Genomic DNA, 57671 nt, shown 5'->3' on the forward strand with positions numbered 1-57671 from the left:
TCAGGATTCCTATTTGGTCTTGCTTCTGGTGGGGTTTACCTTGCCGTGAACTGTTACCAGACACGCGGTGCGCTCTTACCGCACCCTTTCACCCTTACCATCTCTCTTGGTCTCCCCGAAGGGAAATTGCAAAGATGGCGGTCTACTCTCTGCTGCACTTGCCGTCGGCTTTCACCGCCCAGGCGTTACCTGGCACCCTGCCCTATGAAGCCCGGACTTTCCTCCCCTGTTTCAATCACGAAGATCTACACAGCAGCGATCGTCTAGCTCACTTCGGGGCGCATCTTATCAAACTTCAGCACTAATTGCTTGTGCTTTTTTGAGCAATCAGTTTTTTATATTTATCCAGCAATTGATCTTGCGACTCCACATGCTCTGGGTCATTCGGAATACAATCGACTGGACAGAATAATTGACACTGTGGTTCATCAAAATGCCCGACACATTCGGTACATAAATCTGGGTGAATTTCATAAATGATTTCACCCATGAAAATGGCCTCATTCGGACACACCGGCTCACACACATCACAATTGATGCATTCATCGGTAATATATAAAGACACGCTACCAACCTTGTTGCTGTTTCCGTTTAAAGGCCTCAACCACAGCTTGCGGTACAAACTGGGTCACATCACCATTTAAACGGGCAATTTCACGTACCAACGTAGATGAAATAAAAGAATATTGCTCTGAAGGGGTTAAAAACACCGCTTCAAAATTTGAATCAAGTCGACGATTCATATTGGCCAGTTGAAATTCATATTCAAAGTCCGATACTGCACGTAAACCACGAAGCACTGCAGTCGCTTTTTGTTCGCGGAAAAAATTCACCAACAAACCATCAAAGCCGACAAACTCTACATTGGGCAAGTGACTTAACGATTTCTGCGCTAAATCCACTCGCTCTTCTAAACTAAAGACTGGATTCTTATGATGACCAATGGCAATGGCAACCACCACTTCATCAAACATTTTCGCTGCACGTGACACCAAATCGATATGACCATTGGTAATTGGATCGAATGTGCCCGGATAAATAACGCGAGTTTTAGACATCCATTTGTACTCTAGTTTATTGTGTAGATGCTTATTTTAACAAAAACTTGTTTTTTTAGTGAATAATCCTCATAAATTTAAAAAACTTCATCTTGGTTCGAGTTGCGGTACAATAGCAGTAAGATTGGAAGTATCAGATTATGGCGAAAGCAAGTATTGTAGTTAAAAAAAATAACGGCGGAACTATTGCACTCAACAAACGTGCCCGCCACGATTATTTTATTGAAGAGAAGTTTGAAGCTGGTCTTTCATTGCAAGGCTGGGAAGTCAAATCAATGCGTGCAGGTCGTATGACCATCGTAGAAAGCTATATTACCTTTAAAAATGGTGAAGCTTTCTTGTTTGGTGCACAGGTTCAGCCTTTACTGAGCGCATCGACACATGTAGTCCCTGAAGCTACGCGTACACGTAAACTTTTGTTGAACCGACGTGAAATTGAAAAGCTGATGGGTGCGATTAACCAAAAAGGTTATTCATGCGTTCCTCTGGCTTGTTACTGGAAAGGGCCAAATGCCAAGCTTGAAATTGCTTTAGTAAAAGGTAAACAACTTCACGATAAGCGTGCCACTGAAAAAGATCGGGACTGGCAACGCGACAAGGCACGCATTTTCCATAAATAAGTTTTTATCTATAAAATAAAAAACCTCCATCTGGAGGTTTTTTAATATTCAAATCAATCTGGGTTTATTTTAGTTTATTCAGCAATAAGCCGATATATTCACCAAACCAGATTGCTGTATCTAAATCACCTTGTGGCGGGGTTGTCTCAACTGGGGCATTATCAGACTGGGTCATTAAACCTAAAAAGCTCGACATCCGGTTCAAATCCTGCGCACTACGCCCGGTGGGCATCATCGGCAAGCCTGTCCACAACATGCCATGCTGCATGGCAAACAAATTGATTTGTTGCAATACTGCCAACTTGTCACCGCTCAATCCACCACCATTGGTGAAACCGGCTGCAATTTTGCCTTGCCATGTGCGTGCCAACCAGCGTTTGGAAGACTGCTCCATAAATAACTTCAAAGCAGCAGTTAGACTTCCCATATAAGTTGGGCAACCGAAAACAATCGCATCAGCTTGATCTAGTACATCCCAATCCACGTGTTCGATGTTCATGCAATGCACATGAATGCCTGTTTGCTCTGCACCCTGCGCAATAAAAGAGGCAACTTTTGCAGTATGCCCATAGGGGCTGTGATAAACGATGGCAAGAGATTTCGAAGATAAAGACATATCAATAAAAACAGTAAATTTTAAACAAGTTTAACAGTTTCAAGCCATAAACACGAATGTGGCCATACGTCCAGTCTTTGCTTCACGGCGATAGGAAAAGTATTCTTCCGTTTGCTGGTAGCTACATTGGTCACCACCTAGTACAACTTCAACACCGTGTTGCTGCAGAATAAATCGTGCAATGGCATACAAGTCGGCATAAAACTTAGCGGCTTTTTCACTGTCTTTAAAAGCACGCTCCAGTTCAGGATATTTTGAGCAAAAAGCGAATTTAACTTCTTCACCAATTTCAAAACATGGCTGACTGATCGCAGCGCCTAACCACGCCCACGTCGGCTGACTTTGCATGGTCGCAATAGTATTTTCAACAATACCATTGGCCAGACCTCGCCAACCGGCATGCAGATTCGCAATTTCCGTGCCGTCTGCATTGCCGAGCACGACAGGCAAACAATCCGCAGTCATCATCATTAAAGCATGCGCCTTACGCTGGGTGACCAGACCATCACCTTCCAGTGCCTGAAAAGGAATTTCTTCATTGATGCCATGACAAATGGTACTGTGCGTTTGCGTCATCCAGGTGACCTTATCGACTCCGAATTCAGCAAACTCCTGTAGTAACGCCATACGATGATGCTGTACACGCTTTGCATCATCATGGACATGCAATGCCAGGTTAAATCCTACAAGTTCAGGTTGAGCAGAGGGTTGAGTTTTTTGATGATGCACTCGTGTCTGCCCAACAAATACGCCTTGTGGAAGCCCTTGAACAAATTGCATGTCTCTTTCCTTATGATTCATAGCAAGCGATAAAATAGCTTAGTAGGCTTTGTTTTCCCTACGTAACACTTCAACCAATTGAGCAAAGTCATCTGCCCACGGTGCTTCAAACATCATCTCTTCACCTGAACGTGGATGAACCAGACCAAGTTTTGATGCATGTAAGGCCTGGCGTTTAAAGCCACGTAAAGTTTCACCCAGCAATTCAGAAGCACCTGCAGGAACACGTACACGACTCATATACACCGGATCACCGACAAGGCCATATCCAAGATAACTAAAATGCACACGGATTTGATGAGTACGACCTGTTTCCAAACGCGCTTGTATACGCGTGAAATGCTGGAAACGCTCTTTCACATTGTAATGGGTTACCGCATCCTTACCACCCGGCAAGATGGCCATTTTAATCCGATCAACCGGATGACGTTTAATTGGCTCATCAATAGTGCCACCGGCAATAATTTTGCCGTAAACCACCAGATCATACACACGGTAGACGGTTTTCTTTGCCAACTGCTTACTCAATGAAAATTGAGATTCCAGGTTTTTCGCAACCACCAGCAAACCGCTGGTGTCTTTATCAATACGGTGCACGAGGCCCGCACGTGTCAACTCAGCCGATTTAGGATAATGATGCAACAAGGCATTCACCAAGGTACCCGAGCTGTTGCCCGCGCCTGGATGAACCACCATGCCGACCGGTTTATTAATGACAATAATGTCGTCATCTTCATAAACAATATTCAATGGAATATCTTCAGGCAAGCTTTTGGTTTGAACTTCCAACTCAACATTGAGTGTTAAAAGCTCATCGCCTTCACATTTATACTTGGGCTTGACAGTGTTACCATTTACCAACAAATGACCATCTTTCAGCCACTGCTTCAATTTTTCACGAGAAAAATCGTTCCAAACCAGCGCTGCAACATGGTCGATACGTTGCCCTAAATAGCTTTCATCCAATTGAAATTGCAACGATAAACGTGTTGCAGTTGAGTCTGAAGTATGGTTATCTGCATCCTCAGAATCTTCAAGTAAATTGAAATCAGTTTCAGGGAAATTAGAATTAGAAGATTGTGCTTGACTCATTTGCTCATTCAGACAAAAGTGGTTTAATAGTGCAATTGTAGCTCATTGCCCGTATTAACAGAGGAATTTTTATGTCGTTACCACGTTATAAAATGACAATGCTTGCTTTATCTTTAGGCATTGCGTCGGCAATAGTGGGCTGTAGCAGTAATCCAAAGAAAGATGTTGTGGACACCGGACCACAATCTAGCGAGCAAGTTTATATTCAAAAAGCTGAAAAAGCCCTTGAACGTGGTCAATATACTGACGCGGCTAAGCATCTTGAAGCGTTAGATACCTATTACCCTACAGGTGATTATGCGCAACAAGCACAATTAGAATTGTTGTACGTTAAATTTCAACAAAAAGATTATGAAGGTGCAATTACCCTTGCCGAACGTTTTATTCGTTTAAACCCACAACATCCAAATGTGGACTATGCCTACTATGTTCGTGGTGTCGCGAACATGGAGCAAAACTATGATGGTCTATTACGCTATACCTCATTAAAGCAGGCCCATCGTGATGTCAGCTATTTAAAAGTAGCTTATCAGAACTTTGTGGATTTCATTCGTCGCTTCCCATCCAGCACCTATGCAGTCGATGCAGCACAGCGTATGAAATTTATAGGCACCGAGTTGGCTGAAGCCGAGATGAATGCGGCGCGTTTTAATATCAAACGTAAGGCATGGTTAGCTGCAGTTGAACGCTCACTATGGGTGGTTGAACACTATCCACAAACCCCGCAAGTTCCTGAAGCTCTAGCTACGATTGCCTATGGTTATGACAAATTAGGTGATACTCAAACTTCAAAGCAATATATTGAAGTGTTAAAGCTCAATTATCCAAACCTGGTTAAAGCGGATGGTAGCGTGAATCTTCGTGCTGCACGCAGTGAAGGCAGCTGGATTAACCGCGCAACTTTAGGTGTATTTGGACGTGAAGCGCAGACTTCAACAGAGGCAGAGCAGCAACATAACTCTGCAGATGGGGAAAAACGCAGTCTCACCAATCGTTTAAGTTTCGGTTTGTTAGATCGACCACAAACTGAAAGCAGTATTCCTGCACCGAAACAGGAAACGATTGAAGAACCGACGACAGAAGAAGCGCCAGCAACTAAATAAGCCGAGCTTACTGGTCGCATTTTCATGAAGGGCAAGTTATCATACTTGCCCTTTTGTTATTTTAACGGATCGTATTGATCATTTTGCGCAAAAGGTATACAAATTAACCTTTAACAGCTGATGCACTTTTAATTTACCTAAATTCTGACAGCCTATTTGTCAGCCATTTTTAATAGATAGATCACAACTCGATTGCATACGTATGGCTATTCCTCAACACACGATTGATCAAATATTAGATCGAACAGATATTGTCGATCTGATTGGTCAGCGCGTGAAACTCAAGAAAACCGGTCGCACCTATTCAGGCTGCTGCCCTTTTCATCAGGAAAAATCGCCCTCGTTCCATGTTTACCGGGATAAACAGTACTTTCATTGCTTTGGTTGTCAGGCCAACGGTAACGCCATTCGCTTTTTAATGGATATCGATGGTCGTAATTTTGTCGATGTAATGAAAGATCTGTCCAGCCAAACCGGCATTGAACTTCCTAAAGATAATCACGATTCAACCAAACTCAAATACAAACGTGAAGCAGCGAAGCCTCAGCCTGTTGCGAAAAAAATTGAACCCACTCCTCAAAATGCTTCAGCGAATTTACAACAAAATTCTAATGCCCCATCACCGATAGCAATCGATCACGACCCTTTTGCAGAATTCCAAATGCAAGAGGATGCGTTCTATGGCAATGATCCATTTGCGGCGTTTGATCAAGCGCCAGCAGCATTCGAAGATCTTCCTCAAGACGGTAACTTATACGATTTATTGGAAAATATTGCACTCTATTATGAGCAGCAATTACCGCATAGTCAGACTGCGCAGCAATATTTCAAACAACGGGGTTTAAGTGCTGAAACTATTGCTTACTGGCGTTTAGGTTATGCACCTGAAGACTGGCAACACCTTGAAAAAGCCTTCCCTCAAGACATAGAAGGTTTGAAATTACTGGGGCTGATTCGTACCAGTGACAGCGGTCGTGGCTTCGACTTGTTACGTGACCGTGTGATTTTCCCGATTCGCGACTCTAAAGGTCGTGTAGTTGGCTTTGGTGGTCGTGCTTTAAATGACGAAATCAAACCCAAGTACATCAACTCGCCAGATTCTGATGTCTTTCATAAAAACCGACTGCTTTATGGTTTATATGAAGGACGCAAGCAAAAAGCTCAAGACTGGTTGATGGTTGAGGGTTATATGGATGTCATTGCCTTGCAGCAATATGGCATCTATGGGGCTGTAGCGACGCTAGGGACAGCCAGCAATACCGAACACCTGGATATTCTATTCAAACAGAATCAACGTATTACCATTGCTTTTGATGGTGATGCTGCGGGACAAAAAGCGGCGCGCCGTACTTTAGAAATTGCTCTGCCATTATTAAATGATGGTCGTGAACTCAAGTTCTTCGTACTCCCTAATGATCACGATCCGGATTCTCTGATTCGTCGTGAAGGCTTAGAAAGCTTCCAACGCATGTTGCAAGCTGCACCACTTTTATCTGAGTTTATCTTTGCCTATTTAACCCAGAACCATAACAGCACATCGCCTGAAGGTAAAAGTCAGGTCATGGGCGAACTTAAACAGCTCACTGAACTGTTGCCGAAACATGGTTCTTACCGTTATTTGTTGCAGCAATATTTCCGTGAAAAGCTCGGTTATAGCCGTAAATGGCAGCCGCAAGTCAACAATGACGCATCTTTAAGCTTTAGCACCAAAATTGATGCCGAAGAATATGTGATTGCAATTTTGATGAATCACCCCTATTTGTATATTCATTTTGAACCGCTAAGTGCTTTAATTTCACAAGATCAATTGCTGTTTAAAATTTTGAATATCTTTAATGTGATTTTTGATGATTTACCGGATGATACTGAATTATCGCAATATTATGTCTTAGGTGCATGTGCAGCGTACCACCATGAATTACAGCATATTTTACAGAATGCGAATGTCAGCGATTACACTTCATCACCCGAGCAAGCAGATAAGCTTGCAGCGGATTTATCAACAAAATTACAGTATGAATATCTAACGAAAAAGATGAAATCGAAAAAATTTAGCAGCATTGCAGAAATGAAGAATCTGAAACTGCGCATTTCTGAGATTGCAAAAAAAAGGGCACTTACTCTGATAGAAGAATAAGTGGCCATACCCTAAAACTAAAAAAAATTAATCAATTATTTTTTGACTTTACGACGCTTCGCAAAGATATCTTCCAAATCATCACGCATCCATTCAAAACAGCTTGGATCTTCAGCTTTCGCCGCTTGGCGTAATAAAATAGAAGTAGGATGCAGTAATTTTTGGGTTAAGCGATGCGAAAATTCCTGTAGAACCTGCCCGGCATTTTCGCCCGCAGCAATTCGAGACATCGCCAGAGCCAATTCTTCCTGTCTTAGCACTTCGCCTTGTTCACGATAAGCATGAATGGTACTGCCCGCTCTATTGATTTTTTGCTGGGTGAGCAATTCTGTGGCCAATTGATTAACCATCACTTCGGCTTCAACAGCCGCTTGGCGACGTTGTGCAAGATTGTCATCAATTACACTTTGTAAATCATCAACGCCATATAAATACACGCCATCTAATGATTCTACCTTGGGATCGATATCACGCGGAACAGCCAAGTCCACCAACAGCATTTGTTGATAGCGACGTTTTTTTAATGCGGTTTTAACGTCCTTGTAAACAATGACTTGATGCAGACTTCCTGTACAGCTTGAAATCACATCTGCACGGTATAAATTTGCCGCCAACTCGGAAAAATCGATAATTTCAACATCTACACGATGGGCAATTTCCTGCGCCAGTGTTTCAGCACGGGCACGCGTTCGGTTGCAAATCAGCACCTTACCCACACCCATTTCAGCCAAATGTTTCGCCACCAAGCTATTCATTTCACCAGCTGCAACCACCATCACCGTCAGTTTTTCAGGCTTGCTAAAGACTTGAAGTGCAAGTTGGGCAACTGCATAACCCATGGAAACTGCATGACTACCGACCGCAGTTTCCGAGCGAACGCGCTTGGCTGCGTAAAAAGCATATTCAAAAATTCGGTTTAAATTTGGAGAAACGGTATGCGCATCTTTAGCCAGAGAAAGCGCAGACTTTACTTGTCCTAAAATTTGCGGTTCACCTAACATTAAGGAATCAAGACCGCTGGCAACCCGCATCAGATGGGTTACAGCCTGCGCATTTTCATAGCGATAGACATGATTTAACAATTGTTTAGCATCTAGACCATTTGCCTGGGCGAGCCAATTCATTACCATGTCTGCATCTTCAGACATCGCGTAAACTTCAGTTCGATTACATGTAGAAACCACGACCATATCATTCAAGTCATGGTTTTGGCTTTGCTCGGCAAGCAGTTGCGTTAACTTTTCAGGGTTAAATGCAATCTGTTCTCGCAGTTCTACAGAAGCGGTTTGATGGTTGACACCCAATGCAAAGAAAGACATATCAGATCATCATTTCGCTAAATTTATGCTATTGTGCAATATTGGTGTCATAAAAAGCATTACTTGGATCAAGAAAAATTGCGTCAAACAAATAGCCGAATAAGCGGCGCGACAATTAAGCAATATTCTACCACATTCTTACTTGTGGGTAGCATGGCTTCGAGTGCTCATATTAGAGCATCCGGAGAAATTTATCATGCCAATTCAAACTATAATGCCATAAAACAAAGCATGATTGCTGAGTTTGCCCTGACGTATCACGACATTCCAACAGCATTACATAACTACACCGTGCTTGCAATTAAAAGCAGTTCAACCACGGTGAAACAGCGTGCTTTAAATATTGCACTGGAACAAAATGACCTAAAAGCCGCACTCGACATTGCAACGCATTGGGTCGTTCAGGAACCTACCGATGTTCCAGCTTTATTTTATCTTTCACATATTGCCCTGAAATCGCATGAGTATGAACTGGCATCCGAAACACTCGATAAAATTTTAAATATTGACCCCAATGCAGACCTGGAAAAGATTCTGGTCGGAATTGCACCAGAACAACCTGAAGATCGAGAAGTGCTACTCGATGCATTAAGCAAAAGTAAAGAACGAGACAATCCATCGGTCTTGATACTGATTTCAGGCCTGGAAGCACAAAATGGACAGTTAGAGCAAGCGCTTGTTACGGTTAATCGTGCACTTAAAAAACGTCCTAAAGTCACCGGCTTTATCTTAATGAAAGCCAATTTACTCAGTGCTTTAGGTGATGAAGAAGCCACCCTAAAATGGTATGACAGATCCAGTCACAAACATAAATCCAATCTAGAAGTTCGCCTGGCTGAAATTAAATATTTAATTAAAATTAATAAATCCAAGGAAGCACTGGATAAACTCGAAAACATACTCAAGAAATGGCCACATGAGGAAGAAGCCCTTTTCATTGCAGGCTTAACCAGTATCGATTTAGAAGAATATGAAAAGGCGGAAAAGTTTTTAGTTGAGCTTCGATATTCCAACCAATATCAAAACGAAGCTTATTATTACTTAGCCGTGAATGCAGAAAGAAAACAACATTTTGAAACCGCAAAAGCCTATTACCGCCTGGTGGATGGCAGTCTCTACACGGTTTCACGCCGAAACATGATTAATATTTTTTCAGAGCAAAAACAGCTTAGCGATGCGCTACGGTTTTTAACCCAGGAACGAGTGAACTATCCGCAACATGCCAGTTTCCTCTATCAGGCTCAGGCAGATATTCTAAAACGTATGGACAATAAAAAAGCAGCCATGCGCCTGTTAGATGAAGCCATCAAAAACATACCGGATGACCCTGAACTGATCTATTCAGAAGTGCTACTGCTGGACCCTTACCAAGACCAGGATAAGCTTGATAAATTATTGAAAAAATTATTGGAAATTGAGCCAAATAGTCCAACTTATCTGAATGCCTACGCCTATACACTGGCATTACAAAATAGACGACTGGATGAAGCCAGACAGTATGTTGAACATGCCTTGGAGATTGCACCAGAACAAGCTTCTATTTTAGATACGCTCGGCTATATCACCTTTTTACAGAACGACTTTAAAACCTCGGCGCTGGTTTTAGAAAAAGCATATGAGATTAGTCAAAGTGTTAAAATTGGTGTGCGCTATGCAAAAGCGCTATATATGCAAGGCGATCTGACAAAATTTAATCAGGTGTTACAACAATTACAAAAAAAACACCCCAATGATCCTCAATTAGAACAACTTAAATCGTTATTGTTACCGCCACACCTGAAAAAGAGTTAATGATCTTTATGCGTATTTTTTCAAAATTCAGCTTAACCCTGATTGCCACAAGCACACTGGTTCTGACAGGTTGCCAGCAATATACGCAACCTCAAGCTCCGAACGTTTCCCAAACACCTGAAGCAGCAAACAATTTTAACCTGCAAGGTAAAATTGGGGTAAAAACACCAGGACAATCTGGCAGTGCATTTTTTACCTGGGTACAACAACAGGATGAATTTGACATCGAGTTAAGCGGAATTTTAGGGGTGGGTAAAACGCAAATTTCAGGTACTCCAGGTCAAGTCACCTTAAACAGCGCCAAAACGGGACTCATTCAAGCTGAAACCCCAGAAGAATTACTGGAACGTGCCACTGGCTGGCAAGCACCGATCACCCATCTAGTGGATTGGGTTCAAGCCAAGCCTGCAACTACACAAGCGAAGATTAGCAAGGATGAAAGTAATCGTCCAATCCAGTTTTTGGAAGATGGCTGGACTGTTGATTTAAGCTATAACGCTCAAGCGCAATTACCGAATAAACTGATTTTAAAGCAGACGCTTGAATCCAGTCAGGAAAACCGTATTACAATGGTCATTCAAAATCGCTAAATCTTAAAAAGTTCAAAATTCTATGATTCGTGTTCCCTCTCCTGCCAAGCTCAATCTTTTTTTGCATATCACCGGTCGTCGTGACAATGGCTATCATGAATTGCAAAGCATTTTCCAACTGATTGATTTAACTGACTGGCTAGAATTCACTCAAACAGATGATTTGACGATTTCAATTGATGGTTTGAGTAGCGTGGATTTAGAGCAAAACCTGATCTACAAAGCGACTCAAATTTTAAAACCTTATGCCAAACAGCCAAGTGGCTTAAAAATTGCCATTGAGAAAAATATTCCGATGGGTGCAGGACTTGGAGGTGGCTCCTCCAATGCGGCCACCACCCTGATTGTGGTGAATCAATTATGGCAGTGCGGTCTAAATATTGAACAACTGGCTGAGTTAGGTCTAAAACTTGGTGCCGATGTTCCGATTTTTGTCCATGGTCGTAATGCATGGGCAGAAGGCATTGGCGAACACTTAACATTCATAGACTTAGATCAAAAACAGTACATTGTGTTAAAACCTGACTGTTTTATCAGCACTCAACTGCTTTTTTCACAAAAAACGTTGACAAGAGACACGAAGCCTACTAAATTTTGCGCCTATCAGTTAACACCATTTAATTTTGGAAATAACTTTGAGCCTTTGGCAAGAAGTCTATATCCTGAAGTGAATGAAGCGATGCAGTATTTAGACCAGTTCGGTATTGCAAAACTTACAGGTACAGGTGCTTGTGTTTTTACTGAAGTAACTGCCGATATGAATATTGATGAGATTTTGGCTCATTCACCTTGTAAAGCTTACTTGGTCAATAGTTTAGATGAATCACCATTACGTCATTTCAAGGTTATATGATAGGGGCGTCGCCAAGTGGTAAGGCACCGGGTTTTGATCTCGGCATCCGTTGGTTCGAATCCAGCCGCCCCTGCCATCATTTTCATCTGTAGATTACTGTATTAGGGGCGTCGCCAAGTGGTAAGGCACCGGGTTTTGATCTCGGCATCCGTTGGTTCGAATCCAGCCGCCCCTGCCATTTAAACCAGTCGTTTAAATGAAGATTACAGTGATCAAATTTAGGGGTATCGCCAAGTGGTAAGGCACCGGGTTTTGATCTCGGCATCCGTTGGTTCGAATCCAGCTACCCCTGCCATTTTCTCAAAAAAGACAGAACAAAGTTTGCATGTTCATTTGTTAATTTACCTTGACATAGAACAGTAAAAATATTAAAGTTCTGCCGCATTAGGGGCGTCGCCAAGTGGTAAGGCACCGGGTTTTGATCTCGGCATCCGTTGGTTCGAATCCAGCCGCCCCTGCCATCTATTTTCAAACATTCCAACCGCCAAGGGTGCTTCATGCCCAATCTTGTCGTTTTTAGTGGAACTGCACATCCACAATTCGCCCAAAAAGTCGTAAGCCATCTGCACATTCCTTTAGGTGCAGCATCTGTAGGTCATTTTTCTGACGGTGAAATTGCTGTCGAAATTACTGAAAATGTTCGTGGTAAAGACGTATTTCTCGTACAGCCTACTTGTGCCCCAACGAATGACAACCTGATGGAAGTCCTCGTTATGGCCGATGCTTTACGTCGTGCAAGCGCAGGTCGTATTACTGCTGTCATTCCTTACTTCGGATATGCTCGTCAAGACCGTCGTCCTCGTTCAAGCCGTGTGCCAATCACTGCAAAAGTTGTAGCAGATATGCTGACAACTGTAGGTATTGACCGCGTTGTAATGATCGACCTTCATGCTGACCAGATTCAAGGTTTCTTCGACATCCCTGTAGACAATATCTACGGTACTCCTGCGTTACTTGCTGATCTTCGTCAACAGCAACACCATAATCTTATGGTTGTTTCTCCAGACGTTGGCGGTGTAGTGCGTGCACGTGCTGTAGCTAAGCAAATGGGTGATATCGATCTCGCAATCATTGATAAACGTCGTCAAAAAGCAAATGAATCACAAGTGATGCATTTGATTGGTGATGTGAAAGATCGTGACTGCGTAATCGTGGATGACATGGTGGATACTGCAGGTACTTTGTGTAAAGCTGCTGATGCACTGAAACAATTTGGTGCTCGCCGTGTTGTTGCGTATGCAACTCACCCTGTACTTTCTGGTAAAGCCCTTGAGAATTTGAAAAATTCTGTACTCGACGAACTTGTCGTAACAGATACCATTCCCCTTTCTCAAGAAGCATTAGAACTTGGTAAGATTCGCCAAGTTTCAGTCGCTAGTATGGTTGCTGAGACAATTCGTCGTATTAACAACGAAGAATCTATTAGCGCAATGTTTGATAGTTATCTATAATACAGCGCTAAATTTTAAAAGCCCTGCCCTCTGGTAGGGCTTTCTATCACTGAACTGGTCGAAGGTTCAGTCAATTAAACTCAATGAGGAAATGTCATCATGGCAAACTTCGTATTAAATGCAGTAGCTCGTGACGAATCAGTACAAGGGAAAGGTTCGAGCCGCCGCCTTCGTTTAGAAAACAAAGTTCCAGCAATCATTTACGGTGGCGAAGCTGCTCCTGTAACTGTTACTTTAGAACTTCGTCAACTTATTAAATTTCTTGAAGACAATGCTTTCTTTGAAGAAGTGATTGAAATTCAAGTGGGCGACAAAGTTGAAAGCGTTAAAATCCAAGCTTTACAACGTCACCCAGCTAAAAACACTCCTATGCACGCTGACTTTAAACGCGCATAAGTGTTAACGGTATAATTAGTGTCAAAACTTTCGCTAATTGTCGGTTTGGGCAATCCTGGTAAGGAATATGCCCAAACCCGCCATAATGCAGGTGCCTGGTTCGTTGAACGGCTTGCAGAACAATATGGCATTTCCCTCAAAGCCGATCCTAAATTCTACGGAATCAGCGGTCGCGGTAATATTGAAGGTCAAGACGTTCGTCTGCTTTTACCCACAACCTTTATGAATGCTTCTGGCAAAAGTGTTGTGCCCTTCGCAAAATTCTATCAAGTTACCCCAGAAACGATGCTGATTGCGCATGATGAACTGGATATGGATCCCGGTGTAATTCGCCTAAAAACAGGCGGTGGTCACGGTGGTCATAACGGTTTACGCGATATCGTTCCGCATACAGGTCCTAATTTCCATCGTTTACGTATTGGTATTGGTCATCCTGGTGCAAAAGAACGTGTATCCGGACATGTACTCAGCAAAGCGCCTAGCAGTGAACAAAATTTAATGGATGATGCCATTGCTCACGCTTTATCTCGCATTAAATTGCTGGTAAACGGTGACATACAGCAAGCCATGAATCAAATCAATGCTTATAAACCAAACTGATCATTCCATAAATTGTTGAACAATCCTTCTTGCCATGATGCTTTTTTCAGAGCAAAATGCGTTTTCTGCGGATTACTGATCCAGTAAAAAGTGATTGATTTAACCATAAGATAAAATCTTAGCTCGACTAAGGAGACGCCAGCCATGCTATCTCGTTTATTAAAATGCAAAATTCACCGTGCTCAAGTTACTCATGCGGAACTTCACTACGAAGGTTCATGTGCAATTGATGGCGTACTTATGGATTTAGCAGGTATTCGTGAATATGAAGAAATCCACGTATGGAACGTCACGAATGGTAAACGCTTCACCACTTATGCGATTCGTGGTGAAGAAAACTCAGGCATTATTTCAGTCAATGGTGGTGCTGCACATCAAGCTGACGTCGGTGATTTAGTAATTATTGCAACCTTTGGTGATTTCACTGAAGCTGAAGCGAATGCACATAAACCACGTCTTGTGTATGCCAACCCGAACAATACTGTAAATCACACTGCGAACTGTATTCCTGTTCAAGTGGCTTAAGATTTAAAGATATTAAAAGCTCGCAATACGCGGGCTTTTTTATTGTCTGCTGATTTTCACTTTATTATTCACAGAATTACTATCGATATGACTGATTGATCTATAGAAAGCTGCGCTAGTGATTAAAAACGGGTCTATAATAACTGCACATCGCTTCAGGGCGGGGCGAAATTCCCCACCGGTGGTAAATTCAGCTTGCATGCGCAATGACTGAATCAGCCCACGAGCCTGTCAATTTTATAAAAGATTGACTCGCAGATTTGGTGAGAAACCAAAGCCGACGGTATAGTCCGGATGAAAGAAGATGACGTAACGGATATTTATATTTGATATATCGCTGCGACCCCCATTTCTGCATCAGTCCTGAAATGTTCAACCGTATTTTATTTTACGAGAGCGTTTCAATGTCTAGTTTGATTCAACCCGAAATTTTCTTTTCAGCCCTTCCCCCAGCTGAACAACGTATTCAAAAAGCTTTAGAAGATATCCGCCAAGGCAAACCGGTTTTGGTCATGGATGATTTTGATCGCGAAAATGAAGCCGACCTGATTGTTGCTGCAGAGACACTGACTGTTGAAACCATGGCACGAATGATTCGTGATGGTTCAGGTATTGTCTGCTTATGCTTAACGGATGAATTGGCTAATCATCTTGAACTTCCACCGATGGTGACAGACAACTCAAGCCAGTTTAAAACAGCATTTACCGTAACCATTGAAGCAGCGACCGGTGTAACGACTGGTGTTTCAGCCAAAGACCGTACCACCACAATTAAAGCTGCAATCAAAGATGGTGCTGTAGCCAGTGACTTAAACCGTCCTGGTCATGTCTTTCCGTTACGTGCCAGAGATGGTGGAGTGTTAACCCGTCGTGGACATACTGAAGGTACGATTGACCTAGCACGTTTAGCCGGTTTAAAACCCGCAGGTGTTTTATGTGAGTTGACCAATCCTGATGGTAGCATGGCTTCTGGCATTCAAGTTTTGGCTTATGCGCAAACTCATCATCTAACCGTGATTACCATTGATGAAATTGTGCAGTATCGCTTAACGCATAATCTTTAAGATTAAAAAATAAAAGCCCCGACTTTAGGGGCTTTTTTATTATTCGGAATATTTGGAACAAGGTCGCAATCATGATAACAACAACCATACAGTACAACAGGCATTCTGCGATATTCACTTTTTAAACTACTTAACACTCACTTTTAATTTTTTTAAATTTCAAATAAAAATGATCTGTTTAATCTTCTTCCATCATCTGTAGTAAATTATGGCTAATGCCATCGGCACGTAAAAAAGCAAAATCATAACTTGCTGTTGCTAAAGCTAGTACCCGACGTTCAAATTCCTGCCAAAGGGGTTTTACCTGTTTATCCTGAATCCCTAAACCGCTTTCTTCGGCTAAATTTTTATTCTTCTCACAAATTTTAAGGGCGTGATAAAGCTTGCGTCCTTTAGAGGCATCATCACGCAAACGCACCCGTTTAGACAAAACAAAGCCTTCCACATGACGTAAATCGGCATGCGGTAACATCGGCACTAAAATTTGATCCAGTTGCGTATCCAAACGCTTCCAGACCGCAGTGTGCTGTTCAGGCGTGTAAGTATTCCACTGAATCACCTCATGGTTAAAGCGACGGCAACCACGGCATACTGAATCACCAAATACCGTAGAACAACGCCCTGCACATGGGGTCAAAGAAGCAATTCGACGGTCAGTACTCAAAACACACTCCTACATAATTTATAAATCAATAAAATCATCTAACAAACGCCTTTCACTAAAGATCGATTTGATAAATGACAACCTATAACGGCATCTTTCGCTTAATAACCATATTTTAGTTATGGTTTTCTCGCTTATTCATACAATTCACGTTAAAATACGCGCCTTGAATTTTGTCCTATCATAATACATTTGGAGTATTCCATGAACGCTACTGTAGAACAGCTTGCACCTGTAGAACAGCAAGCGACCACAAGTTGGGTTGTTGCAGCACTATATCAATTTAAAGAAGTTCAAGATCCAGCCGATCTTCAACAACGTCTTTTAGACTTGGTCAACAGCATTAACTTGTGTGGAACTCTAATTGTAGCCGGTGAAGGTATTAACGGTACTGTGGCTGGGGATCGTCAAGCGATTGATCAAATTCATGCCTTTCTTTTGAATGAAGGCTTTAACGCTATGGAGTACAAAGAATCTCATAGCGATGAAAAACCTTTCCGTAAAATGAAAATCAAGCTCAAAAAAGAGATTGTGACGTTAGGTGTGGAGGTTAAACCACGCGACTTAGTGGGTCACTACCTAGATCCTAAAGAATGGAATGAACTGATTGCACGTGATGACGTGATTCTGGTGGATACACGTAATGACTACGAATATAAAGCCGGTACATTTAAAGGTGCGGTTGACCCTAAAACAGAAACTTTCCGTGAATTTCCAGAGTATGTAAAACAAAACCTTGCACAACATAAAGACAAGAAAATTGCGATGTTCTGTACAGGTGGGATTCGTTGTGAAAAATCAACTTCGTTATTGCTTCAAGAAGGCTTTAATGAGGTCTATCACCTGAAAGGCGGTATTTTAGAATACCTGGAAGAAACCCCTGTTGAAGAAAGTATGTGGGAAGGTGAATGTTTCGTATTTGATGGTCGTACTGCGGTTACTCATGGGGTAGAAGAAGGTCAGAACATTAAATGTCATGCATGTGGATGGCCTTTACTTCCTGAAGAAGCTGAACTTCCAAGTTACGAACATGGTGTATCGTGCAAATACTGCATCGAAAAAACCTCAGAACAACAGAAAGCCGGTTTCCGCATGCGTCAGTCTCAAATTGCAGCGGCTAAACGCAAACGTCTGTAATCTCTGATTTGTAATGTTATATAAAAAAAGCCCTCTTTTGAGGGCTTTTTATTTACCTAAAATAAACAATAGATAAGAAAAGATCACCAAGTTTCACCATTAATGCATGCTAAGTCTCAAATAATTTGATAATCTGGGGTTAAAATTAAAAATAAAACCATAACCCATTAATTTTTAACGCAAAAAAGTTAATTTATAACGTGAAAAAGGAGTTAAATTATGCCAAGATCAATTAGCCGTTCAGTCAATTATTCGAAACGTGTTCACCTTATTCGTGAAAAAAACCATCAAAAAGTAGAAGAAATAAAAATGCTTTTAGATAAACAATCACATCTTTTTATTGTGATCTTAGGGGCTGTTATTGGCACTATTTTATCTATCTTTATTGCCTACCACTTAAAACCCAATCTGTTTGAATATGCATTGCTTAGTGTGATTCCTTTTGCGCTTTCGTATAGCTTAAGAAAAGTCTATATTCACACATTGGTCCATAGCCAAGAATAAGCAAATTTAATTACTTGGCTTTACTTTACCCTGCAATTAATACACTTTAGGATAGTTTAGATATCATTATTATTTTTATAAACTTATGAATCTAACTGAATGGATTATTTCCATTATGGAACAACTGGGCTACCTTGGTATTGCCCTGCTCATGTTCCTCGACAATATTTTTCCTCCCATCCCCTCTGAAATCATTATGCCATCCGCTGGCTATTCTGCATCACAAGGGGAACTACTTTTAGTTGGCGTGGTTATCGCGGGTTGTATAGGCTCTCTGATTGCTGCCGCTATACTATATTGGATTGGCTATAAGTTTAATCACGACAGTATTTTTCGTTTTGTAGATCGCTACGGAAAATATCTTTTTATAAAATCTCCAGATGTCAAAAAATCACTCGACTGGTTTGAGCACTATGGTCACCGGATTGTCTTTTTTGGTCGCATGATTCCAGCTGTGCGTTCGCTAATTAGCATCCCTGCTGGCATGAGCCACATGCCCTTCTGGAAGTTCATGTTCTACAGTAGTCTAGGTACGATTATCTGGACGACATTCTTAGCTTACGTGGGTTTTTATTTTGGCGAAAACCAAGCCTTGATGCAGAATATTTTTAGCCAAGTTAGCCATGTTATTATGGGCATTGTAATTGCCATCGTTGTCTGGGTTCTTTACCGCAGGTATAAACATAGAATTAAAGCATAGTCATTATTTAAAAATTGATATTTGGGGTCATGGGTTCATGAAACATTATTTATTGTACTTTGCTGCTGTATATAGCATTGCATTAGTGCTACTCATTACAGTATTTATTTTTGGTTTAAATTTAGCAGGTATTGCTCTTCTACCCACGCTGATTGCTACAGCACTTATTTCGGCAGGTCATTTTGTTGAACGTCAACATCGACTCCCTACCACTGATGAAAAAATTCAACTGGTTTGGGGTTCAAGTGCAGTTGCCATCATTATTGGCAGTTTTTTCATGTTTTTCTTAGTGCTCATCAATCCAAATGCTGAGCAAATTTTAAATTCGGCCGATAATGCAGGTTTAGGACTTTCAGCCCTCATTATGTTGTGTTTAGTCGCCATACATGGCGCTGTATTTCATTTGGCTTATGGCTGGTATGCGAATTTGACCGCACGCAAGCTTAATTTATAAGTTGGTTATAATCGGTCTAAATAAAAAAGCACCATAAGGTGCTTTTTTATTTAACGAATTAATTTGGTGTGTGATACATCAAATAAATTTCATTTAAATTTTCTGGAATTTCTTCAGCAATTTCGTCCATAAGCTGACCATTGCGACGGAAAGATTCCATTTGTGGGTCTTCGTCATCCACACCACTAAAGACCATCATTGGTAAAGTTAAATCTACCAACTGTTCTTCATGTTCAGGGGTGAACCAGGCATCTTCGTTTAAGAACATTGCATCAACGAAGCCAACACTCCAGTCGCCTAAACTTGATTCAACATCAGCTTCTTCAATTTCAAAAGGAAATTCAATTCCTTCTTCATTGGCTAAGTTTTGACGAATTGCTTCTAACCATGCTTTTACTTGTGCAATCATTTCAGCAGGAACTTTCTTTTGATTGTTATCGAAAAGTTCATCGAGCCATTTATCAAAAGCTGGTCCAACCGCAGTTGCACATAAAAAACCATGAGTTGCTGCAAAATCTAGACCATGTTCATTTTGGTCGCCGTCTAGATATTCGCTCAATAAGTCTAAATCTAAAGCACTCATTTAAAATCCAAGTTCAGTAAAATAACTGCGGATAGCATAGCATTTTATGCCGGCTATGCTAAATCACAATTTAGTCTTCTTCATCGTCAAAGTCGTCGTCATCATCCAGATCATAATCAAAATCTTTCAGTTCACGCTCCAAACGACGTTGTGCGAGAAGGTCATCAATGAGACGACGTTTTTCCAAAGACTCTTTAGCACTAATTTTGCTTGAGGCTTCATCAAAGCTAACATCATCATCACTGAAGCTATCGTCTAGTTCAAAATCTGTAGAAGACACTAAAACTACCTCATGGTGAAAAAAAGTGAATGGGTCTAGGCGCTATTTATCTTTGTTCCGAATTCTTGTCAAGTTTTTTTTATTTTTTTTATAAAACAACCTCAATTTACTCTTGTTTTTTGACCCTAAAATTGTGTATTTATTAGCATGTAAAATTATATTCAAAATGTGGACGGAAAACCTAGTATATTTTGAATGCAATCCTTTAGCCGGACTTGAAAAAAAAAATTCCAGCCCAATATTGAAAACAATTGTTAAATCAAAGTCATCTTTCCAAATGATACTTGAGCAATCAATTCAAAACAATTTTAAGCGAATTGTGCTATCATGCACGGTTTTTCACTGCCACAGATTCAACGAAGAGTAAGCAAAGATGAGCGATATGACTTCCCCTACTTCGCAAGTAGCGGCTCTGATTAGCCGAGGCAAAGAGCAAGGTTACTTAACTTACGCTGAAGTTAACGATCATCTCCCAGACTCGATTACGGAAAGCGAACAGATTGAAGACATTATTCAAATGCTTCAAGACGTCGGCATTCCAGTGCATGAACGTGCGCCTGAATCTGATGACACCATGTTCGACGGTAATAATGCAGAAGCAACCGATGAAGTCGCTGAAGAAGAAGCGGCAGCGGTTCTTGCTTCGGTTGAAAGCGAACCTGGTCGTACCACGGATCCAGTACGTATGTACATGCGTGAAATGGGAACGGTTGAACTTTTAACGCGTGAAGGCGAAATTAGCATTGCTAAACGCATTGAAGAAGGTATTCGTGACGTTCTTCACTCTATTGCGTATTGGCCAAATGCAGTTGAAGTTGTATTAAAAGAATATAACGATGTTGCCGAAGGTGAACGTCGTCTTGCTGATATTTTATCTGGTTATTTAGACCCAGAATCTGATGAAGAAATTCCAGAAGTTTTAGAAGAAGCTGAAATTATTGTTGAAGAAACTGAAGCTGCATCTAAAACAACCAAAGATGTAAAATTGGATGATGACGACGAAGAAGAAGCTGAAAGTGATGATGATTCTGAAGCCGAGTCAGGACCAGATCCAGAAATTGCCCGCGTTCGTTTCACCGAATTGGAAAATGCGTGGAAACTAACCAAAACTGCCATTGAAAAGCATGGTCGCGATAGCAAACAGGCTGAAGAAGCACAGCAAGCACTTGCAACCGTATTCATGATGTTCAAGTTTACGCCGCGCTTATTCGACATCATTTCAGAAATGATCCGTGGTACGCATGAACAAATTCGTACTTCTGAACGTGAAGTAATGCGTTATGCAGTACGTCGCGGTCGTATGGATCGTAACCACTTCCGTACTTCGTTCCCGGGTCAAGAATCAAATCCAGCCTGGTTAGATGAACAAATTGCCAAAGCACCTGCTGAGCAAAAAGCTTATTTAGAAAAAGTACGTCCAGATGTACTTGCATTCCAACAAAAGATTGCAGACATTGAAAAAGAACTTGGTCTTGATGTTAAAGGTATTAAAGACATTTCTAAACGCATGTCGATTGGTGAAGCCAAAGCACGCCGCGCGAAAAAAGAAATGGTTGAAGCAAACTTGCGTCTGGTTATTTCGATTGCGAAAAAATATACCAACCGTGGCTTGCAATTCCTTGACTTGATTCAAGAAGGTAACATCGGTTTGATGAAAGCCGTAGACAAGTTTGAATACCGTCGCGGTTATAAATTCTCGACCTATGCAACTTGGTGGATTCGTCAGGCGATTACCCGTTCGATTGCCGACCAGGCACGTACCATTCGTATTCCAGTACACATGATCGAAACCATTAACAAGATCAACCGTGTATCACGTCAGCTCCTTCAAGAAATGGGTCGTGAACCGACGCCTGAAGAACTGGGCGAACGTCTGGAAATGGACGAAGTCAAAGTGCGTAAAGTACTCAAAATTGCCAAAGAGCCGATTTCTATGGAAACGCCGATTGGTGATGATGAAGATTCGCATTTGGGTGACTTCATTGAAGATGGCAACATCACATCTCCAATTGATGCTGCAACTTCAGAAGGCTTAAAAGAAGCAACCCGTGAAGTGCTTGAGAACTTGACAGAACGTGAAGCAAAAGTCTTGAAAATGCGTTTTGGTATTGATATGCCAACCGACCATACTTTGGAAGAAGTAGGTAAACAGTTTGACGTAACACGTGAGCGTATTCGTCAGATTGAAGCCAAAGCATTACGTAAATTACGCCATCCTTCTCGTTCTGAACACTTACGTTCATTCCTGGAAAATGACTAATTCTTGATGATACCGATGGGGGCTTGAAAACTAATCGAGCATCCCCATTTAATATTCAGAAGACATATAACGCCTGCATTCATGCAGGCGTTTGATATAAGGGGACTACTATGACCATGTTAGACCGTACGCCATCTCGCGAACTTCGAGAAGATCTTTGGGTTTTCCCTATGGATTATCCAATCAAACTGATTGGCGAAGCGAGTGATGATTTACATGGCGCTGTTGTAGAAATTTTAGTGAAACACTTCCCTGACTTTGATAGCACGAGTATTAAAATTCAAGCATCTCGCACAGGTAAATATCACTCTTTAACTGCACAACTGCTTTTCTTGGAGCTTGAACAAGTTCATGCGCTGTATGCCGATTTAGCTGCATGTCCATTGATTAAAACTGCACTTTAAGAAAATTAAAAAAACACGCTCAGAAGCGTGTTTTTTATATATAGAAAAAAATTTTCTTCCTTTCAATAAAAATGGTAAATCATGGGTGAATCCCCCCCTATCCAACTATGATTTCATTATAATCATTCACAATATTTAAAAATTTTTAAGGACGCACTTTACGTGACTGATGCTGTTCTAAAACCCACACTGATTATTCGTCAATTTAACCAACTTACGCCCTATCTTGATCGTTTTCAGGACATGAAAAGCCTGACTGAAAACCGTGATGAAAATACCCCAGATGAACTGTGGATTTTGCAGCATCATGAGGTTTTAACTCAAGGTCAAGCCGGAAAGCCTGAACATATTCTAATGCCCAGTAACATTCCTGTGGTACAAACCGATCGCGGTGGTCAAGTGACTTGGCATGGACCGGGTCAACTGGTTGCCTACTTCATGTTTGACCTCAATCGCTTAGGTTGGAATGTCCGTACTTTAGTTTCCTATGCAGAAAACTTAATGATTGAACTGCTTAAGAAATACGGGATTGAAGCCTATGCCAAACCGGATGCACCTGGAGTCTATGTCGCAGAACGTAAAATTGGTTCTTTAGGCTTTAAAATCCGTAAAGGACGCAGCTATCATGGACTTGCACTGAATATTGATTGTGACCTGACGGGCTTCCATACCATTAATCCATGTGGTTATGCAGGACTGGAAATGGTTCGTGTCATGGACTTGGTTCCAAACTATCCGCACTTTAATGATTTATGTACAGATATCATTGAAACTTTAAACAACAGCGGTTACTTTAATCAAGTCCAAGTCATGCAACAATAACTTTGCTTTTGACATAAAAACAAATTAGAGTATTTACTCTAAACTAATAAAATATTTTTTAGATAAGGGATGCGCGAGTGATTTCAACCAAATCCGTAAAGCCCGCTTTACAACTAACCTACGTCAAACTCATGATGGATGTGATTGGCAGAGGTCTGGTAATGGCGAGTCAAGTCGATGATGAAGTAAAACAGGAAGTCTCTAACTTCCCTGTAGGTTTTGTTCTATCGATGAAAGTATTTCCTCATGGCCCGGCTTTTATTGCGAAAGTCACGGAAGACCATCAATTAAAATTACTGTCCTCTTTGGATGGAAAACCTGATTTAACCATTACTTTTAAACATTTAACGCATGCTTTTTTAGTCTTTTCTTTCCAGGAAAGTACCGCCCAAGCATTTGCCCACGACCGTATGATTGCCGATGGTGATATTTCTTTCGCCATTCGTCTGGTCCGTTGCTTAAATAAAATGGAATCGCTAATTTTACCTAAACTCTTGGCTGAGCTTGCTGTAAAACAATATCCAACTGAATTAAGCCTAAAACAAAAACTCACCGGAGCTGCAAATATTTATTTGAAACTAGCTCAATCTTATTTTAAACGGAGCGCATAACATGGCTAAGCCTTATTACGAATTTTTCTGTCCAGTAAAAGTCATCGCAGGTCATGCCGCGTTAGAACATATTCCATTTGAACTTGCAACTTTGGGTGCAAAACGTCCACTAATCATTACCGATAAAGGCGTACGCGCAAATAATTTACTGACTCCGATCGAAGCGGCATTTGAATCTACCGATGCGGTGATTGGTTATATTTTCGATGATGTGCCGCCCGATTCAAGCGTACAAACTGTTCGTAATGCAGCCAAAGCGTATCGCGACAATCATTGTGATGCGATCATTGCAGTGGGTGGTGGCTCGGTGATTGATACTTCAAAAGCAACCAATATTCTGGTGACTGAAGGTGGTGATGACTTACTGAAATTTTCAGGTGCGCATAATCTTCCAAAACCGTTAAAACCATTTTTCGTGATTCCAACCACTTCGGGCACCGGTTCAGAAGTGACCATGGTTGCTGTGGTTTCTGACCTCGAGAAAAACGTCAAAATGCCGTTTGCATCTTATTACCTGATGCCACATGCAGCAATTCTTGATCCGCGTATGACGCAAACCTTGCCACCACATTTAACGGCAATGACGGCAATGGATGCACTGACCCATGCGGTTGAAGCCTACACCTGTATGGCAGCCAATCCGATCAGTGATGCGTATGCAACGGCTGCGATCAAAAAAGTCAGCAACAGTTTGTTCAATGTACTCGACAACCCAACCGATGAGTTTGGTCGTCTGGAACTGGCTCAAGCCTCTACCATGGCAGGAATCGCCTTCTCTAACTCAATGGTGGGCTTAGTGCATTCATTAGGACATGCCTTAGGTGCGGTTGCGCATCTGCCGCATGGTTTATGCATGAACTTGTTCCTGCCTTATGTACTCGAATACAATAAAGAAGTGAATGGCGACAAAATTGCAGAATTATTGCTTCCTTTAGCAGGACCAGACATTTATGCGCAGACTCCTGCACATTTACGCGCCGACAAAGCGATTGCCACAATTCTGACCATGCGCGATCGCTTATATGCCTTAACCAAGTTACCACGCACTTTACGTGAAACTGGTAAAGTATCTGAAGCACAGTTAGCGGAAGTGGCAGAAAAAGCATTAAATGATGGTTCTATTATTTACAACCCTAAAGAAGCCACCTTAAACGATTTAAAAGCGATCTTAAAAAAAGCTTGGTAAATATTGAAAAATAAGCGAATATAGCAAAAAATCAGCCTGATGTTTTTTTAAGCATCGGGCTTTTGCTTTGTGGAAAATTAAAACTCTATTTTTATATCGAATGGCATATTTTCTGCATTGATAATTCATAAAGATACTGGCAAAAGATACCAAACTAGAGTAGATTGGCGCACTTTTGTTTTATTCGTATAGGGGGGATCGTTCGTCTCAAACGGTCCTTATAAACATGACTGATCCTTGATCAACGATTAAGAGGATAACGCCGTTGACAAATATCTCTGGGACTCAATCGGCAGCTAAACTGCAAAAAACGCTTGGACTCTGGCACATCATTATTATTGGTTTAGCTTATATTCAACCAATGACACTATTTGATACGTTCGGTCTGGTTTCTGAAGAAAGCCATTACCACGTACCAACTTCGTACATTATTGCCTTAATTGCAATTCTGTTTACGTCTATCAGTTACGGACATATGATCCGCCGTTACCCGTCATCAGGATCGGCATATACTTATGCACAAAAATCGATCCACCCCAATGTCGGTTTTATGGTCGGCTGGTCATCATGGCTAGATTACCTGTTGTCACCAATGGTCAACATCATTTTGGCAGTCATTTATCTGGAAGCCCTTTTTCCTGAAGTTAACCATTGGGTTTGGGTAGTCGTGCTGACTGCATTCATGACCGGGGTAAACTTACGCGGTGCCAGATTCGTTGCCAACTTTAACGGCCTGATTGTATTGGTTCAGCTGGCAGTCATCGCTTACTTCACCTGGATGGTTTACACGCTGCTTGCAGGCGGGGTCAATGCCGATGGTACATTAGCAAATGCCAAGTACCAGTTGTGGAGCCTGGAACCCTTCTGGAATGAAATGACAGCTTTAGGTCCGTTAATTACCGGTGCGACACTACTTTGTTTCTCTTTTACCGGTTTTGACTCACTCAGTTCACTGGCAGAAGAAACTAAAGATACTGAAAAAACCTTACCTAAAGCGATTTTCCTTACGGCACTGCTTGCAGGTATTATCTTCATTATCAGCACCTATTTCATGCAAATCTACTTCCCGAATGATCCGAAGACTTACTTCGAAGATGTCGCTGCAACCCAGCCAGATATTCTTTTAGCAGTAGGCGGGGTAGCTTTCAAAACTGTAGTGCTTTACTTTGCAATCATCACTGTGATGGCATCGGGTATTTCTGCGCATGCAGGTGTTTCACGCCTCATGTATGTGATGGGCCGTGATGGCGTGATCAATAAAAAGATCTTTGGTCATATCAGTCCAAAAAGCTACACTCCGGTTTACAACATTCTGATTGTAGGTGCGGTGGCTTTAACTGCTGGTTTCATGGATTTGGATATCGTAATTTCGATGATCAGTTTCGGTGCCTTAACTGCCTTTACCTTTGTGAATCTGTCGGTGATTTCACGTTATGCATTACGTGATGGCCGTACCAAAAACATCAAAGACATTTTCAGCTTTGTGGTGATTCCTTTACTGGGCTTCTTAAGCATTTTTGCGATGTGGCTAGAAATTGAAGATACTGCATTGAAATTCGGTTTATGGTGGGCAATGTTTGGTATTTTGTACCTGGGTTATAAAACCAAAGGTTTCAAACATGCCGCTCCGCAACATAACGAATTTGATGATTCTCATTAATCGGTTGATTCCATGCATAAAAAAAGACGCGCAATGCGTCTTTTTTTTTCAGCCTTATATTAGACCAGTTCTTTAAAACCTTGCTGACGCCATGCTTCATACAAGATCACAGCAGTCGCATTCGACAAGTTTAAACTACGTGAGTTTTCTGCCATCGGCAAACGAATACAGTGTTCTTTAGGGAACATCATACGCACATTTTCAGGCAGACCACGAGTTTCTGGTCCCATCAATAATGCTACCGGACGGTTTAAATCTGAAGTATGCGGAGTTTCGACACCTTTGGTGGTTAAGGGATAAATTGCATCACTTTCAACCCCTTGTTCTTTTAAATGTGCCAGACATTCTGTAAAGTTTTCCCAAACCTTCATATGTGCCCATTCATGATAATCCAACCCTGCACGTCTGAGCTTTTTATCATCCAGCTCAAAACCCAGCGGTTTTACCAAGTGCAATTGCGCACCGGTATTGGCACATAAACGAATGATATTCCCTGTATTTGCAGGAATTTCTGGCTCGTATAAAACAACATGAATCACTGAATTTCTCTACTCTTTCAATGCAACAGGACTCGAATTAGCCTTGCCACTGTAATTGTTCGCGCAATTTCACCACCTCACCAATAATGGTCAAGGTCGGCGCTTGAATTTGATGTTTTGTCACTTTTGAAGCAATATCTGCCAAGGTTCCGACCACGACTTTCTGGTCCGGCGTCGTTCCTTTGGAAATAAGCGCAACAGGCATGTTAGGCCGTTGACCATGTGCTATCAGTTGGGCACAAATTTTTTCCAATCCCACCAAGCCCATATACAAGACCAAGGTTTGATTTTCATAGACCAGCTCATTCCAAGGCAACTCAGGTGAACCTTCTTTTAAATGTCCAGTCAGGAAGCGGACACTTTGCGCATAGTCACGATGCGTTAAAGGAATACCCGCATAAGCCGAACAGCCTGAAGCCGCTGTAATCCCTGGCACCACTTGGAACGCCACACCTGCAGCAAACAGCTCTTGAATCTCTTCACCACCACGACCAAAGATAAATGGATCACCACCTTTTAAACGGCAGACACGCTTACCTTGCACTGCATATTCTACCAATAAGGCATTAATGCCATCTTGAGGCACACTATGGTTAGACCGTGCTTTGCCGACATAGATTTTTTCTGCATCACGGCGACACAAATCTAAAATCGGTGGAGATACCAAACGGTCATAAATAACCACATCGGCTTGTTGCATCAAGCGTAAAGCTTTTAAGGTCAAGAGCTCAGGATCACCCGGACCCGCACCCACCAAATAGACTTCACCTTTAGGCGCTTTCCACTCAGTTAAAGCTTGTTCGATCAAACGATCCGCTTCAGCAATGTTGTCATTAAACACCTGTTCTTTGAGTGGACTGGCATACAGGTCTTCCCAAAAAATACGGCGCTCATCTGGATTCTCAATTTTCGCTTTGACTGCAGCACGCCATTTTCCAGAAAAATTAGCCAACCTGCCCATCCCATGAGGAATAGTTGCTTCAAGCTGAGTTCGGATTTGACGTGATAACACTGGTGATGTGCCATTGGTGGCAATTGAAACCACTAAAGGTGAACGGTCAATAATCGCAGGAACAATAAAACGACAATGCGGTGGATCATCGACACTATTTACCAAAATTTTTTCAGCTTCACACGCTTCAAAAACTTGAATATTGGTGGCTTTATCATTGGTCGCGGCAATCACCAAACGGTAATTGCGTAACGGAATATCTGGACTAAAAGGGGCTTGGACATATTGCCCTTGGCTAGTTTCAACAATCTCAAGTAAATTACTTTCAATTTCAGGGGCAATCACGTGAATGACTGCACCTGCTTTTGCCAGAAGTACAGCCTTACGATAGGCAATACGCCCACCACCGACAATCAGACAAGGTTGCTGTTGCAACTTTAAAGAGATTGGAAAGATATCCACGAATTACCTCAGTATTTTAAATCTGACTGTCTTAAGCAATTTTCATGCACAAAATTGTGCCATTGATAGATTTATTGATCAATCCAAAGATTAATCAATAAATTCTGCACCACCCATATATGGACGAAGCACTTCAGGAACTTCAATCGAACCGTCTGCACGTTGATAGTTTTCCATCACCGCAAGTAAAGTACGACCGACTGCCAAACCAGAACCATTTAAGGTATGAACGAATTCAGTTTTCTTTTGATCGACACGGTAACGTGCTTTCATACGGCGTGCCTGGAAATCACCCATGCATGAACAGCTTGAAATTTCACGATAAGTATTTTGACTTGGTACCCACACTTCCAAATCGTAAGTCTTGATTGCGCCAAAGCCCATATCGCCACCACACAGGATGATTTTACGGTATGGTAGACCCAAAGCTTGCAAAATACCTTCAGCATGACCGGTCAATTCTTCTAAAGCCTGCATCGAGTCTTCAGGTTTTACAATTTGCACCATTTCAACTTTGTCGAATTGGTGTTGACGAATTAGACCACGTGTATCACGACCATAGGAACCCGCTTCACTACGGAAACATGGCGTATGTGCTGCATATTTCAGTGGTAACCGATCTGGATCGACAATTTCATCACGCACGAAATTGGTTACAGGCACTTCTGCAGTCGGAATTAGATAAAGTTCTTTTTCACCTTGTAATTTGAACAAGTCTTCTTCAAATTTAGGCAATTGACCTGTACCACGTAAAGAATCAGCATTGACTAAATACGGTACATAGGCTTCGGTATAACCATTTTTAAGCGTATGAGTATCTAGCATAAATTGGGTCAGTGCACGTTGTAAACGCGCCAATGGACCTTTTAATACGCTGAAACGTGTGCCGGTTAATTTGGTTGCAGTTTCAAATTCCAAACCGCCCATCCATTCACCGAGGTCAGTATGATCTTTGATTTCAAAATCAAATTGACGCGGTGTGCCCCATTTTAAAATTTCAACGTTGTCGTCTTCATCTTTACCCTCAGGTACAGATTCATGCGGCATGTTTGGAATAGTTAAAGACTTGGTTTCAATTTCAGTTTGCAATTCAGTAAGCGCAACTTCAGCCGCTTTAATTTCATCACCAATTGCTGACATACGTGCCATGATTTCAGATGCATCGCCACCAGATTTTTTAATTTGGCCAACTTGTTTTGCACCCGAATTACGTTCTGCCTGTAAAGCTTCAGTTTTCGACTGAAGCTCTTTACGGCGAGCTTCAAGTGAAGCCCACTCTTCTACATTCAGCTGTACACCACGTTTTGCCAAGGCTAAATTTACAGCCTCAATATTATTTCTGATTAATTTCGAGTCGATCATAGCCAATCTTTTGCAAAGAAAAAAACTGGCTATAGTGTAAGCGCTAAACAGCAAAAAAGACAGTGACCGAGCTTACAGCTGTGCCTTATTAAAGCAAATTTCACCGAATTAACTAAAAATTAAGGTGTAGGATAGTGTGGCAAACTTGGCAGATATTCCGCTTTAACCAGTTTGGTCAATGCAGCATAAGGCAAGTTCAGTTCTGTCATCCCCTCTGCATAAGAAGCCAGTTCATATAGAGGATAGACAAATACAATCCCATTGGCACCGAAGTAAAAATTATCGCTCAACTGTAACTTGGTTCGTTCAATACTATGTTGATCCAGCCAGATGCTATTTGAGTCGTACAAGGTATCCAATACCTGCTGTTCTGTACCCTTCAGCAGAATATCTTGTAGCGCCAAGCGCTTTTTGGTTTTCAAATCAAAATTCACAAATTCCTGATGATACATGCCATGTGCTGCACCCGATGAATAAGTGTAAGTTTGAATGGCAAAGGTAGCCTGATCATATTGTTGGCTGACAAAGCGGATATAGGTGGAACTTTGACTCAGATTAGGATTCGCACCCTCAGCGGTATTGATTTTTTGATTGGGTGCGGTTGAAAAAGCAATCGGATCTGCTTTTTTAATTCGATCAATAAAATAATCATCAATCCATTTAACATTGGTCTTTACGGTCTGAATGTCATATTGCATACAGCCATCTGCATCGCAAGCTTCTGGCTTGGTCAGCTTCACAGGAACAACTTTGGCTTGAATTAATGGAATGGATTCAGACTTTTCCTGCTTCGTCGTTGTTGCCTGTTCAGTTTGCGGTGCAGGTCGCTCCTGACACCCTGTCATGACAAGTGCCGCGAAAGAAACAGGAAGTGCCCAGAGCCATTGTTTATTCGTGCATATTTCCATTTTACTTTTACAACCTAAGACCTTTTATAATGCCCCTGCACTATACAAAGCTAGGTAACTGAATGAAATTTAAAATATGTATCTTTTAAAATATATAGCCTAATCGCTATAAACAAGAAAATCACATGATTTTAAGATAAATCCACCCAATTTCCATGAAAGCCCAATGGCACATGTACGCCAAGTACAATTTCTGCCTGAGGCTGAATATTTAAACCCTGAGCTTTTAAAATCACCACTTTAGAACTTTCCTTATTGATTTGATGCACATAGCATAACAAGTAACCCTCACCTTCTGCCACATCCGATGACTCAGGGATAAAGACGACTTCTCCCGTCACCCATTGCTCACCAAATTCATAGGTGGTCTTTTCACGAGTTTGCAGATCGTGACAAATCAAATGATTGGCTTTGCTCATGAGCATAGGATCAAAACTGACACTATAAATATAACGATGCTGCTCACCAGTATATCGTTCATCAATTCTTGGAAATTCTTGCGCTTGTGCATCTAACACCTGTCGATCGACAGTATTTTGCTTAAGATCAACCGCCCAACGTTCCAATTGAGTCTTTTGCTGTTCGAATGGTCCTTGCTGAGATTTCTTAAACATCGACTGATGAACCACGACATCCAGAATAATCTGCTGTTGCTCATTGCGATAAGCATTTGCGGCATGAAAAACAAAACAGGGTTCAATATTGATCCACTGCACCTCATCTACATGACCATATTTAGGCAAAATGCCAATGCGTGCCGCATGCTGTTCATTCCATTCATAAGGCAGAGGATTGCCTTTGATGAGTTGCTTGAAAGAGAACGTCACCGGTAAATCAAAAATTAAAACATCCTGTTCGGTGATGGCACAATCATGAATCATAGGACCGTGCTGCACAGGAATTTTAGCCCAATGCAGCAGAAGCCCCTGCTCATCAATCACTTCATAATAGGCATTTTTAATATCCAGTGCATCATAGCAAATGGCATGTAAATACCCTGTCTTATTGTCTTTATGTGGATGTGCGGTAAAAGGCAGATTGGCATCTGTATTAAAAAGACGGTGCTCTTCCGTGTTCAGGTTTAAGTCTAAACGTACCGGCAAAGTGCCCGCTTCCACACTCGCCCAAATTTTATTGGCATGATAAAAAGCATTGGTATTAACCACATCACCGGGACCACGACGAAACCCTGCTTTAACAGCCTTATTCTTGTGCTTTTGTACGGAATCCGTTTCGATATAATGACTTTTAAACCAAACTGCTTTTCCATGTTCAATTTTTAAAGCATGCAGCATTCCATCGCCTGTGAACCAGTGATAGCAATCTGGATGTTCAACATGAATCGGATTTGGCCCTATTCTCAACAATAGTCCAGTCAATTGCGGTGGAATTTCACCCATGACTTTGAATTCGCGCTTTTCCACTTCATCTACGGGACCAAATATCCCCGCGAGATACGGATTTTCTGCCTTATTTTTAGATGAATTTTTTGATCTTCTTTGTAGCCAAGTCACACCCAGCCCCATGACTTTCTGACGATAAGTATTAAATTTTGATTTTACTTTTGTGAAACGCGGATAATTCACCGAGGGGGTCACTACCTTGTTATTTTCCACTTTTTCAATTCTCCTGAGTTTTTTGTGGCTTTAGTCTTTGTTACTTTTCTTTGTTATTTTTTCTTTGTCTTAGGGGGCATTGATCTTGGTTATTTTGCCACTCACTTCCGATCACTGAATTTTTGTCTTTATGTATTTTGAGTTGTAACACTTATTCTGCAACTTAGAACTATTTTTGCATAATGGCACTTTGCCTACAAAAATATCACTGTATTTTTAGCAAAATATAAACTAAAAAAAGCAGTCACGTATGACTGCTTTTAAATAAACTTTGCGACTTCATTTAATAATTATAAATCAATTCATTATTGATCAATAATATCGGTGCCTTTAGGCGGTGTAAAGTTAAAGGTTGATGCCGGAATTGAAGGATTCAATTTCACGTTATTAAATCGAACATAAGTGGTTTGACCAAGTGAATCTTCCAAAATCATCAAACTTGGCGCTTTGTTTACCCCAAAACTAATGGTCAGGCTTTGGAAAGCCCCATCACGGTCTTTAGGAAGCAGAGTGTAATACGTCTTGCCTTTATCCGGTTGCGTCACACGGTATGACTTCATAATCTGACTGGTATTACCCGACAATAACAAAGCTGGCGTATTGGCTACTTGGTCATCCAGACTTTGACGAACGGCTTGCTGCAAGTCAGGATCATAAATCCAGACGGTTTTACCCGAAGTCACAATGGTTTGCTTTGACGGACTGGTAGTTTCCCAGAAAAACTTACCAGGACGAGCAACCTTCATCACCCCTTTAAAAGTTTGATTCATGTGTTGTCCGGTTAAGCCTTTTTTCTGAGCCACTTTATTACCAGAAGTCGCTTTTGTGGTTTGTTCAAAATTTGCTGACAAACTACGGATATTACTTAACTGTTTGACCAAATTTTTGGTTGCTTGTTGCTCCGATGCCGCAACAGGCGCAGCAAAAACAGTAGTACTTATTACCGGTGCAAGCGTTGCTGCACCTAATGTCATAGCACATAGGGTTTTACGAAGCATTTTCATCTCATCACCTTTTTATTTGCTGTATCGCAATTTCTTCAATGCCCCCATCTTAAACCAATTTTTATTCCTAATAATTGAGAAAACAAGAAGTTTTGTATTGTTATTAATGCTCAATGTAGATTTTTCTACATCATGATGAAGAACCCAGATTGTTTTTTGACCCATTTACAAGCATAAAAAAACCCACATCAGATGTGGGTTTTTTTTCTATTAAAGCTTACGCTTCAACAGATACGTAGCGACGACCGAACTGGCCTTTCACTTCGAATTTGATCACGCCGTCAGCGGTAGCAAATAAAGTATGGTCACGGCCCATACCTACGTTTGTACCAGCGTGGAATTCTGTACCACGTTGACGAACGATAATGTTACCAGCAGTCACAGATTGACCACCGTACATTTTAACACCTAACATTTTAGGGTTCGAGTCACGACCGTTACGTGTCGATCCACCAGCTTTTTTAGTAGCCATGTTTCATAATCCTCGTAATTAGCCTGAAATAGCAGTAATTTTCAACTCGGTAAACCATTGACGGTGACCTTGTTGTTTACGGTAATGTTTACGACGACGCATTTTAACAATACGGATTTTGTCGTGACGACCGTGGCTAACTACTTCAGCAGTTACTGTAGCACCAGCAACAACTGGAGCACCAATTTGAATGCTTTCGCCGTTTACAAGCATTAATACGTCATCAAACGTAATAGTTGTACCAGTTTCAGCTTTCAACAATTCTACTTTAAGGGTTTCACCCTCAACAACACGGTGCTGTTTACCACCGCTTTGGATTACTGCGTACATAATGTACTCCAAACATGCCCGTGTCGTCGTGCCGATAAAGGAATATACCGATCTTAATACGAGCGCCACTGGGGTATATATAAGGCGAAACATATTAAGTGATAATAAATCAAACGACAAGCCATTTTAGTGTTTTTTTGCGCTGAGTGAATGTTTATTTTATAAACAATCAAAATCTAAAAAATAAATTACTTTTTACATCGCAATCGTGGATTTTATAAAATGAAATAGATTTTTAAAATCAATTCGCTACTATAAACTACGAAATGCCAGCTCAGTCACATATAGGGTGAGTTGTTAGAATTGGCATTCACTTAAAACCATTTGCTTAATCAGGTTTTAAGCAACTATATTAAGATCTTAGCTATAACATCAGATATAGTTGTTACACTATAGAATAAGCAATTCAATTTTTAGAGGTTTCTCTTCACATGGCCATCGACTTTAAGCAAGACATTCTCGCTCCTGTTGCTTCAGACTTTGCTGCGATGGACACTTTTATTAATGAAGGGATTACTTCAAAAGTTGCCTTAGTCATGGCAGTCAGTAAACACGTGGTTGAAGCGGGCGGTAAACGTATGCGCCCGATTATGTGTTTATTGGCGGCAAAAGCCTGTGGCGCGGAAGATATAGAACGTCAGCGTAAATTGGCGGCTATTATTGAAATGCTGCATACGGCAACGTTGGTTCATGATGATGTGGTCGATGAATCAGGCTTGCGTCGTGGTCGTCCAACCGCGAATGCCACCTGGAATAACCAGACTGCAGTTTTAGTCGGTGACTTCCTGATTTCGCGTGCTTTTGATTTACTGGTCGATTTAAACGATATGACCTTGCTCAAAGATTTCTCGACTGGAACTTGTGAAATTGCTGAAGGTGAAGTTCTACAACTTCAAGCACAACATCAGCCTGAAACGACTGAACAGACTTACCTCGATATTATTCACGGTAAAACTTCGCGTTTATTTGAACTGGCCACTGAAGGTGCTGCAATTTTATCGGGCACACCGCAATACCGTGAACCCCTGCGAATCTTTGCCGGTCACTTTGGCAATGCCTTCCAGATTATTGACGATATTTTAGACTACACTTCAGATGCTGAAACATTAGGTAAAAATATTGGTGATGATTTAATGGAAGGGAAACCCACTTTGCCATTAATCTCTGCACTGCAAAAAACCACCGATGAAGATCATGAAATTGTTCGCCGCAGTATTGCAACGGGTGGTACAACCCAATTAGAACGTGTCATTGACATTGTGCAAAATTGTGGCGCACTGGATTACTGCCGCCAACGTGCCACTGAAGAAACCGAATCTGCACTGCAGGCTTTGGATGCGCTGCCGCATAGTGAATATCGCCAAGCACTGATTAACCTGACCCAACTTGCCTTAAACCGAATTCAATGATGGATGTTGAAAAAATAGACTTAACCCTCGCCTATGCATATAAATTTTAATGATCTATTTTTAAAAATGCAGGAGCAGCTTGAATTTGATCAAGCTGCTCTTGATGACTCACTGTTGATTGAACTGGTTAACCGGATTCGACCAAGCGACTCAACCAATACTGAAGAAATTAACTGTAAATTTCGTGCACTCATCCAAGCACTACTGATTACACCCGATGCAGTTTCTACCTTACAAAGTTTTATCTTAAAACTGATTAGCCAATACAAACAGACCAGTTTGTATGCCGATACCGGTATTTTATCTCTCGATGGTTTTTGGAATCAGCTCGCACAACGCATAGGCGCTCATTTTTTACCGCTGATTAATGACGAAAGCCAACTGCAGGATTTAGTCCGTTGCGTCTTTTATCAACGTAGTGATAAATACTGGTTAGACAGCATTTCTAATGAGGATTGGCAAAAGTTATTTACCTTACTCAATCAAGGTCACGGCAATCAGGCTGAAAAGCTTAAAATTAACAATGAGCTGATCAAAGCCATCACGGTGCTGTCTTACCGGATTAGTGGGATTGGACTGTATCCTGAATTTATCAATGCACAACCCGAGTTAACTGAATACGAATCGCCTTTTCTGGTTCAGAACCGTGAAATTGTCGAATTCATTCAGCATTATAAAAAGCTGCATCAAAATACCGATCCTCTGGCAGTCATTGCCCCACCGGATGCCTCACAAGCCTTGGTGATGATTGAACAATGTCGGGATGTGGCTTCAAAAATTCGGCGTGCCATTAAGCGCACTGGCGTGAGTATCAGTCTGACTTATTTATTATCCCTTCTGGAACAATGTCTGGATCGGATCGAACTGTTAATCAACTTAATTGTTGAAGAAAATAAAGTTCTTTATGAATCAATCAGTGCCTTACTGGTCGATATTACCTCTGCCATTTATAGTGAACGGAGTGTTCGTTCTTTACTTGCAAATAACAGTGAATTAATTGCCTTACAAGTGACTGAAAATGCCAGTAAAACCGGTGAGCATTATGTAAGTACAGACAAAAAAGGTTTTTGGTCAATGTACAAGGCAGCTGCTGGTGCTGGCGTTATTATTGCCAGCATGGCAACCTTCAAGATTCTGGCTGCGCGTCTGGTCATGGCTCCCTTGATGCAGGCGTTTATCTTTAGCATGAACTATTCACTCGGTTTCATGTTGATTCACGTGCTGCATTTCACCGTTGCGACCAAACAACCGGCCATGACGGCAGCTGCACTTGCAGCCACGGTACAGCATCAAAAAGGGTCTAAAACTGCACAAATTGCTGAACTTGCCGCACTGATTATTAATATAATCCGAACCCAGTTTATTGCCATTCTTGGCAATATCTCGATTGCCATTCCTACTGCGGCAGTGATTACCCTGCTCTGGCAATACGGAATGGATGAACCCTTGCTGTCCCATGCCAAGGCGACCACAACCTTACACTCACTGAATCCATTTACCTCACTGGCTATTCCCCATGCTGCGATTGCCGGTGTTTGTCTGTTTTTCTCCGGCTTGATCGCCGGTTATTTTGACAATATGGCGGTGTACCGCAAAGTGGGTCCACGCTTACAGGCCCATGCCCGTTTAAAGCGGTTATTAGGTCAAGAACGCTTAAATAGTTTTGCTGCATATATTGAACGGAATTTAGGGGCGTTAGCAGGGAACTTCTTATTCGGGATTATGCTCGGAAGTATGGGAACCATTGGTTTTATTTTGGGTCTTCCACTTGATATTCGACACATTGCCTTTGCTTCAGCCAACTTTATTCAAGGCTTGATCAATATTAACGGTACTCCAGAAGTTGGCCTGATTTTTGTATCGTTTTTAGGGGTGTTGTTGATTGGCCTGACCAACTTGTTTGTGAGTTTTAGTCTGACCATTATTGTGGCATTACGCGCACGTCGGGTTCGATTTGAACAATGGAAGCCATTAGCCAAACTGGTGCTGACCCATTTCTTAACCCGTCCGAGTGACTTTTTTTGGCCACCGAAAATTCCATTAGAAGTGGATGAATCCTTGCCATCACAAAAATCGACTTATAAGTAATTGGTTATTTTTATTTTACTTCATGTTAAAAAATCGGTAAAAAAGAAATTAGCATAATTTACACACACTTGAAATAAAGTGTACTGATGAGTACACTTTAATCATTCATTAGTCATACTCCAATCGACTAAGATAACAAAGGTTCCTTACATGCCGTACCTATTGCTTAGTGTAGGATTTTTCTTATTTATTTTCAGTGTATTAATGCTTTTTATCCCATCACTTCAGCAGTTCGATTTAGCAATGGTTGAATGGATGAGTCAGCATCGTACAGCGCATTTGAATACGATATCTATCACACTTTCGGCTCTAGGCGGCATGCCATTTGTGCTATTTTTAACCGCAATCTGGTATTTACACCAATTATGGTATAAAAAATACACAAATATTATTTTTACAAGTTTAGGGCTTATAGGAAGCATTGCCACGGTTTGGCTGCTCAAATATATAATTTCAAGACCTCGCCCACCCGAAATGTATCATCTGGTTCAAAGCTATGGTGCTTCGTTTCCCAGTGCGCATAGTGCTTATGCAGCCACTCTGGGTTGTCTTGCAATTTATCTAAGTCTCAGACATCCAAAGCACCAGCTCATTTGCCTGTGTGCTTTTATATGGTTGTTTATCATGGGAATTTCAAGGGTTTACCTTGGGGTACATTTCCCCTCTGATGTCTTGGCAGGTTGGAGCATAAGTTTTATTTGGATCACACTACTTTATATGCTGTACACCAAATTCAGTAGAGCGAAAACAAATTAATTTTTAGATAAAAATCTAATCGAGGTGGAACAATGATGTCTGCAAAGCTATGGGCACCTGCCCTTACCGCTTGCGCATTAGCAACAAGTATTGCACTTGTTGGTTGTAGCAAAGATCCAAAGGATGCGCAGCAAGCTGCAGCAGCCCAAAAAATGCCACCGACTGAAGTCGGTGTCATTGTTGCTCAACCACAAAGCGTAGAGCAATCGGTAGAACTTTCAGGTCGTACCACGGCATTTGAAATTTCTGAAGTCCGTCCACAAACCAGTGGTGTGATTCTCAAACGTCTATTTACCGAAGGCAGTTACGTTCGTGAAGGTCAGGCGTTGTATGAAATTGACTCACGCACCAATCGTGCTGGCGTCGATAGCGCACGTGCTGCACTCAACCGTCAACAAGCCAACTTGAACGTATTACGCGTGAAAGAAGGACGTTATCGTCAACTTGTCGGCAGCAATGCCATTTCAAAACAAGAATATGATGATATTGCTGCACAGGTAAAACTGGCTGAAGCCGATGTTGCTGCAACACAAGCTGAACTCAAAAATGCAGAAATCAACCTCGGTTACTCAACAGTTCGTTCGCCTATTTCAGGTCAAACCAACCGTTCAACAGTGACTGTGGGTGCTTTAGTGACTGCTAGTCAAGCAGATCCCTTAGTGACTGTTCAGCGTTTGGATCCAATCTATATCGACATTAACCAGTCTAGTGCTGAATTATTGCGTTTACGTCAGCAATTGAGCCAAGGCAGTTTAGACAGCAGTAACAATACCAAAGTCAAACTTAAGCTTGAAGATGGTAGCGACTACCCTGTTGAGGGTCGTCTTGCATTCTCGGATGCCAGTGTCAATCCGGAAACCGGTACCGTGACTTTACGTGCTGTGTTCCCGAACCCGAATCATTTATTGCTTCCGGGTATGTATGCCACTGCTAAAATTGTACAAGGTGTGATTCCAAATGCCATCTTGATTCCTCAAGCAGCGATTACCCGTACTCCGACTGGTCAAGCGATTGCGATGATCGTGAATGCCAAAGGTACTGTTAAAACACGCCCTGTTGAAACTGCCGGTGTTCAAGGTAAAGACTGGATTGTGACCCAAGGTTTACAAACGGGTGAGAAAGTGATTGTTGATGGTATTGCCAAGGTTAAAGAAGGTGCAACTGTGGTTGCTAAACCTTACCAACCTCAAGGTGCGGGTCAACCTGCAGCAGAAGCAAATAAAGCAGCTCAACCTGCTCAGCAAGCACAACCCAAAACTGAACAAAAATCTACTTCAAATACATAAGGGGTAGACTAAATGGCTCATTTTTTTATTCATCGCCCGATCTTTGCATGGGTGATTGCATTAGTGATTATGCTGGCGGGTATTTTAACCCTCAGTAAAATGCCGATTGCACAATATCCGACCATTGCTCCGCCAACCGTGACCATTGCTGCAACTTATCCAGGTGCATCTGCTGAAACTGTAGCCAATACAGTGACTCAGATCATTGAGCAGCAAATGAACGGTCTTGACGGTTTACGCTATATTTCTTCAAATAGTGCGGGTAACGGTCAAGCATCGATTGCTTTGAACTTTGAACAAGGGATCGATCCCGATATTGCTCAAGTTCAAGTCCAGAACAAATTACAGTCGGCGACTGCGTTACTTCCTGAAGATGTACAACGTCAGGGTGTAAAAGTCACTAAATCAGGGGCGAGCTTTCTACAAGTACTTGCATTCTATTCGCCAAATGGTGAACTGACTGATGCCGACATTAAAGACTATGTGAACTCAAATATTTCTGAACCGCTTAGCCGTGTAGCGGGTGTGGGTGAAGTACAGGTATTTGGTGGTTCATATGCCATGCGTATCTGGTTAGATCCTGCAAAACTCAGCAGTTATCAACTCACCCCAAGTGATGTGGTTGCTGCCTTACGTACTCAAAATGCGCAAGTCGCTGTGGGTCAACTCGGTGGTGCGCCTGCTGTTGAAGGTCAGGTGCTAAATGCAACTGTAAACGCACAAAGTCTTTTACAAACGCCTGAACAGTTCAAAAACATTTTCTTGAAAAATGTCGGTACTGGTGCAAAAGTCACTGTTGGTGATGTTGCTAAAGTTGAATTAGGTTCGGACAACTATCAGTTCACCTCTAAATTCAATGGTAAACCTGCTGGTGGTGTGGCGATTAAATTGGCCACTGGTGCAAATGCATTAGACACGGCGACTGCTGTAGAAGAACGTTTAGTACAGTTACGTAAAAACTATCCAAGTGGTTTAAAAGATCAGTTGGCCTTTGATACCACACCGTTTATCAAACTTTCAATTGAAAGTGTGGTTAAAACTTTAATTGAAGCGATTATTCTGGTTTTCATTGTCATGTTCCTGTTCTTGCAGAACTGGCGTGCAACGCTTATTCCAACCATGGCTGTGCCTGTGGTGGTATTGGGTACATTCGCGATTATCAACCTGTTTGGCTTCTCGATTAACACACTCACCATGTTTGCCATGGTACTTGCCATTGGTCTTCTGGTGGATGATGCGATTGTTGTGGTCGAAAACGTTGAACGTATTATGGCGGAAGAACACCTTGATCCTGTAGAAGCGACTGAAAAGTCGATGAGTCAGATCTCTGGTGCATTAATTGGTATTACCACTGTGTTGTCTGCAGTGTTCGTCCCAATGGCGTTCTTTAGCGGAACCACCGGGGTAATTTACCGTCAGTTCTCGATTACCTTAGTGACAGCCATGATTCTGTCACTGATTGTAGCCTTGACCTTTACCCCTGCCCTATGTGCAACCTTGCTAAAACAGCATGAAAAAGACAAGCCACAAAGCAACAGTGTTTTTGCCCGCTTCTTCCGCTGGTTTAACTATAGCTTTGACCGCATGTCGAGTGGCTACCAAAAATGGGTCGGCAAACTGCTGATTCATAAAGTCATTGCAGGTGTCATTTACGCAGTTGTAATCGCAGGCTTGTTATTCCTGTTTAAAAGCTTGCCGAGTTCATTCTTGCCGGACGAAGACCAAGGCGTGGTCATGACCCTGGTTCAGCTTCCACCGAATGCAACCCTTGATCGTACCGAGAAAGTCATTGATCAAATGACTGGCTTCTTTATGGAAGGTGAAAAAGCCAATGTCGACTCTGTATTCAGTGTCGCAGGTTTCTCATTTACCGGTGTCGGTCAAAATGCCGGTCTGGCTTTCATTAAGTTGAAAGACTGGAGCGAACGTACCACACCTGAAGCACAGATTGGTTCAATTATCCAACGTGGTATGGCGTTAAACGTGATTGCTAAAGATGCCTCTTATGTCATGCCGTTGCAGCTTCCTGCAATGCCAGAACTGGGTGTTTCTGCCGGCTTTAACTTGCAGTTAAAAGATGCTGCGGGTAATGGTCATGAAAAACTCATCACTGCACGTAACATGATCCTAGGTATGGCTGCGCAAGACAAACGCCTTGCGGGTGTGCGTCCGAACGGTCAGGAAGATACGCCACAGTACAAAATCTATGTCGATAATGAAAAAGCCAGCGCTATGGGCGTCAGCATTTCTGAAATCAACAGCACCATGAGTATTGCTTGGGGTGGTTCATACATTAATGACTTTATCGACCGTGATCGTGTGAAGAAAGTGTATGTTCAAGCCGTTCCTGATGCACGCATGATGCCGGAAGATTTAAACAAATGGTACGTACGCAGCAACTCTGGTCAAATGGTTCCATTCTCGGCATTTGCCACAGGTGAATGGACTTACGGTTCGCCACGTCTTGAACGTTATAACGGTATTGCATCGGTCAACATTCAAGGTACGCCTGCTCGGGGTGTCAGCTCGGGTGATGCGATGCTGGCAATGGAAGAAATCATTGCCAAGCTTCCACAAATGGGCATGCAGGGCTTTGACTATGAGTGGACCGGTCTATCTTTAGAAGAACGTGAATCTGGCTCACAAACCATGGGACTTTATGGTCTTTCCATGCTGATCGTGTTCCTGTGTCTTGCCGCATTGTACGAGAGCTGGTCAATTCCATTCTCAGTCATGCTGGTCATTCCACTCGGTATTGTTGGTGCAGTGGGTCTGACTTTCTTGGGTATGGTTCTGTTTAAAGATCCAAACCTGTCGAATAATATTTACTTCCAGGTTGCGATTATTGCCGTCATCGGTTTGGCTGCAAAAAATGCGATCCTGATTGTAGAATTCGCCAAGGAACTGCAAGAAGATAAAGGTGAGCCTTTACTTGAAGCAACTCTTCATGCAGCAAAAATGCGTTTACGTCCAATCATCATGACCACTTTAGCCTTCGGTTTTGGTGTACTTCCTCTTGCCCTTGCTTCGGGTGCGGGCGCAGGTAGCCAACACTCAGTCGGTTATGGTGTACTAGGTGGCGTAATCAGTTCGACGTTATTGGGTATCTTCTTTATTCCTGTGTTCTATGTCTGGATTCGAAGTATCTTTAAATTTAAACCTAAAAAAACAAATAATCAGGAGCAAGCATCGTGATGCAAAAGGTATGGTCTATTTCAGGTCGTAGCATTGCGGTATCTGCACTTGCGCTTGCTTTGACAGCTTGTCAAAGCATGCGTGGCCCAGAGCCCGTAGCTCAAGCGAATATTCCAGAACAGGGTTATTTAACCTCCGCTTCTGGTCCTTCAATTGCTGAGCAAGGTTATAAAGACTTTTTTGCCGATCAACGCTTATTACAAGTGCTTGATCTGGCATTAGCCAATAACCGTGATTTGCGTACTTCGGCATTGAATATTCAACGTGCGCAGCAACAGTACCAAATTACCCAGAACAACCAGCTTCCAACCATTGGTGCCAGTGGCAGCGTGCTTCGTCAGGACACGCTCAACACCGGTGCCATGACCAGCTACAATGTTGGTCTGGGTGTAACTGCCTATGAGCTGGACTTTTGGGGTCGTGTTCGTAGCTTAAAAGACAATGCTTTAGATACCTATTTAGCAACATCAAGCGCACGTGATGCCACTCAAATTGCGCTGGTCGGTCAGGTTGCTCAAGCATGGTTAAACTACTCGTTTGCAAATGCAAATTTAAAACTTGCAGATCAAACATTAAAAGCTCAACTTGAGTCTTATAACCTCAACAAAAAACGTTTTGATGTCGGTATCGACAGTGAACTTCCTGTTCGTCAGGCACAGATTTCTGTAGAAACTGCGCGTAACGATGTTGCAAATTACAAGACTCAAATTGCTCAAGCACAGAACTTGCTTAACCTGCTGGTAGGTCAAGCAGTTCCTGCAAACTTGTTACCGACTCAACGCGTAACCCGTATTAGCAAAAGCAATGCCTTTAGTGCTGGCTTACCAAGTGATCTGCTGAATAACCGTCCTGATGTGCGTGCTGCTGAATACAAACTTTCTGCAGCGGGTGCAAATATTGCTGCGGCTAAAGCACGCTTGTTCCCGACCATCAGTTTGACCGGTAATGCAGGCTATGCTTCAACCAGCTTAAATGACCTGTTTAAATCAGGTGGATTTGTCTGGTCAATTGGTCCAAGTATTGATCTTCCAATCTTCGATTGGGGCACACGTAAAGCCAACATCAAGATTTCAGAAACAGATCAGCAAATTGCGTTATCTGACTATGAAAAATCGATTCAGTCCGCTTTCCGCGAAGTGAATGATGCCTTGGCAGTACGTCAAAATATTGGTGACCGCTTGGCTGCACAACGCCGTTTGGTTGATGCAACCAATACCACCTACCGACTTTCTAATGCCCGCTTCGGTGCCGGTATTGACAGTTACTTGACGGTATTGGATGCGCAACGTGCATCTTATGCTGCAGAACAAGGTTTATTGTTGCTTGAACAAGCCAACATGAATAACCAGGTTGAAGTCTATAAAACACTCGGTGGCGGTATTAAAGCCAACACTGGTGATGCGGTTCAACAGCCAGCATCTACTGCTGAACGTAAAGCTGCAAACAGCGCTGAATAATTTTTTAGCGTTGTTAAAAAGCCTGCTCTATGCAGGCTTTTTTATTGCTTTTTAAAGCCTGATTTCCTATCTTCACTACAACCTCTCTTATTTGAATATCAACAAATGCTTTTAAGTAATCTAGAATCTGTTCCGGGACATACCATTACCCGTCAAATTGATGTGGTCTATGGCAGCACCGTTCGCAGTAAACATGTCGGACGCGACCTGCTTGCCAGCTTAAAAAATATAGTCGGTGGTGAACTGACGGCGTATACAGAATTGCTTGAAGAATCACGCCAGGAAGCCATGAGCCGTATGATTGAAAAAGCCAAATCAATCGGTGCAAACGCTGTGGTGGGTATCCGTTTTTCAACTTCAAATATTGCCCAAGGTGCTTCGGAACTTTTTGTTTATGGCACTGCGGTGGTGGTTGAAGCAAATGCACAAAAACTGCCTGATCCCTTTCCGACTCAAGGCTAAGCTATGGATGCCTTGATCTTAAAAATTGCCATCTTTGTGGTTTTATTTGCGGTTGGCTGGGGCTTTGGCCGCCTTGTGGAAAGAAAGCATTTAAATGAACTGGATGAACAAGAACATCGTTTGGCTTATATCACGCTAGATAATAGTCGCTTTAAAACCTCCCCTCATGAGGGACAATTGGTGAGTAGCAATGTGGTCATTTCCCATGACTATTTTAAATATGTGATAGCCAATATTGAGAACTTTTTTGGTGGCCGTTTAACCAGTTATGAAAGCGTAGTTGAACGTGCGCGACGCGAAGCCATTGTGCGTTTAAAACTGGAAGCTGAAAAAATGGGCGCAACTCATATTATGGGCTTGCGATTGAGTACCACTGAACTGGGCATGCAAGGCGGGATGGTTGAAGTGTTTGCTTATGGCACGGCGATTCAATCATAAATTCTCCCCAACTCTCTCTATATTTCATTAACTTTTTTCAAATAGCAGAGCTCCTCCCTTTTTTAAAGGGAGGTTGGGAGGGATTATATCGTGACTAACATTTTACTATTTAGAATCCCCCAAATCCCCCTTTTGCAAAGGGGGACATTAAAGCTTCTTCCTTTAAAAAGGAGGGAGCTTTAATTATTTCACCTTCATTTTGCGAATCATTTTATATAGTGTGCTTGGAGATAAGCGCGACACCCATACCCCCAATTTTTCTTTAGTACCACCAACCACAATATATTCTTCATCATTCAACAGAGACTTGACTGCAGTTTTAGCGAATTCGTCAGGCTGCAAACCATTTTCAATCGCTTCATCCTGATGGCCCTGTGGTTTGCCTTCGCCATTTAATGCATTGAATGACACATTGGTCTTAACAAAACCCGGGAAAATAACAGAAACACCGACCCCTTTGTCAGCCACTTCTGCACGTAAACTGTTTGCCCACATGTGAATCGCGGCTTTGGATGCTGAATAGGATGCGCGGTATTGCGTACCCAATAAACCTGCCACACTGGAAACAAAGATAATTCGACCTGTTTTTTGTTTTAAGAAAGTTGGTAATACGGTTTTAGTCAGAAACACTTGCGAGAAGTAATCCACTTCCATGATGGCACGTTCAGTTTGCATGGTCGTATCGGCAATTAAGGCACGCTGACTGAGTCCTGCATTATTGATTAGCCAGTCAATACGCCCTTTTTGATTCAATACTTGTTCATAAGCATGGCGAACTTGATTTTCATTAGTAATATCGGCACTGATACAAATATGCTGATCCGGATTGGCTAAACTTTGACGAACATTTTCCAGTTCATCCATACGACGAGCAGTGAGTACAATCTGTGCTCCTTGCAAGGCACACTCTTGTGCAAGCGCCTTACCCAAACCTGAAGATGCACCGGTAATCCATACCACTTTATTGTTCAAACTGTCCTGCTTCGCCATGTTGCTGTTCCTATTTACACTTACGATTAATAATGCGTTGATCTGTTATTGATTTTTTTGCTCATGATTCAAAAACATCAAAAAATGATCAAAATAACGAGGGGTCATTTGGGAATCATACTGTGCCCCCAGTTTTTCCAAACGCTTATAGCCCATCTGGGTGGTCAAATGAATCACGCCATTTAAAGTTTTATCCACCACTAAATTGAATTTCAACATGTTTTTAGGTTCACGAACCAGACTGGTCACTCCTTGATCGACCAACTGGGTAAATGCTTTTAAGCCTGGCGAAACATAATGCGTATTTCCCTCTTTCATTTGCTCCACACATTCCAGCAATTCCACCACCAAGACATGATCGACACTATAAGAAATATAATTTTCTCCATTTTTCTCATAGGCCCTATCTTTTAGATAATTCACCATCGGGATCAAGCGATCATTTCCAAAAAATGAAACCGACCATGGCATATATTTACGTACGGTATCTAAAATTTGTTTAACCATTTTTTCAGATTCTCGATCGCCAGAAGTCGATAAACGCGCAATTTCACCAAACACCTGATCGACAATTTCACAGGAAATATCTGCCAGAACCTCACCTAAAGGTTTGGCTAAACTTTGAGTTTCACCCTGATTCAATTGCTGATGAATCTGATGAAAACGCTGATGGGTTTCTCGGGTTAATTTTAAAGAAATGAAATAGCTCATACCGATAATCTCCTTTTAGAATTGTTCTACGACCATTCGCGCTGTTTTTATTCCACTCTTATCATAAGATCTTATGCAGCGTATGCCAATTGCATAAAGTTTGCATTTGGTGAAGCTGCCTCATTCCGTAATTTTTTTGCTACAATAGTCCTAATTTTTTATTCACTTTTGATCTGTTCTGACTATGACTGATTCTGCGCAAAATATTGCTACGACATACGATCCTACCGAGATCGAGAAAAAATGGTACAAGACCTGGGAAGAGAACGGCTACTTTAAGCCGTCTCGAAAAGGCGACTCATTCTGTATCATGATTCCGCCACCAAACGTCACTGGTAACTTGCACATGGGTCATGGTTTTAACAATGCCATTATGGATGCCTTAACCCGTTACAACCGTATGTCTGGGAAAAACACCTTATGGCAACCGGGGACTGACCATGCCGGTATTGCAACCCAGATGGTGGTTGAACGGCAATTGGCAGCACAAGATATCAGCCGTCATGACTTGGGTCGTGAAAAGTTCATCGAAAAAGTCTGGGAATGGAAAGAACAGTCTGGCGGTAACATTACCCGTCAAATTCGTCGCCTCGGTTCTTCTGTAGACTGGTCACGTGAACGCTTCACCATGGATGATGGTTTATCTAACGCGGTAAAAGAAGTATTCGTACGTTTACATAAAGAAGGTCTGATTTACCGTGGTAAACGCCTGGTCAACTGGGATCCTAAATTACAAACTGCCCTGTCTGATCTTGAAGTTGAATCAGTAGAAGAAAAAGGTTCACTTTGGCACTTTAAATATTTCTTTGAAGATAAAGACCTTCGCACCAAAGATGGCAATGACTTCCTTGTTGTTGCGACAACGCGTCCTGAAACTTTGCTTGGTGACTCGGCTGTTGCTGTTCACCCTGAAGATGAACGTTATGCACACCTTGTCGGCAAAAACATCGTTCTTCCAATTTCAGGTCGTTTGGTTCCTGTGGTTGCGGATGAATATGTCGAAAAAGATTTCGGTACAGGCTGTGTAAAAATCACCCCTGCACACGACTTCAATGACTATGAAGTGGGTAAACGTTGCAACTTGCCAATCATCAACATCTTCAACAAAAATGCGGAAGTGTTGGCCGAGTTTGAATACATTGCCAAAGCCGGCGAACAAATTTCTAAAACCATTCCTGCGCCTGCAGACTACATTGGTTTAGAACGTTTTGCTGCACGTAAAAAACTGGTTGAACAAGCTGAAGCTGAAGGCTGGTTAGATCAAATTCAACCTTACGACTTGAAAGCACCTCGCGGTGACCGTTCAGGCGTCATCGTTGAACCATTATTAACCGATCAATGGTATGTAAAAATTGCACCGCTTGCTGAGCCTGCAATTAAAGCGGTTAAAGATGGCGACATCAAATTTGTGCCTGAGCAATACAGCAACATGTACATGGCTTGGATGAACAACATTCAAGACTGGTGTATCTCACGTCAACTCTGGTGGGGTCACCGTATTCCTGCTTGGTACGATGTAGATGGCAACGTTTATGTGGGTCGTAACGAAGCGGAAGTGCGTGAAGAAAATGGCATTGCTGCAGATGTTCAGTTAACACAAGATGAAGACGTACTGGACACCTGGTTCTCGTCTGGTCTTTGGACATTCTCAACTTTAGGTTGGACTGGCGATGCCAAGAAAGATGCGGAAAACTACTTCCTCAATACTTTCCACCCAACAGATGTGTTGGTAACCGGTTTTGACATCATCTTCTTCTGGGTTGCCCGCATGATCATGATGACCATGCACTTCATGAAAAATGAAGACGGCACACCGCAAGTTCCGTTTAAAACTGTGTATGTACATGGTTTGGTACGTGATGGCGAAGGTCAGAAAATGTCTAAATCTAAGGGTAACGTGCTTGATCCTTTAGACTTGATTGACGGTGTAGACCTTGAAACTTTGGTACAAAAACGTACCACAGGTTTGATGAACCCGAAACAAGCGGCGAAGATTGAAAAATCGACCCGTAAAGAATTCCCGGAAGGCATTCAGTCTTACGGTACTGATGCGGTTCGTTTCACGTTCTGTGCGCTTGCCAATACGGGTCGTGACATCAAGTTCGACATGAAACGTGTTGAAGGCTACCGTAACTTCTGTAACAAAATCTGGAACGGTACTCGTTTCGTTCTGATGAACGTTGAAGGTCAAACTGTGGGTCAAACTGCACGTCCTGATCTTTGGGAATTGCCTGAACAATGGATCGTGAGCCGTTTACAAAAAGCGGAACTTGCAGTTCAACAAGCCTTTGCCACTTACCGTTTAGACTTGGCTGCGCAAGCAATTTACGAGTTCATCTGGAATGAATACTGTGACTGGTATGTCGAGCTGACCAAGCCAGTTCTGAATGATGAAAATGTCTCTGAAGAACGTAAAGCGGAAGTTCGTCGTGTTCTTCTTGCGGTGATGGAAGCATCTTTACGTCTTGCGCATCCAATCATGCCGTATTTGACTGAAGAAATTTGGCAGACCCTTGCACCAATGATTGGTTTGGGCGGCGAAACCATTATGACTGCGGCTTACCCTGTTGCGGATCAAGCGTTGATTAATGACCAAGCTGAAGCAGATATGCATTGGCTGCAAGGTTTGATTGGTGCAGTACGTAACATCCGTGGCGAAATGGGCTTAGGTAATGCACGTTTACTTCCAGTATTGATGCAAAACATCACTGATGCTGAAGTGGCGCAAATTTCACGTATCGAACCGTTGTTTAAAGCATTGGCGAAAGTGGAAAGCATCACTTACTTGGAAGATGGCGAACAACCACCATTGTCGTCTTCATCAGTTGTGGGTCACGCCTCTGTATTTGTTCCAATGAAGGGTTTAATTGATCCTAAAGCGGAATTGGGTCGTTTGCAGAAAGACTTTGATAAAGTTCAAAAGCAGCATGACCAAATTGCAGGAAAACTTTCGAATGAAGGTTTTGTGGCAAAAGCACCTGCTGCTGTGGTTGAAGGCGAGAAAGTGAAACTTGCTGAATTTGCTGATCAGTTAGCGAAGATTAAAGCGAATATGGAGCAGATTGCGGTGCTTTAATTGTTTTTTTTGAATAATATTTAATCTAAAATCCCCTTCAAATTTGAGGGGGATTTTTTTAGCCCCAAAATTTTTGGATAATTTCTTTTATCCAAGCAAATATCGGAACTAATAGCACTGCCCAAAAAGGTGAACCTTTAGGCGCTTCATTAATTATAATGATTGGCTGCTGCTTGACAATTTTATGCCGTTTTTTAGCTTTTGACTTTTTACGTCTAGCCATAAATTCTTTACCTTATAAATAGAATTTTGGACTACACGTTTGAGTTCTTCAATGATATGTCCCAAACGTGTAAATGCATACAGTTTGGTCATAATGGAATGCTCAAGCAGAGATGGAGAGATTCTTTTGAATGGAGAAATTACGAGTTGTTATAAATAAAATTGGCAAAGCTACTAAGAGAATTATTTTATAAAAAAATTGTAAACTACTAAATTTACTATCATCGGGAGATTTTGAAAATAATTTAGAAACTTCTCGATTTATATAATGATAAAGAAATTTATCTAAATCCACTAAAATACCAATTTTTGAGAGAAGTTGATGATACCTGTTTTGGAAATGAGCAAAGATAGTTCTACGACGTTGAGTATTCCCTAAACAAGAAAAAACTTCTGCCAGCACATTTAATCCGAGTTTCAACTGATTATCTCTATCAAATGATAAGGAGTCACTATCGTCCTCAAAATCATCCCAACTCAATATACTCATATCTAGACCTTTTTTATTTTAAGTATTGATAATATGAATCCTTCAGCAAGTTGTCACATAAAAACACTACATATAGATCACTCCAAAAATAGAAACACCATATATAGGAAAATCTTCATTTTACTCTTTACCCTCACCCCGACCCTCTCCCATAGGGAGAGGGAGTAACCTTTATGAATTAACTTGTTATTTGATACGCAATGAAAGTTCCCTCTCCTTTTAGGAGAGGGTTAGGGAGAGGTCTGTTTTAGCTCAAAACAAATCTTCCACAAATCCTCCAAAACCACATCCGTCTGCCCCAACACCTCATGATTCCAATACCGCGCCACCTTCAAATCTAATGCCTCTAAAAACTTGGTGCGCTCGGCGTCATATTCAATCGCATCATTAGTACCATGATGACTGCCATCTAACTCAATCACCAAACTAAGCTCATGATAGTAAAAGTCCACAATATACGGCGCAACTATATGCTGACGGCGAAATTTTAAGTTCATAAAGTGCTTGGCTCGAAGAACTTGCCACATCAAATGTTCTGCATCGGTGGTGGATTGGCGCATGGATTTGGCGAATTCTAATAGTTGGGGATCTATTTTCATTTTTATTTTCTTATAAGATTTATTCTAATTATATGATACACAAAGAAGTTCCCTCTCCTCTCAGGAGAGGGTTAGGGAGAGGTGAATATAAGAATATATCAACTCTTTCCCTCTCCCCAGCCCTCTCCCAAAGGGAGAGGGAGAAAAGCATTAAAGCGCCCCATTCTCCAACAACATCTCCAACCCTTTCACTCGACTCATATATTTAAGCCGTTCTTTTTCCCATTTTACCTGCTGCTTTAAAGCCGAAGTATCTGCATCAATTTGTTTATACAAGTCATTAATTTGCAGTTTACCTTTGGACTTTTTCACTGCAATTTTGGCATTCTCTGACCAAACCAATGAATCAATAATTTCATTTATTTCATCATCAAGTTTTTGACTTTGTGCATCTAAAGCCAATTTATAGAACTTCACTTGCTCGGCGCTTAAACCCTTTTGTGAAGCACCTCGGTTTTGCTCAATCTGGATTTGCAGTTTCAGCAAATAGAACAAATCCTGCTTCTCGTAAGCAGCATTGGCATGTTGCAACATTTCAGTTTTTTCAAGTTTTTTGCTTTCATCCTGTTCACGGTCAGGGTGAATACTCGACGCAATTTTCAAATACACAGTTTTTAAAGACTGCTCTGCCATTTTCTGAGCTTGCTCGCGTTTCTCTTGCTGTTTTTTGAGTTTTGCGTATTCACGTTGCTGTTCGTGCTTTGTATTGCCCCAATTATCGAAGCTATCAAATGCTGTTTCATCTTCATCTGATTCAGCGCTTTCAGACACAAAATCTGTTTCAACGAAAGGCTTTTTCTTGGTTTTCTTTGCTTTTGTATGTGCTGTATGTTGCTGGTAAAAGATATCAATTTCTTCGATTGTATTGGCTTGTTGCGCTGACAAAGCTTTTGATTCTTTTAAGTATGCTGCAAGGTGTTGGATTTTTTCATCAAGCTGCAAGATTTCTGCTTTTGAAAAGTCACCACCATGTAAGTGTTGCCATAACTGTTCAAGCTGCTGAAACAATACAGTGTGTAATTCGTTATAAACTGGCACCAGGGTTTTACGTGCATGTTGTTGAATGTCGGCTTGAGCTTTTTCCCAAGTTGCCAAGTCTATTTTTTGCTGTTCAATTTTTTCAATCAGGCGATTCAGCTTTTTTTGTTGTGGCGAAAGCTCTGCATCTGGCTGAACAGTGGTTTTTAAATCGAAAGACATAGCGAGGCAAAAAGCAAAAGAAAAACTATAGCAATATTCCTGACCCAATGACAGATAACAGCAAGTAATCTAAAGCGAGGCAAGAGTTAAAAGGGTCCATTTAGTTATGGGATGATTCATTTTTTATTGGGTAATAACGGTTATTTTAAATGAACTAAGTTACTCAAATACTGGCAGTTCTTTACCGAATTATAAACATACGCCCCGCTTTACTCGGGCATAGTATAAAAAGATGAATAAACGAATAATAGAAAGGAATGACATCCATGGATTGGGCAACTCTCTTTATTCATGACACCACCTGGACATTTGCCGCAGAAATCACCATACGCGTAGTGCTCATGTTTAGCATGATCATGATCTTTCTGCGCTTAACCGGTAAACGGGGTATTCGGCAACTCTCCATTTTTGAGCTGGCGATTATTTTATCTCTCGGTTCCATTGCCGGTGACCCGATGTTCACCGAAGACCTGCCGCTGATTCAAGCCCTGCTGATCATGAGTATTGTGATCACACTTTACCGCCTAACCACCTGGCTGATGATGAAATACCAACCTTTTGAAGACTTAATCGAAGGAAAGTCGCTCTATATTGTGGAAGACGGCATGCTGGTACTGGACAAGATTAAACGCGGCAAAATGTCGCATGATGAATTCTTCGCGGAAATGCGTCAGCAAGGCATCGAACATTTGGGTCAGGTGCGTGCTGGCTTGCTGGAAACCGACGGTAACTTTAGTATTTTGTTGTTTAAGCCCGATGAAATTCGTTACGGTCTCCCCCTTTTCCCCAAACAGTATCAGCAAACCACTCAAGTAGAACCGGAAACCTACTATGCCTGCATGCATTGCGGTTATGTCGATTATATTTCCAAGCCAGATCAGCAATGTTCACGTTGCCAATCTTGTCATTGGGCCAAAGCACTCAATAGTCAGATATTAAGATAAATTTCCAAGTGATCTAAATAGTTGTATCTTTTGTTTAAATTAAGCTACCTTAAATTTTAGTCGTAAGTCTCAATTATAAACTTCCTCTGGCATGCTTCCTGCTGTAGTTAAAGTCAGTTGTTATACGGAGTTTTGACTAAAAACTGGTTATTTCCTCAACATTTATCATTAACAAAACGGTAAAAAATCCTGCTTGAGCCTTGAATAGAAACTCGATTAAGATGAAAGCCAAGATTAAAAATAAACGCAACAAAAAGTGTCATTTGTTATCTCAAGCTGATGAATGAATCATCGGTTTAAATCCAAAACAAATGATGATTAATAATAGAAATGGAGTTTTCAATATGTCACCTAAACGCACTATGACCTCTTTACTTTGTGCAAGCGCACTGATGCTTGGACTAAGCGCTTGTAGCGACAATAAAGCTCCAACATCGGGCGAAAAAACCACTGGCGATGCAACGACCTCCGGCACGCTGGATAAGATTAAAAAATCCGGCACCATTGTATTGGGCTATCGCGATTCTTCTATTCCGTTCTCTTATATTGCAGACAATCCAAATCAACCGGTCGGTTATGCCCATGACCTGCAATTAAAAGTGGTCGAGGCTGTTAAACAAAAACTGAATATGCCGGACTTAAAAATTCGCTATAACCTGGTGACCAGTCAAAACCGTATTCCTTTGGTTTCAAATGGCACAGTCGATTTGGAATGTGGCTCAACCACCAATAACAAGGAACGTCAGCAACAAGTCGATTTCTCTGTGGGTTTCTTTGAAGTCGGTTCTCGCCTGCTTACCGCTAAAGATTCAGGGGTGAAAGATTTTACTGACCTGAAAGGTAAAAAACTGGTCACTACAGCCGGAACAACGTCTGAACGTTATATCCGCCAGCATCAGCAGGAACTTGGGATTGGTGAAATTATTTCAGCCAAAGACCATGCAGAATCATTCTTGATGCTACAAAACGGACGTGCCGCTGCCTTTATGATGGATGATATTTTGCTGGCAGGTGAAAAATCTAAAGCCGCTGATCCAAACAAGTGGGAAATTGTCGGCACTGCACCAATTCACGAAATTTATGGCTGTATGCTGCGTAAAGGCGACACGGGCTTTAAACAAGTGGTCGATGATGCGATTAAAGCCACTTATAGTTCCGGTGAAATCAATAAAATGTACCAGAAATGGTTCCAGCAGCCGATTCCACCAAAAAACATTAATCTAAACTTCAAAATGTCAGATCAGCTTAAAGCGTTAATCGCTACACCGCACGATCGCGATCAATAAACTTTAAAACAACATACTTTCAAGATCAGGTAAACGTGGATTTTTACCTGATTCTTCGGTGGAGTCACTATGAATTATAGTTGGAATTGGAGTGTTTTGTGGCAATCCACAGGAGTCGGTGATAGTACCTATTTGCAATGGGTTTTAGTGGGTCTGGGCTGGTTGTTGGTGATTGCCCTAGTCGCGTGGAGCATTGCCATGGTTTTGGGCAGTATTCTGGGCATCATGCGGACTTTACCGAATAAGACTGCACGTGCGATTGGTACCGCTTATGTCACTATTTTCCGAAATGTACCGTTGCTGATTCAATTATTTATCTGGTTTTATGTGGTTCCCAACTTTTTGCCATCAGCTATTCGAGACTGGTGGATCAATGACCTAGGTGCCAATACTACAGCGCTGATCTCAGCCAGTGTTGGTTTGGGTTTATTTACCGCTGCACGGGTGTGTGAACAGGTGCGTACCGGAATTGAAGCCTTGCCGGTCGGACAGGTGAATGCCGGTTATGCCATGGGTTTTAGTACTGCCCAGCTCTATCGCTACGTTATTTTACCGCAGTCTTTTCGGACCATTTTGCCGCCGCTCAGTTCAGAGCTGACCAACTGTGTAAAAAACACCTCGGTTGCTTCACTGGTGGGAGTGGCAGAAATTATTTCCCAGATGAAAACCATCAGTGAATACACGCAAAATACCATCGAGATTTACACCATTGTGACCGTGATTTTCATTGTGATTAACGTCTGTTTAATCTCGGCAATGACCCTGCTGGAAAGACGCTTACATGTGCCCGGTTTAATTGCAGGAGGTAAATAATGGAATGGCTCTCTGCATTTTTAAATGACTTGCAACTCTCTGGTCCTGCCTTATGGCATGGCTTTAGTATCACTTTAAAAGTGGTCTGTATTGCAACTGTAGGTGGTATTCTGATTGGCACCATTTTGGCTTTAATGCGTTTATCTTCCATTAAGGTGTTGAACTGGATTGCACAAGGCTATGTGAACCTATTTCGCTCCATTCCCTTACTGTTGGTGTTGATGTGGTTCTACTTTGCGGTGCCTTTTATTTATACCGCAGTCACGGGAAATTACCTGACTATTGATACCGCCTTGGTATCCAGTATTGTGGCATTCATGCTATTTGAAGCAGCCTATTTTTCTGAAATTGTGCGTGCCGGCATTCAGTCGATTCCGCGTGGACAATCGGCAGCAGCTTCGGCTTTAGGCATGAGTTATGGACAATCGATGCGTCTCATTATCTTGCCGCAAGCCTTTCGTAAAATGACACCCCTGCTATTACAGCAAACCATTATTTTATTTCAGGATTCAACCATGGTGTATGCCATCGGTTTACTGGACTTTTTCAGAACCAACTATGTCCGGGGTGACCTGATGTCGCTGCTGACCCAGTATATTTTATTTGCAGGGCTTGTGTATTTCACCATTAGTCTTTTGGCCACGTATGCGGTTAAAAAATTACAAAGAAGGTTACGCGTATGAATGATAACAAAGTGATGATCGACATTCAGAACGTGAGTAAATGGTACGATAAATTTCAGGTACTCACAGATTGCAGCACGCAAATTCGCCAAGGTGAAGTTGTGGTGGTTTGTGGTCCTTCTGGTTCGGGGAAATCGACCCTGATTAAAACAGTCAATGGTCTGGAAGCCTTCCAGCAAGGCAATATTGTGGTCGATGGAATTTCGATTAAAGATCCGAAAACTAATTTAAACCAGTTGCGCAGCCGTGTAGGCATGGTATTTCAGCATTTTGAACTGTTTCCGCATTTAACCATTACCGAGAACTTGACCATTGCCCAAATTAAAGTTTTGGGACGTTCTGAAGCCGAAGCCAAGAAAAAAGGTTTGGCGTATTTAGAGCGAGTTGGACTGAGTGCTCAGGCGGATAAATTCCCTGCACAACTTTCCGGGGGACAACAACAACGTGTGGCCATTGCCCGTGCCTTGAGTATGGATCCTATTGCCATGCTGTTTGATGAACCAACCTCCGCACTTGATCCTGAAATGATTACCGAAGTTTTAGATGTGATGGTGGGACTGGCCAAAGAAGGCATGACCATGATGTGTGTCACGCATGAAATGGGCTTTGCGCGTCAGGTGGCGAACCGTGTGATCTTTATGGATCAGGGGAAAATTGTAGA

The 57671-nt window shown here is 41.9% G+C and carries 58 protein-coding genes, 4 tRNA genes, 1 other RNA gene and 1 riboswitch (2 of these 64 cut by a window edge); of the genes, 39 read left to right on the forward strand and 24 right to left on the reverse strand.

What is annotated here, in order from left to right; genetic code table 11:
* From rnpB to coaD, 3 genes are all read right to left on the reverse strand, one after another.
* Positions 1-275, reverse strand: an RNA gene (gene rnpB, locus HLH18_RS00290) — RNase P RNA component class A; it reaches 108 nt to the left of the window's first position.
* A gap of 26 nt (positions 276-301) precedes the next feature.
* Positions 302-565 carry a YfhL family 4Fe-4S dicluster ferredoxin gene (locus HLH18_RS00295; protein WP_131288806.1) on the reverse strand — a complete coding sequence of 88 codons (264 nt, stop codon included), beginning with the start codon at positions 563-565 and terminating at the stop codon, positions 302-304.
* 1 nt (position 566) lies between these two features.
* Positions 567-1058: a pantetheine-phosphate adenylyltransferase gene (gene coaD / locus HLH18_RS00300; RefSeq protein ID WP_131213907.1), complete on the reverse strand. Its 492-nt coding sequence runs from the start codon at positions 1056-1058 to the stop codon at positions 567-569.
* Between the two features lie 140 nt (positions 1059-1198).
* Here coaD and smpB point away from each other — a divergent pair, with 140 nt between their 5' ends.
* Complete coding sequence (smpB, locus tag HLH18_RS00305; protein WP_131288808.1) at positions 1199-1678, forward strand: SsrA-binding protein SmpB; 480 nt, start codon at positions 1199-1201, stop codon at positions 1676-1678.
* Between the two features lie 64 nt (positions 1679-1742).
* Here smpB and HLH18_RS00310 read toward each other — a convergent pair whose 3' ends face one another.
* Genes HLH18_RS00310 through rluD form a run of 3 tightly spaced genes read right to left on the reverse strand, consistent with a single transcriptional unit; the run spans position 1743 to position 4166 of the window.
* On the reverse strand, positions 1743-2294 hold the full coding sequence (locus tag HLH18_RS00310; protein WP_171545385.1) for a flavodoxin family protein: 552 nt from the start codon (positions 2292-2294) through the stop codon (positions 1743-1745).
* Positions 2295-2333: 39 nt separating this feature from the next.
* Complete coding sequence (gene pgeF, locus HLH18_RS00315; RefSeq protein WP_171545386.1) at positions 2334-3074, reverse strand: peptidoglycan editing factor PgeF; 741 nt, start codon at positions 3072-3074, stop codon at positions 2334-2336.
* Positions 3075-3113: 39 nt separating this feature from the next.
* Entirely contained in the window at positions 3114-4166 is a 1053-nt protein-coding gene (gene rluD, locus HLH18_RS00320; RefSeq protein WP_171545387.1) for a 23S rRNA pseudouridine(1911/1915/1917) synthase RluD, read from the reverse strand.
* 71 nt (positions 4167-4237) lie between these two features.
* On the opposite strand from rluD, the gene HLH18_RS00325 reads away from it, so the two are divergent.
* Positions 4238-5269, forward strand: a complete 1032-nt coding sequence (locus HLH18_RS00325; RefSeq protein WP_171545388.1) for an outer membrane protein assembly factor BamD — start codon at positions 4238-4240, stop codon at positions 5267-5269.
* Between the two features lie 202 nt (positions 5270-5471).
* Positions 5472-7406: a DNA primase gene (locus HLH18_RS00330; protein WP_171545389.1), complete on the forward strand. Its 1935-nt coding sequence runs from the start codon at positions 5472-5474 to the stop codon at positions 7404-7406.
* A 35-nt stretch (positions 7407-7441) separates the two neighbouring features.
* On the opposite strand, the gene hemA is transcribed toward HLH18_RS00330, so the two are convergent.
* On the reverse strand, positions 7442-8725 hold the full coding sequence (gene hemA, locus HLH18_RS00335) for a glutamyl-tRNA reductase (RefSeq protein WP_171545390.1): 1284 nt from the start codon (positions 8723-8725) through the stop codon (positions 7442-7444).
* A 78-nt stretch (positions 8726-8803) separates the two neighbouring features.
* Between hemA and HLH18_RS00340 the strand changes: the two genes are divergently transcribed.
* From HLH18_RS00340 to ribB, 12 genes are all read left to right on the forward strand, one after another.
* On the forward strand, positions 8804-10516 hold the full coding sequence (locus tag HLH18_RS00340; RefSeq protein WP_171545391.1) for a tetratricopeptide repeat protein: 1713 nt from the start codon (positions 8804-8806) through the stop codon (positions 10514-10516).
* Between the two features lie 8 nt (positions 10517-10524).
* Positions 10525-11106 (forward strand): lipoprotein insertase outer membrane protein LolB, encoded by a 582-nt coding sequence (lolB, locus tag HLH18_RS00345; RefSeq protein ID WP_171545392.1) that lies wholly within the window; start codon positions 10525-10527, stop codon positions 11104-11106.
* 22 nt (positions 11107-11128) lie between these two features.
* Entirely contained in the window at positions 11129-11959 is an 831-nt protein-coding gene (gene ispE, locus HLH18_RS00350) for a 4-(cytidine 5'-diphospho)-2-C-methyl-D-erythritol kinase (protein WP_171545393.1), read from the forward strand.
* A gap of 1 nt (position 11960) precedes the next feature.
* Positions 11961-12035, forward strand: a tRNA-Gln gene (locus HLH18_RS00355).
* Between the two features lie 27 nt (positions 12036-12062).
* Positions 12063-12137 (forward strand) — tRNA-Gln (locus HLH18_RS00360).
* Positions 12138-12179: 42 nt separating this feature from the next.
* Positions 12180-12254, forward strand: a tRNA-Gln gene (locus HLH18_RS00365).
* Positions 12255-12345: 91 nt separating this feature from the next.
* Positions 12346-12420: transfer RNA gene (locus HLH18_RS00370), tRNA-Gln, on the forward strand.
* A gap of 36 nt (positions 12421-12456) precedes the next feature.
* Positions 12457-13410 carry a ribose-phosphate pyrophosphokinase gene (locus HLH18_RS00375; protein ID WP_131288821.1) on the forward strand — a complete coding sequence of 318 codons (954 nt, stop codon included), beginning with the start codon at positions 12457-12459 and terminating at the stop codon, positions 13408-13410.
* Between the two features lie 99 nt (positions 13411-13509).
* Positions 13510-13806: a 50S ribosomal protein L25 gene (gene rplY / locus HLH18_RS00380; protein ID WP_171545394.1), complete on the forward strand. Its 297-nt coding sequence runs from the start codon at positions 13510-13512 to the stop codon at positions 13804-13806.
* 18 nt (positions 13807-13824) lie between these two features.
* Positions 13825-14406 carry an aminoacyl-tRNA hydrolase gene (gene pth, locus HLH18_RS00385; protein WP_171545395.1) on the forward strand — a complete coding sequence of 194 codons (582 nt, stop codon included), beginning with the start codon at positions 13825-13827 and terminating at the stop codon, positions 14404-14406.
* 144 nt (positions 14407-14550) lie between these two features.
* Positions 14551-14931, forward strand: coding sequence for an aspartate 1-decarboxylase (gene panD, locus HLH18_RS00390; protein WP_131288827.1), 381 nt, complete (start codon positions 14551-14553; stop codon positions 14929-14931).
* Positions 14932-15079: 148 nt separating this feature from the next.
* Positions 15080-15241, forward strand: a riboswitch (FMN riboswitch).
* 94 nt (positions 15242-15335) lie between these two features.
* Positions 15336-15995 carry a 3,4-dihydroxy-2-butanone-4-phosphate synthase gene (gene ribB / locus HLH18_RS00395; protein WP_171545396.1) on the forward strand — a complete coding sequence of 220 codons (660 nt, stop codon included), beginning with the start codon at positions 15336-15338 and terminating at the stop codon, positions 15993-15995.
* 178 nt (positions 15996-16173) lie between these two features.
* Here the strand turns inward: ribB and HLH18_RS00400 are convergent, their stop codons facing one another.
* Positions 16174-16659, reverse strand: coding sequence for a DUF1289 domain-containing protein (locus tag HLH18_RS00400; protein WP_171545397.1), 486 nt, complete (start codon positions 16657-16659; stop codon positions 16174-16176).
* 204 nt (positions 16660-16863) lie between these two features.
* On the opposite strand from HLH18_RS00400, the gene trhO reads away from it, so the two are divergent.
* The 4 genes from trhO (at position 16864) to HLH18_RS00420 (ending at position 19454) form a co-directional block, all read left to right on the forward strand.
* A complete protein-coding gene (trhO, locus tag HLH18_RS00405) occupies positions 16864-17796 on the forward strand; it encodes an oxygen-dependent tRNA uridine(34) hydroxylase TrhO (RefSeq protein WP_171545398.1) in 933 nt (310 codons plus the stop codon).
* Positions 17797-18015: 219 nt separating this feature from the next.
* Positions 18016-18300 (forward strand): FUSC family protein, encoded by a 285-nt coding sequence (locus tag HLH18_RS00410; protein WP_171545399.1) that lies wholly within the window; start codon positions 18016-18018, stop codon positions 18298-18300.
* Positions 18301-18385: 85 nt separating this feature from the next.
* Entirely contained in the window at positions 18386-19000 is a 615-nt protein-coding gene (locus HLH18_RS00415; protein ID WP_171545400.1) for a DedA family protein, read from the forward strand.
* A 37-nt stretch (positions 19001-19037) separates the two neighbouring features.
* On the forward strand, positions 19038-19454 hold the full coding sequence (locus HLH18_RS00420) for an ABZJ_00895 family protein (RefSeq protein ID WP_171545401.1): 417 nt from the start codon (positions 19038-19040) through the stop codon (positions 19452-19454).
* Between the two features lie 58 nt (positions 19455-19512).
* Here HLH18_RS00420 and HLH18_RS00425 read toward each other — a convergent pair whose 3' ends face one another.
* Together HLH18_RS00425 and HLH18_RS00430 are read right to left on the reverse strand one after the other, a co-directional pair.
* On the reverse strand, positions 19513-20037 hold the full coding sequence (locus HLH18_RS00425) for a YecA/YgfB family protein (RefSeq protein ID WP_131288841.1): 525 nt from the start codon (positions 20035-20037) through the stop codon (positions 19513-19515).
* Between the two features lie 70 nt (positions 20038-20107).
* Positions 20108-20317, reverse strand: coding sequence for a PA3496 family putative envelope integrity protein (locus HLH18_RS00430; RefSeq protein ID WP_067723989.1), 210 nt, complete (start codon positions 20315-20317; stop codon positions 20108-20110).
* A gap of 373 nt (positions 20318-20690) precedes the next feature.
* Between HLH18_RS00430 and rpoD the strand changes: the two genes are divergently transcribed.
* The 6 genes from rpoD to HLH18_RS00460 all read left to right on the forward strand — a co-directional run bounded on the left by rpoD (position 20691) and on the right by HLH18_RS00460 (position 27260).
* Positions 20691-22577, forward strand: coding sequence for an RNA polymerase sigma factor RpoD (gene rpoD, locus HLH18_RS00435; protein ID WP_171529480.1), 1887 nt, complete (start codon positions 20691-20693; stop codon positions 22575-22577).
* 116 nt (positions 22578-22693) lie between these two features.
* Positions 22694-22981: a YbeD family protein gene (locus HLH18_RS00440; RefSeq protein WP_171545597.1), complete on the forward strand. Its 288-nt coding sequence runs from the start codon at positions 22694-22696 to the stop codon at positions 22979-22981.
* Between the two features lie 162 nt (positions 22982-23143).
* Positions 23144-23803, forward strand: a complete 660-nt coding sequence (lipB, locus tag HLH18_RS00445; protein WP_171545402.1) for a lipoyl(octanoyl) transferase LipB — start codon at positions 23144-23146, stop codon at positions 23801-23803.
* A gap of 77 nt (positions 23804-23880) precedes the next feature.
* On the forward strand, positions 23881-24414 hold the full coding sequence (locus HLH18_RS00450; RefSeq protein ID WP_171545403.1) for a hypothetical protein: 534 nt from the start codon (positions 23881-23883) through the stop codon (positions 24412-24414).
* 1 nt (position 24415) lies between these two features.
* Positions 24416-25600 (forward strand): iron-containing alcohol dehydrogenase, encoded by a 1185-nt coding sequence (locus HLH18_RS00455; protein ID WP_171545404.1) that lies wholly within the window; start codon positions 24416-24418, stop codon positions 25598-25600.
* 265 nt (positions 25601-25865) lie between these two features.
* Positions 25866-27260, forward strand: a complete 1395-nt coding sequence (locus HLH18_RS00460) for an APC family permease (protein ID WP_171545405.1) — start codon at positions 25866-25868, stop codon at positions 27258-27260.
* A gap of 59 nt (positions 27261-27319) precedes the next feature.
* Here HLH18_RS00460 and HLH18_RS00465 read toward each other — a convergent pair whose 3' ends face one another.
* From HLH18_RS00465 to rplU, 8 genes are all read right to left on the reverse strand, one after another.
* Positions 27320-27799: a tRNA (cytidine(34)-2'-O)-methyltransferase gene (locus HLH18_RS00465; RefSeq protein WP_171545406.1), complete on the reverse strand. Its 480-nt coding sequence runs from the start codon at positions 27797-27799 to the stop codon at positions 27320-27322.
* Between the two features lie 37 nt (positions 27800-27836).
* Positions 27837-29213, reverse strand: a complete 1377-nt coding sequence (cysG, locus tag HLH18_RS00470) for a siroheme synthase CysG (RefSeq protein ID WP_171545407.1) — start codon at positions 29211-29213, stop codon at positions 27837-27839.
* A gap of 90 nt (positions 29214-29303) precedes the next feature.
* A complete protein-coding gene (gene serS / locus HLH18_RS00475) occupies positions 29304-30575 on the reverse strand; it encodes a serine--tRNA ligase (RefSeq protein WP_171545408.1) in 1272 nt (423 codons plus the stop codon).
* 119 nt (positions 30576-30694) lie between these two features.
* Complete coding sequence (locus HLH18_RS00480) at positions 30695-31483, reverse strand: DUF3298 domain-containing protein (RefSeq protein WP_171545409.1); 789 nt, start codon at positions 31481-31483, stop codon at positions 30695-30697.
* Between the two features lie 131 nt (positions 31484-31614).
* Complete coding sequence (locus tag HLH18_RS00485; RefSeq protein WP_350642072.1) at positions 31615-33099, reverse strand: carotenoid oxygenase family protein; 1485 nt, start codon at positions 33097-33099, stop codon at positions 31615-31617.
* Between the two features lie 305 nt (positions 33100-33404).
* The gene (gene lolA, locus HLH18_RS00490; protein ID WP_171545410.1) at positions 33405-34103 is read right to left on the reverse strand and encodes an outer membrane lipoprotein periplasmic chaperone LolA; all 699 of its coding nucleotides are present in this window, start codon (positions 34101-34103) and stop codon (positions 33405-33407) included.
* A 217-nt stretch (positions 34104-34320) separates the two neighbouring features.
* The gene (rpmA, locus tag HLH18_RS00495) at positions 34321-34575 is read right to left on the reverse strand and encodes a 50S ribosomal protein L27 (RefSeq protein ID WP_067723977.1); all 255 of its coding nucleotides are present in this window, start codon (positions 34573-34575) and stop codon (positions 34321-34323) included.
* 18 nt (positions 34576-34593) lie between these two features.
* The gene (gene rplU / locus HLH18_RS00500) at positions 34594-34905 is read right to left on the reverse strand and encodes a 50S ribosomal protein L21 (protein ID WP_086196864.1); all 312 of its coding nucleotides are present in this window, start codon (positions 34903-34905) and stop codon (positions 34594-34596) included.
* A gap of 431 nt (positions 34906-35336) precedes the next feature.
* On the opposite strand from rplU, the gene sdsA reads away from it, so the two are divergent.
* The 8 genes from sdsA (at position 35337) to HLH18_RS00540 (ending at position 45996) form a co-directional block, all read left to right on the forward strand.
* Complete coding sequence (sdsA, locus tag HLH18_RS00505) at positions 35337-36314, forward strand: All-trans-nonaprenyl-diphosphate synthase (protein ID WP_171529489.1); 978 nt, start codon at positions 35337-35339, stop codon at positions 36312-36314.
* Positions 36315-36347: 33 nt separating this feature from the next.
* On the forward strand, positions 36348-38402 hold the full coding sequence (locus HLH18_RS00510) for a site-specific recombinase (protein ID WP_171545411.1): 2055 nt from the start codon (positions 36348-36350) through the stop codon (positions 38400-38402).
* Between the two features lie 150 nt (positions 38403-38552).
* Positions 38553-39158: a phosphatase PAP2 family protein gene (locus HLH18_RS00515; RefSeq protein WP_171545412.1), complete on the forward strand. Its 606-nt coding sequence runs from the start codon at positions 38553-38555 to the stop codon at positions 39156-39158.
* 32 nt (positions 39159-39190) lie between these two features.
* Positions 39191-40444 (forward strand): efflux RND transporter periplasmic adaptor subunit, encoded by a 1254-nt coding sequence (locus tag HLH18_RS00520; protein ID WP_171545413.1) that lies wholly within the window; start codon positions 39191-39193, stop codon positions 40442-40444.
* Positions 40445-40456: 12 nt separating this feature from the next.
* Positions 40457-43639, forward strand: coding sequence for an efflux RND transporter permease subunit (locus tag HLH18_RS00525; protein WP_171545414.1), 3183 nt, complete (start codon positions 40457-40459; stop codon positions 43637-43639).
* Positions 43639-45096, forward strand: a complete 1458-nt coding sequence (gene adeK, locus HLH18_RS00530) for a multidrug efflux RND transporter AdeIJK outer membrane channel subunit AdeK (protein ID WP_171545599.1) — start codon at positions 43639-43641, stop codon at positions 45094-45096. The genes HLH18_RS00525 and adeK overlap by 1 nt, the downstream gene beginning before the upstream one ends.
* Before the next feature lie 105 nt (positions 45097-45201).
* Complete coding sequence (locus HLH18_RS00535) at positions 45202-45558, forward strand: YbjQ family protein (protein WP_171545415.1); 357 nt, start codon at positions 45202-45204, stop codon at positions 45556-45558.
* 3 nt (positions 45559-45561) lie between these two features.
* Positions 45562-45996 (forward strand): YbjQ family protein, encoded by a 435-nt coding sequence (locus HLH18_RS00540; RefSeq protein ID WP_171545416.1) that lies wholly within the window; start codon positions 45562-45564, stop codon positions 45994-45996.
* 183 nt (positions 45997-46179) lie between these two features.
* On the opposite strand, the gene HLH18_RS00545 is transcribed toward HLH18_RS00540, so the two are convergent.
* Together HLH18_RS00545 and HLH18_RS00550 are read right to left on the reverse strand one after the other, a co-directional pair.
* On the reverse strand, positions 46180-46986 hold the full coding sequence (locus tag HLH18_RS00545) for an SDR family oxidoreductase (protein WP_171545417.1): 807 nt from the start codon (positions 46984-46986) through the stop codon (positions 46180-46182).
* 45 nt (positions 46987-47031) lie between these two features.
* Positions 47032-47697 (reverse strand): hypothetical protein, encoded by a 666-nt coding sequence (locus HLH18_RS00550; RefSeq protein WP_171545418.1) that lies wholly within the window; start codon positions 47695-47697, stop codon positions 47032-47034.
* A gap of 184 nt (positions 47698-47881) precedes the next feature.
* On the opposite strand from HLH18_RS00550, the gene HLH18_RS00555 reads away from it, so the two are divergent.
* On the forward strand, positions 47882-50773 hold the full coding sequence (locus tag HLH18_RS00555) for a valine--tRNA ligase (protein WP_502708107.1): 2892 nt from the start codon (positions 47882-47884) through the stop codon (positions 50771-50773).
* Positions 50774-50831: 58 nt separating this feature from the next.
* Here the strand turns inward: HLH18_RS00555 and HLH18_RS00560 are convergent, their stop codons facing one another.
* The 4 genes from HLH18_RS00560 to HLH18_RS00575 form a co-directional block, all read right to left on the reverse strand.
* A complete protein-coding gene (locus HLH18_RS00560; RefSeq protein WP_171545419.1) occupies positions 50832-50996 on the reverse strand; it encodes a hypothetical protein in 165 nt (54 codons plus the stop codon).
* A gap of 102 nt (positions 50997-51098) precedes the next feature.
* Positions 51099-51485 carry a hypothetical protein gene (locus tag HLH18_RS00565; protein ID WP_171545420.1) on the reverse strand — a complete coding sequence of 129 codons (387 nt, stop codon included), beginning with the start codon at positions 51483-51485 and terminating at the stop codon, positions 51099-51101.
* A 230-nt stretch (positions 51486-51715) separates the two neighbouring features.
* Positions 51716-52084, reverse strand: a complete 369-nt coding sequence (locus tag HLH18_RS00570) for an endonuclease domain-containing protein (RefSeq protein ID WP_171545421.1) — start codon at positions 52082-52084, stop codon at positions 51716-51718.
* Between the two features lie 150 nt (positions 52085-52234).
* Positions 52235-53284 (reverse strand): molecular chaperone DnaJ, encoded by a 1050-nt coding sequence (locus tag HLH18_RS00575; RefSeq protein ID WP_171545422.1) that lies wholly within the window; start codon positions 53282-53284, stop codon positions 52235-52237.
* Between the two features lie 266 nt (positions 53285-53550).
* On the opposite strand from HLH18_RS00575, the gene HLH18_RS00580 reads away from it, so the two are divergent.
* From HLH18_RS00580 to HLH18_RS00600, 5 genes are all read left to right on the forward strand, one after another.
* Entirely contained in the window at positions 53551-54228 is a 678-nt protein-coding gene (locus HLH18_RS00580) for a DUF421 domain-containing protein (protein ID WP_171545423.1), read from the forward strand.
* A 344-nt stretch (positions 54229-54572) separates the two neighbouring features.
* A complete protein-coding gene (locus tag HLH18_RS00585) occupies positions 54573-55514 on the forward strand; it encodes a transporter substrate-binding domain-containing protein (RefSeq protein WP_171545424.1) in 942 nt (313 codons plus the stop codon).
* A 69-nt stretch (positions 55515-55583) separates the two neighbouring features.
* Positions 55584-56327 (forward strand): amino acid ABC transporter permease, encoded by a 744-nt coding sequence (locus HLH18_RS00590; RefSeq protein ID WP_131290787.1) that lies wholly within the window; start codon positions 55584-55586, stop codon positions 56325-56327.
* Complete coding sequence (locus tag HLH18_RS00595; protein WP_131290890.1) at positions 56327-57010, forward strand: ABC transporter permease subunit; 684 nt, start codon at positions 56327-56329, stop codon at positions 57008-57010. The genes HLH18_RS00590 and HLH18_RS00595 overlap by 1 nt, the downstream gene beginning before the upstream one ends.
* Positions 57011-57024: 14 nt before the next feature.
* Positions 57025-57671 carry the 5' portion of an amino acid ABC transporter ATP-binding protein gene (locus HLH18_RS00600; RefSeq protein WP_171458806.1) on the forward strand. It continues 79 nt past the right edge of the window, so the window shows 647 of its 726 coding nt (coding positions 1-647); its start codon is at positions 57025-57027; its stop codon lies off the right edge, out of view.

This window comes from Acinetobacter sp. ANC 5414, from assembly GCF_013004295.1.
Lineage (GTDB): Bacteria > Pseudomonadota > Gammaproteobacteria > Pseudomonadales > Moraxellaceae > Acinetobacter.

Coding starts and splice junctions, on each gene's coding strand:
- coaD (WP_131213907.1), bottom strand. CDS start 1,058: ATGTCTAAAACTCGCGTTATTTATCCGGGCACATTCGATCCAATTACC.
- smpB (WP_131288808.1), top strand. CDS start 1,199: ATGGCGAAAGCAAGTATTGTAGTTAAAAAAAATAACGGCGGAACTATT.
- HLH18_RS00310 (WP_171545385.1), bottom strand. CDS start 2,294: ATGTCTTTATCTTCGAAATCTCTTGCCATCGTTTATCACAGCCCCTAT.
- pgeF (WP_171545386.1), bottom strand. CDS start 3,074: ATGCAATTTGTTCAAGGGCTTCCACAAGGCGTATTTGTTGGGCAGACA.
- rluD (WP_171545387.1), bottom strand. CDS start 4,166: ATGAGTCAAGCACAATCTTCTAATTCTAATTTCCCTGAAACTGATTTC.
- HLH18_RS00325 (WP_171545388.1), top strand. CDS start 4,238: ATGTCGTTACCACGTTATAAAATGACAATGCTTGCTTTATCTTTAGGC.
- HLH18_RS00330 (WP_171545389.1), top strand. CDS start 5,472: ATGGCTATTCCTCAACACACGATTGATCAAATATTAGATCGAACAGAT.
- hemA (WP_171545390.1), bottom strand. CDS start 8,725: ATGTCTTTCTTTGCATTGGGTGTCAACCATCAAACCGCTTCTGTAGAA.
- lolB (WP_171545392.1), top strand. CDS start 10,525: ATGCGTATTTTTTCAAAATTCAGCTTAACCCTGATTGCCACAAGCACA.
- ispE (WP_171545393.1), top strand. CDS start 11,129: ATGATTCGTGTTCCCTCTCCTGCCAAGCTCAATCTTTTTTTGCATATC.
- HLH18_RS00375 (WP_131288821.1), top strand. CDS start 12,457: ATGCCCAATCTTGTCGTTTTTAGTGGAACTGCACATCCACAATTCGCC.
- rplY (WP_171545394.1), top strand. CDS start 13,510: ATGGCAAACTTCGTATTAAATGCAGTAGCTCGTGACGAATCAGTACAA.
- panD (WP_131288827.1), top strand. CDS start 14,551: ATGCTATCTCGTTTATTAAAATGCAAAATTCACCGTGCTCAAGTTACT.
- ribB (WP_171545396.1), top strand. CDS start 15,336: ATGTCTAGTTTGATTCAACCCGAAATTTTCTTTTCAGCCCTTCCCCCA.
- trhO (WP_171545398.1), top strand. CDS start 16,864: ATGAACGCTACTGTAGAACAGCTTGCACCTGTAGAACAGCAAGCGACC.
- HLH18_RS00410 (WP_171545399.1), top strand. CDS start 18,016: ATGCCAAGATCAATTAGCCGTTCAGTCAATTATTCGAAACGTGTTCAC.
- HLH18_RS00415 (WP_171545400.1), top strand. CDS start 18,386: ATGAATCTAACTGAATGGATTATTTCCATTATGGAACAACTGGGCTAC.
- HLH18_RS00420 (WP_171545401.1), top strand. CDS start 19,038: ATGAAACATTATTTATTGTACTTTGCTGCTGTATATAGCATTGCATTA.
- HLH18_RS00425 (WP_131288841.1), bottom strand. CDS start 20,037: ATGAGTGCTTTAGATTTAGACTTATTGAGCGAATATCTAGACGGCGAC.
- rpoD (WP_171529480.1), top strand. CDS start 20,691: ATGAGCGATATGACTTCCCCTACTTCGCAAGTAGCGGCTCTGATTAGC.
- HLH18_RS00440 (WP_171545597.1), top strand. CDS start 22,694: ATGTTAGACCGTACGCCATCTCGCGAACTTCGAGAAGATCTTTGGGTT.
- HLH18_RS00455 (WP_171545404.1), top strand. CDS start 24,416: ATGGCTAAGCCTTATTACGAATTTTTCTGTCCAGTAAAAGTCATCGCA.
- serS (WP_171545408.1), bottom strand. CDS start 30,575: ATGATCGACTCGAAATTAATCAGAAATAATATTGAGGCTGTAAATTTA.
- HLH18_RS00480 (WP_171545409.1), bottom strand. CDS start 31,483: ATGGAAATATGCACGAATAAACAATGGCTCTGGGCACTTCCTGTTTCT.
- lolA (WP_171545410.1), bottom strand. CDS start 34,103: ATGAAAATGCTTCGTAAAACCCTATGTGCTATGACATTAGGTGCAGCA.
- rpmA (WP_067723977.1), bottom strand. CDS start 34,575: ATGGCTACTAAAAAAGCTGGTGGATCGACACGTAACGGTCGTGACTCG.
- rplU (WP_086196864.1), bottom strand. CDS start 34,905: ATGTACGCAGTAATCCAAAGCGGTGGTAAACAGCACCGTGTTGTTGAG.
- sdsA (WP_171529489.1), top strand. CDS start 35,337: ATGGCCATCGACTTTAAGCAAGACATTCTCGCTCCTGTTGCTTCAGAC.
- HLH18_RS00510 (WP_171545411.1), top strand. CDS start 36,348: ATGCATATAAATTTTAATGATCTATTTTTAAAAATGCAGGAGCAGCTT.
- HLH18_RS00515 (WP_171545412.1), top strand. CDS start 38,553: ATGCCGTACCTATTGCTTAGTGTAGGATTTTTCTTATTTATTTTCAGT.
- HLH18_RS00520 (WP_171545413.1), top strand. CDS start 39,191: ATGATGTCTGCAAAGCTATGGGCACCTGCCCTTACCGCTTGCGCATTA.
- HLH18_RS00525 (WP_171545414.1), top strand. CDS start 40,457: ATGGCTCATTTTTTTATTCATCGCCCGATCTTTGCATGGGTGATTGCA.
- adeK (WP_171545599.1), top strand. CDS start 43,639: ATGCAAAAGGTATGGTCTATTTCAGGTCGTAGCATTGCGGTATCTGCA.
- HLH18_RS00535 (WP_171545415.1), top strand. CDS start 45,202: ATGCTTTTAAGTAATCTAGAATCTGTTCCGGGACATACCATTACCCGT.
- HLH18_RS00540 (WP_171545416.1), top strand. CDS start 45,562: ATGGATGCCTTGATCTTAAAAATTGCCATCTTTGTGGTTTTATTTGCG.
- HLH18_RS00545 (WP_171545417.1), bottom strand. CDS start 46,986: ATGGCGAAGCAGGACAGTTTGAACAATAAAGTGGTATGGATTACCGGT.
- HLH18_RS00550 (WP_171545418.1), bottom strand. CDS start 47,697: ATGAGCTATTTCATTTCTTTAAAATTAACCCGAGAAACCCATCAGCGT.
- HLH18_RS00555 (WP_502708107.1), top strand. CDS start 47,882: ATGACTGATTCTGCGCAAAATATTGCTACGACATACGATCCTACCGAG.
- HLH18_RS00560 (WP_171545419.1), bottom strand. CDS start 50,996: ATGGCTAGACGTAAAAAGTCAAAAGCTAAAAAACGGCATAAAATTGTC.
- HLH18_RS00565 (WP_171545420.1), bottom strand. CDS start 51,485: ATGAGTATATTGAGTTGGGATGATTTTGAGGACGATAGTGACTCCTTA.
- HLH18_RS00570 (WP_171545421.1), bottom strand. CDS start 52,084: ATGAAAATAGATCCCCAACTATTAGAATTCGCCAAATCCATGCGCCAA.
- HLH18_RS00575 (WP_171545422.1), bottom strand. CDS start 53,284: ATGTCTTTCGATTTAAAAACCACTGTTCAGCCAGATGCAGAGCTTTCG.
- HLH18_RS00580 (WP_171545423.1), top strand. CDS start 53,551: ATGGATTGGGCAACTCTCTTTATTCATGACACCACCTGGACATTTGCC.
- HLH18_RS00585 (WP_171545424.1), top strand. CDS start 54,573: ATGTCACCTAAACGCACTATGACCTCTTTACTTTGTGCAAGCGCACTG.
- HLH18_RS00590 (WP_131290787.1), top strand. CDS start 55,584: ATGAATTATAGTTGGAATTGGAGTGTTTTGTGGCAATCCACAGGAGTC.
- HLH18_RS00595 (WP_131290890.1), top strand. CDS start 56,327: ATGGAATGGCTCTCTGCATTTTTAAATGACTTGCAACTCTCTGGTCCT.